The organism is Stenotrophomonas pavanii, from assembly GCF_900101175.1.
Classification (GTDB): domain Bacteria; phylum Pseudomonadota; class Gammaproteobacteria; order Xanthomonadales; family Xanthomonadaceae; genus Stenotrophomonas; species Stenotrophomonas pavanii.
Genome location: NZ_FNFQ01000004.1, coordinates 230,687 through 277,990, shown reverse-complemented (window position 1 = coordinate 277,990; position 47,304 = coordinate 230,687). Strand labels below are relative to the sequence as shown.

General features: G+C 66.1%; 45 protein-coding genes, 1 tRNA gene and 3 pseudogenes (1 of these 49 running past the window's edge). 21 read left to right on the top strand and 28 right to left on the bottom strand.

What is annotated here, in order from left to right; all coding sequences use genetic code 11:
• The 3 genes and pseudogenes from BLS66_RS20835 to speA form a co-directional block, all read right to left on the bottom strand.
• A pseudogene (locus BLS66_RS20835) lies at window positions 1-202 on the bottom strand (hypothetical protein); the annotation flags it as partial.
• 98 nt (window positions 203-300) lie between these two features.
• Window positions 301-621, bottom strand: a complete 321-nt coding sequence (locus tag BLS66_RS09860; protein WP_005411369.1) for a DUF6122 family protein — start codon at window positions 619-621, stop codon at window positions 301-303.
• A 37-nt stretch (window positions 622-658) separates the two neighbouring features.
• Window positions 659-2,548: an arginine decarboxylase gene (gene speA, locus BLS66_RS09855; RefSeq protein WP_049471482.1), complete on the bottom strand. Its 1,890-nt coding sequence runs from the start codon at window positions 2,546-2,548 to the stop codon at window positions 659-661.
• Window positions 2,549-2,739: 191 nt separating this feature from the next.
• Here speA and speE point away from each other — a divergent pair, with 191 nt between their 5' ends.
• Window positions 2,740-3,594 carry a polyamine aminopropyltransferase gene (gene speE / locus BLS66_RS09850; protein WP_049471480.1) on the top strand — a complete coding sequence of 285 codons (855 nt, stop codon included), beginning with the start codon at window positions 2,740-2,742 and terminating at the stop codon, window positions 3,592-3,594.
• Window positions 3,595-3,680: 86 nt separating this feature from the next.
• Here the strand turns inward: speE and BLS66_RS09845 are convergent, their stop codons facing one another.
• Window positions 3,681-4,586 (bottom strand): aspartyl/asparaginyl beta-hydroxylase domain-containing protein, encoded by a 906-nt coding sequence (locus BLS66_RS09845; protein ID WP_074725788.1) that lies wholly within the window; start codon window positions 4,584-4,586, stop codon window positions 3,681-3,683.
• Window positions 4,587-5,023: 437 nt separating this feature from the next.
• Between BLS66_RS09845 and BLS66_RS09840 the strand changes: the two genes are divergently transcribed.
• The gene (locus tag BLS66_RS09840) at window positions 5,024-5,683 is read left to right on the top strand and encodes an RIO1 family regulatory kinase/ATPase domain-containing protein (protein WP_057494345.1); all 660 of its coding nucleotides are present in this window, start codon (window positions 5,024-5,026) and stop codon (window positions 5,681-5,683) included.
• A 246-nt stretch (window positions 5,684-5,929) separates the two neighbouring features.
• Here BLS66_RS09840 and BLS66_RS09835 read toward each other — a convergent pair whose 3' ends face one another.
• Window positions 5,930-6,268 carry a P-II family nitrogen regulator gene (locus BLS66_RS09835; RefSeq protein ID WP_005411374.1) on the bottom strand — a complete coding sequence of 113 codons (339 nt, stop codon included), beginning with the start codon at window positions 6,266-6,268 and terminating at the stop codon, window positions 5,930-5,932.
• 155 nt (window positions 6,269-6,423) lie between these two features.
• Between BLS66_RS09835 and ubiK the strand changes: the two genes are divergently transcribed.
• Together ubiK and arr are read left to right on the top strand one after the other, a co-directional pair.
• On the top strand, window positions 6,424-6,675 hold the full coding sequence (gene ubiK, locus BLS66_RS09830; RefSeq protein WP_005419983.1) for a ubiquinone biosynthesis accessory factor UbiK: 252 nt from the start codon (window positions 6,424-6,426) through the stop codon (window positions 6,673-6,675).
• Between the two features lie 126 nt (window positions 6,676-6,801).
• Window positions 6,802-7,236, top strand: a complete 435-nt coding sequence (gene arr / locus BLS66_RS09825) for an NAD(+)--rifampin ADP-ribosyltransferase (RefSeq protein ID WP_074725771.1) — start codon at window positions 6,802-6,804, stop codon at window positions 7,234-7,236.
• Between the two features lie 152 nt (window positions 7,237-7,388).
• On the opposite strand, the gene BLS66_RS09820 is transcribed toward arr, so the two are convergent.
• Together BLS66_RS09820 and BLS66_RS09815 are read right to left on the bottom strand one after the other, a co-directional pair.
• Window positions 7,389-7,754 carry a hypothetical protein gene (locus BLS66_RS09820; RefSeq protein ID WP_074725770.1) on the bottom strand — a complete coding sequence of 122 codons (366 nt, stop codon included), beginning with the start codon at window positions 7,752-7,754 and terminating at the stop codon, window positions 7,389-7,391.
• Window positions 7,755-7,809: 55 nt separating this feature from the next.
• Window positions 7,810-8,412 carry a DUF998 domain-containing protein gene (locus tag BLS66_RS09815; RefSeq protein WP_074725769.1) on the bottom strand — a complete coding sequence of 201 codons (603 nt, stop codon included), beginning with the start codon at window positions 8,410-8,412 and terminating at the stop codon, window positions 7,810-7,812.
• A 645-nt stretch (window positions 8,413-9,057) separates the two neighbouring features.
• On the opposite strand from BLS66_RS09815, the gene BLS66_RS09810 reads away from it, so the two are divergent.
• Both BLS66_RS09810 and BLS66_RS21070 read left to right on the top strand, forming a co-directional pair.
• Entirely contained in the window at window positions 9,058-9,414 is a 357-nt protein-coding gene (locus BLS66_RS09810; protein WP_074725768.1) for a hypothetical protein, read from the top strand.
• 47 nt (window positions 9,415-9,461) lie between these two features.
• A pseudogene (locus BLS66_RS21070) lies at window positions 9,462-9,949 on the top strand (cold-shock protein).
• Window positions 9,950-10,013: 64 nt separating this feature from the next.
• Here BLS66_RS21070 and BLS66_RS21065 read toward each other — a convergent pair.
• Window positions 10,014-10,790, bottom strand: a complete 777-nt coding sequence (locus tag BLS66_RS21065; RefSeq protein ID WP_425513289.1) for an Abi family protein — start codon at window positions 10,788-10,790, stop codon at window positions 10,014-10,016.
• Between the two features lie 580 nt (window positions 10,791-11,370).
• On the opposite strand from BLS66_RS21065, the gene BLS66_RS09795 reads away from it, so the two are divergent.
• Window positions 11,371-12,876, top strand: a complete 1,506-nt coding sequence (locus BLS66_RS09795; protein ID WP_074725766.1) for a YifB family Mg chelatase-like AAA ATPase — start codon at window positions 11,371-11,373, stop codon at window positions 12,874-12,876.
• Window positions 12,877-12,883: 7 nt separating this feature from the next.
• Here the strand turns inward: BLS66_RS09795 and BLS66_RS09790 are convergent, their stop codons facing one another.
• From BLS66_RS09790 to yidA, 4 genes and pseudogenes are all read right to left on the bottom strand, one after another.
• Window positions 12,884-13,180 (bottom strand): hypothetical protein, encoded by a 297-nt coding sequence (locus BLS66_RS09790; protein ID WP_049468896.1) that lies wholly within the window; start codon window positions 13,178-13,180, stop codon window positions 12,884-12,886.
• Between the two features lie 23 nt (window positions 13,181-13,203).
• Window positions 13,204-13,593: a hypothetical protein gene (locus tag BLS66_RS09785; RefSeq protein ID WP_074725765.1), complete on the bottom strand. Its 390-nt coding sequence runs from the start codon at window positions 13,591-13,593 to the stop codon at window positions 13,204-13,206.
• Between the two features lie 144 nt (window positions 13,594-13,737).
• Entirely contained in the window at window positions 13,738-16,056 is a 2,319-nt protein-coding gene (locus BLS66_RS09780) for a TonB-dependent receptor (RefSeq protein ID WP_074725764.1), read from the bottom strand.
• Between the two features lie 348 nt (window positions 16,057-16,404).
• Window positions 16,405-17,145, bottom strand: a pseudogene (yidA, locus tag BLS66_RS09775) (sugar-phosphatase); the annotation flags it as partial.
• A gap of 149 nt (window positions 17,146-17,294) precedes the next feature.
• Between yidA and BLS66_RS09770 the strand changes: the two are divergent.
• A complete protein-coding gene (locus BLS66_RS09770) occupies window positions 17,295-17,945 on the top strand; it encodes an exopolysaccharide biosynthesis protein (RefSeq protein ID WP_057494367.1) in 651 nt (216 codons plus the stop codon).
• Between the two features lie 158 nt (window positions 17,946-18,103).
• Here the strand turns inward: BLS66_RS09770 and BLS66_RS09765 are convergent, their stop codons facing one another.
• From BLS66_RS09765 to BLS66_RS09755, 3 genes are all read right to left on the bottom strand, one after another.
• The gene (locus BLS66_RS09765; RefSeq protein WP_074725763.1) at window positions 18,104-19,414 is read right to left on the bottom strand and encodes a PQQ-dependent sugar dehydrogenase; all 1,311 of its coding nucleotides are present in this window, start codon (window positions 19,412-19,414) and stop codon (window positions 18,104-18,106) included.
• Complete coding sequence (locus tag BLS66_RS09760; RefSeq protein ID WP_074725762.1) at window positions 19,407-19,847, bottom strand: DUF2231 domain-containing protein; 441 nt, start codon at window positions 19,845-19,847, stop codon at window positions 19,407-19,409. The genes BLS66_RS09765 and BLS66_RS09760 overlap by 8 nt, the downstream gene beginning before the upstream one ends.
• A 108-nt stretch (window positions 19,848-19,955) precedes the next feature.
• Complete coding sequence (locus BLS66_RS09755) at window positions 19,956-20,366, bottom strand: hypothetical protein (RefSeq protein WP_074725761.1); 411 nt, start codon at window positions 20,364-20,366, stop codon at window positions 19,956-19,958.
• 249 nt (window positions 20,367-20,615) lie between these two features.
• On the opposite strand from BLS66_RS09755, the gene BLS66_RS09750 reads away from it, so the two are divergent.
• Both BLS66_RS09750 and BLS66_RS09745 read left to right on the top strand, forming a co-directional pair.
• Complete coding sequence (locus tag BLS66_RS09750; RefSeq protein ID WP_049460503.1) at window positions 20,616-22,382, top strand: S8 family serine peptidase; 1,767 nt, start codon at window positions 20,616-20,618, stop codon at window positions 22,380-22,382.
• Window positions 22,382-22,960 (top strand): DNA breaking-rejoining protein, encoded by a 579-nt coding sequence (locus tag BLS66_RS09745; protein WP_074725760.1) that lies wholly within the window; start codon window positions 22,382-22,384, stop codon window positions 22,958-22,960. The genes BLS66_RS09750 and BLS66_RS09745 overlap by 1 nt, the downstream gene beginning before the upstream one ends.
• An 84-nt stretch (window positions 22,961-23,044) precedes the next feature.
• Here the strand turns inward: BLS66_RS09745 and BLS66_RS09740 are convergent, their stop codons facing one another.
• Genes BLS66_RS09740 through cyoA form a run of 5 tightly spaced genes read right to left on the bottom strand, consistent with a single transcriptional unit; the run spans window position 23,045 to window position 27,590 of the window.
• Entirely contained in the window at window positions 23,045-23,725 is a 681-nt protein-coding gene (locus BLS66_RS09740; RefSeq protein ID WP_074725759.1) for an SCO family protein, read from the bottom strand.
• An 11-nt stretch (window positions 23,726-23,736) separates the two neighbouring features.
• Window positions 23,737-24,069 carry a cytochrome o ubiquinol oxidase subunit IV gene (gene cyoD, locus BLS66_RS09735; RefSeq protein WP_006399830.1) on the bottom strand — a complete coding sequence of 111 codons (333 nt, stop codon included), beginning with the start codon at window positions 24,067-24,069 and terminating at the stop codon, window positions 23,737-23,739.
• 1 nt (window position 24,070) lies between these two features.
• A complete protein-coding gene (gene cyoC, locus BLS66_RS09730) occupies window positions 24,071-24,706 on the bottom strand; it encodes a cytochrome o ubiquinol oxidase subunit III (RefSeq protein ID WP_083348154.1) in 636 nt (211 codons plus the stop codon).
• Window positions 24,703-26,679, bottom strand: a complete 1,977-nt coding sequence (cyoB, locus tag BLS66_RS09725) for a cytochrome o ubiquinol oxidase subunit I (protein ID WP_006474876.1) — start codon at window positions 26,677-26,679, stop codon at window positions 24,703-24,705. The genes cyoC and cyoB overlap by 4 nt, the downstream gene beginning before the upstream one ends.
• Before the next feature lie 5 nt (window positions 26,680-26,684).
• Window positions 26,685-27,590, bottom strand: a complete 906-nt coding sequence (gene cyoA, locus BLS66_RS09720; RefSeq protein WP_074725758.1) for a ubiquinol oxidase subunit II — start codon at window positions 27,588-27,590, stop codon at window positions 26,685-26,687.
• Between the two features lie 183 nt (window positions 27,591-27,773).
• Here cyoA and BLS66_RS09715 point away from each other — a divergent pair, with 183 nt between their 5' ends.
• The 4 genes from BLS66_RS09715 to BLS66_RS09700 are packed head-to-tail and all read left to right on the top strand — an operon-like array spanning window position 27,774 to window position 31,647.
• Window positions 27,774-29,189: an aminotransferase-like domain-containing protein gene (locus BLS66_RS09715; protein WP_074725757.1), complete on the top strand. Its 1,416-nt coding sequence runs from the start codon at window positions 27,774-27,776 to the stop codon at window positions 29,187-29,189.
• A gap of 56 nt (window positions 29,190-29,245) precedes the next feature.
• Entirely contained in the window at window positions 29,246-29,524 is a 279-nt protein-coding gene (locus BLS66_RS09710) for a hypothetical protein (protein WP_244152978.1), read from the top strand.
• A complete protein-coding gene (locus tag BLS66_RS09705) occupies window positions 29,524-30,123 on the top strand; it encodes a DUF6436 domain-containing protein (protein ID WP_074725755.1) in 600 nt (199 codons plus the stop codon). Before BLS66_RS09710 ends, BLS66_RS09705 begins: the two co-directional genes overlap by 1 nt.
• 9 nt (window positions 30,124-30,132) lie before the next feature.
• Window positions 30,133-31,647: an aminotransferase-like domain-containing protein gene (locus tag BLS66_RS09700; protein WP_074725754.1), complete on the top strand. Its 1,515-nt coding sequence runs from the start codon at window positions 30,133-30,135 to the stop codon at window positions 31,645-31,647.
• 243 nt (window positions 31,648-31,890) lie between these two features.
• Here the strand turns inward: BLS66_RS09700 and BLS66_RS09695 are convergent, their stop codons facing one another.
• Together BLS66_RS09695 and BLS66_RS09690 are read right to left on the bottom strand one after the other, a co-directional pair.
• Complete coding sequence (locus tag BLS66_RS09695; RefSeq protein ID WP_057494377.1) at window positions 31,891-33,189, bottom strand: aminotransferase class V-fold PLP-dependent enzyme; 1,299 nt, start codon at window positions 33,187-33,189, stop codon at window positions 31,891-31,893.
• Entirely contained in the window at window positions 33,189-35,591 is a 2,403-nt protein-coding gene (locus BLS66_RS09690; RefSeq protein ID WP_082591213.1) for a TonB-dependent receptor plug domain-containing protein, read from the bottom strand. The genes BLS66_RS09695 and BLS66_RS09690 overlap by 1 nt, the downstream gene beginning before the upstream one ends.
• Before the next feature lie 200 nt (window positions 35,592-35,791).
• Between BLS66_RS09690 and BLS66_RS09685 the strand changes: the two genes are divergently transcribed.
• Genes BLS66_RS09685 through BLS66_RS09675 form a run of 3 tightly spaced genes read left to right on the top strand, consistent with a single transcriptional unit; the run spans window position 35,792 to window position 38,438 of the window.
• Entirely contained in the window at window positions 35,792-36,619 is an 828-nt protein-coding gene (locus BLS66_RS09685; protein ID WP_053506232.1) for an AraC family transcriptional regulator, read from the top strand.
• Window positions 36,620-36,632: 13 nt separating this feature from the next.
• Complete coding sequence (locus tag BLS66_RS09680) at window positions 36,633-37,712, top strand: alpha/beta hydrolase family protein (protein ID WP_057494380.1); 1,080 nt, start codon at window positions 36,633-36,635, stop codon at window positions 37,710-37,712.
• A 54-nt stretch (window positions 37,713-37,766) separates the two neighbouring features.
• Window positions 37,767-38,438 carry a VOC family protein gene (locus BLS66_RS09675; RefSeq protein WP_057494381.1) on the top strand — a complete coding sequence of 224 codons (672 nt, stop codon included), beginning with the start codon at window positions 37,767-37,769 and terminating at the stop codon, window positions 38,436-38,438.
• A 400-nt stretch (window positions 38,439-38,838) separates the two neighbouring features.
• Here BLS66_RS09675 and BLS66_RS09670 read toward each other — a convergent pair whose 3' ends face one another.
• From BLS66_RS09670 to BLS66_RS09660, 3 genes are all read right to left on the bottom strand, one after another.
• Window positions 38,839-40,563: a peptidoglycan-binding protein gene (locus BLS66_RS09670; RefSeq protein ID WP_057494382.1), complete on the bottom strand. Its 1,725-nt coding sequence runs from the start codon at window positions 40,561-40,563 to the stop codon at window positions 38,839-38,841.
• Between the two features lie 122 nt (window positions 40,564-40,685).
• Window positions 40,686-41,261, bottom strand: coding sequence for a hypothetical protein (locus BLS66_RS09665; protein WP_231353141.1), 576 nt, complete (start codon window positions 41,259-41,261; stop codon window positions 40,686-40,688).
• A gap of 52 nt (window positions 41,262-41,313) precedes the next feature.
• Window positions 41,314-41,838: a hypothetical protein gene (locus tag BLS66_RS09660; protein ID WP_053461634.1), complete on the bottom strand. Its 525-nt coding sequence runs from the start codon at window positions 41,836-41,838 to the stop codon at window positions 41,314-41,316.
• 205 nt (window positions 41,839-42,043) lie between these two features.
• Here BLS66_RS09660 and BLS66_RS09655 point away from each other — a divergent pair, with 205 nt between their 5' ends.
• Complete coding sequence (locus BLS66_RS09655; protein WP_074725753.1) at window positions 42,044-42,670, top strand: YiiX/YebB-like N1pC/P60 family cysteine hydrolase; 627 nt, start codon at window positions 42,044-42,046, stop codon at window positions 42,668-42,670.
• Between the two features lie 54 nt (window positions 42,671-42,724).
• Here the strand turns inward: BLS66_RS09655 and BLS66_RS20895 are convergent, their stop codons facing one another.
• From BLS66_RS20895 to ubiA, 3 genes are all read right to left on the bottom strand, one after another.
• Window positions 42,725-42,889: a hypothetical protein gene (locus BLS66_RS20895; protein WP_005414774.1), complete on the bottom strand. Its 165-nt coding sequence runs from the start codon at window positions 42,887-42,889 to the stop codon at window positions 42,725-42,727.
• Between the two features lie 272 nt (window positions 42,890-43,161).
• Entirely contained in the window at window positions 43,162-44,586 is a 1,425-nt protein-coding gene (locus tag BLS66_RS09650) for a short-chain fatty acid transporter (protein ID WP_180995876.1), read from the bottom strand.
• A gap of 377 nt (window positions 44,587-44,963) precedes the next feature.
• Entirely contained in the window at window positions 44,964-45,857 is an 894-nt protein-coding gene (gene ubiA, locus BLS66_RS09645; RefSeq protein ID WP_005411493.1) for a 4-hydroxybenzoate octaprenyltransferase, read from the bottom strand.
• 149 nt (window positions 45,858-46,006) lie between these two features.
• On the opposite strand from ubiA, the gene BLS66_RS09640 reads away from it, so the two are divergent.
• The 3 genes from BLS66_RS09640 to BLS66_RS09630 all read left to right on the top strand — a co-directional run.
• Window positions 46,007-46,083 (top strand) — tRNA-Arg (locus BLS66_RS09640).
• Between the two features lie 136 nt (window positions 46,084-46,219).
• Window positions 46,220-46,924, top strand: coding sequence for a DUF433 domain-containing protein (locus BLS66_RS09635; protein WP_049468866.1), 705 nt, complete (start codon window positions 46,220-46,222; stop codon window positions 46,922-46,924).
• Window positions 46,921-47,304: the 5' portion of a DUF5615 family PIN-like protein gene (locus BLS66_RS09630; protein ID WP_049468865.1), read on the top strand. 30 nt of this gene lie beyond the right edge of the window; the window shows 384 of its 414 coding nt (coding positions 1-384); it begins with the start codon at window positions 46,921-46,923; the stop codon falls past the right edge of the window. The genes BLS66_RS09635 and BLS66_RS09630 overlap by 4 nt, the downstream gene beginning before the upstream one ends.

Genomic DNA, 47,304 nt, shown 5'->3' with positions numbered 1-47,304 from the left:
GCTCTACCAGGCGGCAATCCGACCGGTCGCCGTACACCCGGTAGGCGTCGACATTGGCCAACCCAACGGTGGGTAGTGCCGGCCGCTGGCCGGCAACCACGTGGTCACCCGGAACGCCCTGCGGAAGCCGGCCAGCGGCCGGCTCTACCAAGCGCCAATCCGACCGGTCGCCGTACACCCGGTAGGTGTCGACATTGGCCAACCTAACGGTGGGGTAGTGCCGGCCGCTGGCCGGCACCGAAGCCGGCCAGCGGCCGGCTCTACCAGGCGGCAATCCGACCGGTCGCCGTACACCAAGCATCAACGGTGATGCATCCACCAGCAATCAATCGCGTCCAACACGATGTGGATGATCAAACCGATGCCGAACAACCGCGTTTTCTTCGGCACGCACAGCCCGGCATAGACCGCAATCGCCGGTGCAGTGTGCAGCGGATGGAAACCGATGCTGCAACGGTTGGGCGCGTAGATCGGATCGGCCAGCAGGTGGTCCAGATCGATGATCCAGCCCAGCAGCATCAGCAGCCACGCCGAGGCAAAGCGCTTGCGCCAGAACAGCCATGCCAGCAGGGCTGGCACGGCGGCATGCAGGAACAGGTGGAAGATCGCGCGCGCGCTCATCGGCAACGGTGGCACCGGGCGGGCCCGGTGCCGTCCATCACACCAGCGGTTCGTCGGACAGGTAGGTGTAACCGGTCAGGCCGGCTTCCAGCGCGTCCGACAGTTCCTGCGCGCGTTCCGGCGACAGCTGCGCCGCAGCCACGCGCTGCGCATAGGTCGCACGCAGTTCGTCCAGGCGGTAACCCACGTAATCCAGCATCACGTCGGTGGTATCGCCGCGGCGCTGCTGGGTGATGGCGTAGCCATCGGCATCGGCCAGCACTTCCACCGCGTCGGTATCGCCGAACAGGTTATGGATGTCGCCCAGGATTTCCTGGTAGGCGCCGACCATGAAGAAGCCGATGCGGTAGCTCTCGCCGGGCTTCATCTTGTGCAGTGGCAGCGAGCTGTCCAGGCTCTCGTTCTCGACATAGGTTTCCACCATGCCGTCCGAGTCGCAGGTCATGTCGGCGATGATGCCGCGACGGTCCGGAGCTTCGTCCAGGCGCTCGATCGGTACGATCGGGAACACCTGGTCGATCGCCCACACGTCCGGAATCGATTCGAACACGCTGAAGTTGACGAAGTACTTGTCGACCAGGCGCTCGTTCAGTTCGTCCAGCACCGGGCGATGGCTCTTCTCGTCGTAGCTCAGGCGCGCACGCACGCCGTGGGCGATGGCGTAGAACAGGTCGTCGATGCGCGCACGCTGCGGCAGGTCGATCTGGCCCAGCGCGTAGCTGGCCAGGCCTTCGGCATGGAAATGCTGCGCCTCCTGGAACAGTTCCACCGCCGGGCGCACGTCCAGCTCGTCGTGGATCTCGCGCAGGTGGCGGATCGCTGCCGGCTCGTCGTCGTGCTGGTCCGGCACGCGGCCTTCCTGTGCCTCTTCCACTTCCGACACGTTGGCGATCAGCACCGCGTGGTGCGCGGTCATCGCGCGGCCGCACTCGGTGACGATGCGCGGCGGGGTCAGGCCGAACTCTTCGCAGGCATTGGCCAGCGGCTGCACGATGTTGCTGGCGTAGGAATGCAGGCCGTAGTTGATCGAGCAGAAGCTGCGCGAACGGGTGCCTTCGTAATCCACGCCCAGGCCGCCGCCCACATCGACGTGGGTGATCTTCGCGCCCAGGCGCGACAGCTCCACGAAGTAGCGGGTTGCTTCGCGCATGCCGTTGGCGATGTCGCGCACGTTGGAGATCTGCGAGCCCATGTGGAAGTGCAGCAGGTTCAGGCAGTCGGCGTACTCGGTGTCACGCAGCGACTTCCACAGGTCCAGCAGCTGGCGCGGCGACAGGCCGAACTTGGCCTTGTCGCCACCGCTGTTCTGCCACTTGCCGGCGCCCAGCGAGGCCAGGCGCATGCGCACGCCCAGGCCCGGCTTCACGTCCAGCGCCTTGGACTCTTCCAGCACCAGCTTCAGCTCGGACGGCTTCTCGATGACGATGAAGGTCTGCAGGCCCAGCTTGCGGCCGATCAGGGCCAGACGGATGTACTCGCGGTCCTTGTAACCGTTGCAGACGATCAGGCCACCCGGGCGCGACAGCGCCAGCACGGCCATCAGCTCGGGCTTGCTGCCCGCTTCCAGGCCGAAGCCTTCGCCGTGGTGGCTGGCCAGGGTGCCGGCCACGCCGCGGGTCTGGTTGACCTTGATCGGGTACACGGCGGTGTAGCCGCCGCTGTACTCCCAGTCCTGCTGGGCCTGGGCGAAGGCCGCCTGCAGCTTGCCCAGCCGCTGGCCGAGGATGTCCGGGAAGCGCACCAGCAGCGGCAGCTTGGCACCGGCCGCGCGCGCAGCGTCCACCACCTTGGGCAGCGATACCACCGGGCCGTCCGCCCCGGTCGGTCTCACCACCATGTGCCCGGCCTGATCCACGTCGAAGTAACCATCCGCCCAATGCGGGATCGAGTAGGTCTTGCGGGCTTGGTCGAGGGACCAATCGGTCATTTCAGTCGGCCTTGTTGGCAATAAAAGGGGGGGCATGATAACGCCTATATGCCCACAGGTTCGTTATCATGCGCGCCCGCGCCCGTGACAGGTTCCAACCTGAACGGGCCGATCCGTCCGGATGTGGCATCTGTGCCACGCGGCCCCGCCCGCCAGCCCGGCTCCACCCCTCCGAACAGGACCGTTTTCCCATGACTGACAGCAACAACTGGTACATCGAACACTTCGAGCGCACCGGCTCGGCCATCGGCTACCGCATCACCGGCAAGCTGGACGAGGTGCAGTCGCCGTTCCAGAAGATCGAAATCTTCCAGACCACCGACTGGGGCAACCTGATGACCATCGACGGGGCCATCATGCTGACCAGCAAGGACAATTTCTTCTACCACGAGATGATCAGCCACCCGGTGCTGTTCACCCACGCCGCGCCCAAGCGCGTGGTGATCATCGGTGGCGGCGACTGCGGCACCCTGCGCGAAGTGCTCAAGCACAGCGGCGTGGAGAGCGTGACCCAGTGCGATATCGACGAGCAGGTCACCGTGATGGCGCGCAAGCACTTCCCGGAACTGTGCGACTCCAACGATGACGCCCGCGCCGAGCTGCTGTTCGATGACGGCGTGGCCTACATGGCCAACTGCCCGGCCGGCAGCGTGGACGTGGTGATCGTCGATTCGACCGACCCGGTCGGCCCCGGCGAAGGCCTGTTCAACAAGGCCTTCTACGAGAGCTGCTTCAAGGCCCTGAAGGACGACGGCATCCTGGTGCAGCAGTCCGAGTCGCCGCTGATGCAGCTGGAACTGATCAACGAAATGCGCACCGAAATGGGCAAGGCCGGCTTCGGTTCGTTCAAGACCCTGCCGTTCCCGCAGCCGTGCTACCCCACCGGCTGGTGGAGCGTGACCATGGCGCGCAAGGGCGACAGCAGCTTCGACTTCCGCCAGGCCGACTCGGCCGCCAAGACCTTCAACACCCTGTACTACACCGCCGCGCTGCACACCGGCGTGCTGGTGACGCCGCCGTTCGTGCAGGCGGCATTGAAGGGTTGATCCAAACAAAAACCCGCGCTGGCGACAGCGCGGGTTTTTTCATGTTCCGGTAGTGCCGGCCGCTGGCCGGCAACCGCATGTAACGATCAAAGCGCCCAGATACCGGCGATCACCGCCACCACCAGGCCCCACTTGATCAGCTGGTAGGCCACCACGCTGCGCTCGCGCAGCGCCTTGGCCTTCAGGCGCACCTTGTAGACACTGCCGAACGCCTTGTTGACGCCACCGGTCGGGTCACCCGGCAGGTTCGGCGATGCACCACCGGCCAGCAGCGTGGCCGCCACCGCGCGGTTGAACAGGCCCGGCAGGCCGAAGCGCAGCGGGCGGGCGATGTCGCAGAACAGGATCACCCGGTCCTGCTGCGTCTCGTTGTGCGCATGGTGGATGTAGGTCTCGTCGAACATCATCCACTCGCCGTCGCGCCAGCTCTTCTTGATGCCGTCCACTTCGATGTAGCAGGCATCGTCGTTGGGCGTGCTCAGGCCCAGGTGCAGGCGCAGCGAGCCGGCGAACGGGTCGCGGTGCGGGCGCAGCTCGCTGCCCGGCGGCAGCTGCGCGAACATCGCCGCACGCACGTCCGGGATCGACTCGATCAGCGCCGTAGTCTTCGGGCACAGCGTCCTGGCCGACGGATGCGACGGGCCGTACCACTTCAGGTAGAAGCGCTTCCAGCCACGACGGAAGAACGAATTGAAGCCGGCATCGTTGAACGTGCTGGAGGCAGCGATCTTCTGCGCGTCGCGCAGCGCCAGCGCCTCGTCGCGGATCATCTGCCAGTTCTGGCGCAGCGGCTCCAGCTGCGGAAACTCCTTGCCCGGGTCCAGGAACGGCGTGGTCGGCACCTTCGAAAACATGTACATGACCACGTTGATCGGGGCCATGAAACTGGAATGGTCCAGCAGCTGGCGCGACCAGCGCGCGCGGACCTTGCCACGGAAGTGGATGTACAGCACGCAGGCCACGAACAGCGCTGCAATGACGATTTTGATGATCAAAGCACTTTCCTCCAGCCGCGGCCGGAACGGGAAACGGGGCGATGCACGGCCTGGCGGCCAGCACCGGTGGGGAACGCGGCAGGGGACGGGGACGTGCCGGAGGGGGGGCGGCCGCCGATGTCGCGGGTTAACAGCTTATGGTCGGCAGGGCGTGCGCCGGGGTCAAGCCGGACGTGCATGGCGTTCAGCGCGCCGCCGATGAATGGGCTGGAAGTGCGCCCAACTCATTGATCCAGCGGGGCAAACCTTATAAGTGATACAGAATTGTCCGATTCTGCGTGACGAACTGTTCCAGCCACGACCCCGACATTTCTCTGACAAATCGTGGAATAGCGAACTGGCGAGTACTAAAATTAACGAAAACTTAGTAACTCCCTGTAACACCGGTTCGCTTGACGCATTGCGCCACCCACCGGGTCGTCCGAGACCCCGACATGTATCTTCCTGCCCTGCCCCCCTCCTCCTGCGCCGATGGCGCCACCTCCCCGCTGCTGCTCAAGCGCGGCGAGCGTTTCCTGGCCCCCGACGTCTACCGCACCTGCCTGGACGGGCGCGAGGCGGTCATCAAGGACTATTCCCGCTACCGCGGCACTCCCGTTTCGCTGATCGCGCGGCTGATGGTGCGCCGTGAAGCACGCATGCTGCAGCGCCTCGGCGGCTGGAAGCATGCCCCCGCGCTGCTCGGCACCCTCGGTGGCCTGGCGCTGGGCATGGAGTTCATCCCCGGCCAGACCCTGAGCACCGCGCAGGCCGTCGGCAATGACGTGTTCGAGCAGCTGCAGCACGCGCTCAGCCGCCTGCACGCCGCCGGCATCACCCACAACGACCTGCACGGCACCAACGTGGTGGTCAGCGGTGGCGTACCGGTGCTGCTGGACTTCACCTCGGCCTGGCGCGCGCCTCGCTGGCTGCGCCGCAATCCACTGAGCCGGCAGATGCGCCGCAGCGACATGAAGAACCTGCTGAAGATCCGCCAGCGCGTGACCGGCCAGGCGCCGAGTGCCGCGCAGGCCGCACTGGTGGCCGATCCGGGCTGGGTCGCCGCCGTGCGGCAGGGCTGGAAGCGGTTCTATAAGTGGGCGAAGCGCCGGTAAGCGCCGCGTCTTTCGGGCGCGATTGATCGCGCGATCGGATGGGACAACGTCGTTGGGGCTGGACGCCCCGACGGGGATGATGCCTCGGCGGCAGCGTGCGCCCGACCAGGTAGAGTCGACTGTTAGTCGACTGCTCTTCGTTCCGAAGCCGGAAAACCCCGCGCTACGCGCGCAAGTCGACTAACAGTCGACTCTACCTCGTCGCATTCCGGCATCCCTGTCGTGTGCCGGCAGCCCGTGGCGCGCTTACAACGCGTCAGCGTCCAACTCACCGGTACGGATGCGCACCACGCTGCCCAGGTCGTACACGAACACCTTGCCGTCCCCAATCTTGCCGGTGCCGGCGGCCTTCACGATGGCCTCAACCACCGCCTCCACCTGGTCATCGGTCACCGCCACTTCCAGCTTCACCTTCGGCAGGAAATCGACCACATACTCCGCGCCGCGGTACAGCTCGGTATGGCCCTTCTGGCGACCAAAGCCCTTTACTTCCGTCACCGTGATCCCGGTAACCCCACGCTCGGCCAGCGCTTCGCGCACGTCGTCGAGCTTGAACGGCTTGATCACCGCCATGACCATCTTCATCGTCTATCTCCTGTCTTCCGGCGTGGAGGATAGCGCCTGAACGCGGCCCGTGCGAAGCCGCTGCCGCCTGTCCGGGCAGCGGGTGCCAGCAGTATCCTTGTGCCCGAATGGCCTGCCCGCGCCGGATGCACGGGCCCACCCCCACGGAGCACCCCATGATCGACCTGAATCAAATCGATGACCTCGCCCGTCGCCTCAGCGACCTGGTGCCGCCGGGCCTGCGCGAATCGCGCGAGGAACTGCAGGCCACCTTCAAGAGCGCGCTGCAGGCCGGCCTGGCCAAGCTGGACCTGGTCACCCGCGAGGAGTTCGAAGTGCAGCGCGCCGTGCTGCTGAAGACCCGCCAGAAGCTGGATGCACTGGAAACTGCCGTGCGCGAGCTGGAAGGGCGCGGCGCCGCAGAATGAAAAAAGGAGGCGCACCGCGCCTCCCGTTTACAGATTATTTCCCGGATGGGGCCTTGCAGCAAGGCCCACCGGGCGCCCTAGACTCGCCGGCCTGTCGATCCGGCAGGACAAGCAGGGGCAGCAGCGATGGCGCAGGACACTGAATGGACACCCGTTTCGCATGACACCTGCGACCAGGTCGCCGGGCCGTTCTATCACGGCACCCGCGCTGATCTGGCGGTGGGCGAGCTGCTGAGCGCGGGCTTCCGCTCCAACTATCGCGACAGCGTGGTGATGAACCACGTCTACTTCACCACGATTGCCAAGGGCGCCGGGCTGGCTGCGGAGATGGCCCGGGGTGAGGGGCGGCCGCGCGTGTATGTGGTGGAGCCGACCGGGCCGTTTGAGGACGACCCGAACGTGACCAACAAGAAGTTTCCCGGGAACCCGACGCGGTCGTATCGGAGTGCGCAGCCGTTGCGGGTGGTTGGGGAGATTGTGGAGTGGGAGCTCTACGACGGGGAGTTCGTTCGGCAGTTGAAGGCGTTTGTTGCTTCGGGGAGTGGGGAGATCATCAATTGAGAGAAGGAGAGACACGTGCTTTAGCCGACGGTGGATCAACGCAGCAGGTCGTCGAACGATGTCCGCTCTCGGCCAATAGCGGACGCTAACAGTGTCTCGAACAGGCCCAACCACGAATCTGCTTGGCATGGAACGAAGTATCGGGCCGAACCCTACTTGAACATCTCCAACAGATCCCTGTCTTCATGCCGCTGCTCCCACGTGGAGAGAAAACAGAAGTTCACACCACTTTGCATGGCAGCCTTCTGAAACCCGGCCAGTTCCTCCTTCGTAACCGGGTACTCAACCGGATCAAAGTGCAGAATCCCCCACGGCTTGACGAAAGAGAACCCGGGCATGAGTTCCGAGAAGATCGCCTTGAGCAGGGGCCGGATATTCGAGAAGTCCTTGATTGGGCCCGCGCGATTACCAAGGGCATGACACTGGCGACGGATGGTCCTGTCTCCACCGACCAAGCGCGCAGTAAAATGGTCCTGGTGCACTTGGACGTAGATCAGCTGGCGGCGAAAAATCCTCATCCTGTTCTCAGCTCCACACGCCTAATAGTCGTCCATGTGCCTGCATACCTACCCATCAATGCGTAGGCTGCGTCCGCAGCGCGCTTGAACCCCGCCGCAACAGATACAACGCAACCAGGAACGGCCACAGTGAGTTGATTGACGAGAACACGCGCTGGGTCAGCCCCCTGAATCCTTCCGGGTCCGCTCCCACCACGTTCAACCAGAGATAGACGATGCCCGCGATGCTCGCCACAGCGGTCACAGCGTACGCCCTTCGGTTGGCAGACCACGCGCTCAATTCGATATGCGACATCGCCGGTGCAATGATGTTTGCGATACCAATGGTATAGAAGCCGTGCATCGGATGGCCCATGGGCCAGAGCCCGTTGGTCAGCATGGAAATGCCAAAGACCAACCAGCAGATTGCACCTACTGCAAGCCGGCGGCCGGACTCCCGCCATACCCCGATGGAGAACGCCACGAAGCCGACACCGGAGCCGATGGCGGCGATCCTGCCGCAGACGCTTGCAAGCGTTGGCGCCTGCAGCAGCTCGCTGGCGTGCTGTGCAAGCGAGTTGTAGCCCGGCGCGAACACGGCGGCAACGCTGGTCCAGAACAGGAACCACGGAAGCGGGAGCAGACCCGCGGACAGAAGGAGTCGACTGCGGCGTAACACGTACAGTGATCCTTGTATTGGCCTGCGCCAGTGGGTGGAATCCGTTCAAACGCTACAAGACCGTCCTGCTGCGGGCAGGGCAGCCCCGCGTGACTACAGCAGTAGTCAGATTGCGCGCGGCACTCGGTAGGTTCAATAGGCAAGAAGTCATTTAAACCATCTCGCGGGTGTCGCAGCGGTTCGGTTGCATGAGCGATCACACATGCCCGATGGGCGAGTGCTGTCGCATTTGCCGCCCCTTACATCTCTGACGGAAGGTTCTGACGACTCCGTTCCAGAAGTGCCGCTGCGCCAAGCATGCCAAGGCTCTCGCCGCTTCCGGCGCTATGCGACAATGCCAAAAGCGTCTCGGGTTTTGGCGGCATTGACCCCTACCCGTTGGCATTCCGCACAACAGCAGGTAATCGTTACTGCGCCACCGTGCATCGGTGGTCGGGACTCGAAAACCCGTTGTTGTGATGAAGTTTGCGCTTGCCAGCCGGCATCACCTTGCGTGGTGCCGGCTGGCAATCCGTCTGCCGGCTATGGCGGGCGGGGCGTGGGGGCCTCGTGCCCACCGGCGATCATCACACACCGGTTTTCGAGCCACGCCCTGCCCGCCACCTTTATCGGTGGCGGCTTCCGCCTGCTTGCACGGAGCCCGCCATGACCACGCCGCAATCCCCGCCCTCGCGCCCGATCCAGGAAGCGCCGTCACGCGCTCCGACCCCTGCCCCCAACAGCCTCATCGCCATCCTGCACGCCATCGGCGCGGGCGCTGCTGCCGACGGCCAGCCCTGGCCCGAGCGACATCACCTGCGCAGCCGGCAGATGGCGATGTCCGACGCCGACTGCGCGGCAACCGGCCAGCGCATCGTGCAGGAAATCCTGCTGGCAGCCGAGCGCACCCGCCAGAACGGTGAGCCCGAGCAGTACGTGGGCGATCGGGTGATGGAGGGGCTGGTGATGGCCGATATGGCACTCACGGCCTTCATCCACGAGCGGATGCGTCCCAAGGACTGAGCGCGCGCTTACGGCGAGTACCTTTCTGCCTGTGTGCGGGGTGACGAATGAAGATGCACGGCCTGGCCGCTGCGGTGGTGTGCATCGCGGTGATCGGCGCGATGTGGGTGGAGTGGCCCGAACCCGCGGGCGATCAAGTGTGGGCCTACCAGAAGCTGCAGCCGGCCGATTACCGCCTGCTGCACAGTGATGCGCACGGCTTCGTGACCGCGAAGGCCCACGAGGGCTTTGAACTGCACGCGCGCCATGCCGGGGCGACGTCCTTCGAGATCCGGTGCAAGGGCGTGCTGGTAATGGAGGTGGAGAACGCGCCCTCGCGCGTGCTGATCCGCATACCTGCCGATGCACGGTGGCGGGCGCCTGATATTGAGCGCCTGAGCATCAGCTTCGAGCGGTGGCTGGATCTGCACCAGAGCCAGGGGCGGTTGCTGGTGGAAAGCGCGGGGCCTTCGTGGGTTGAGGCGCGGTTTGGGCGCTTCAATGGGTTGGTGCTGGATGAGCAGCGGTGCCTGTTTGGGGGCTGGGCCGCCATTGACCGCCCCCCCCCCCTAATCGGCCATTCGCAACAAATGTCTGGAGGAAGCGGCGCCTCCTGGGACTTACCCGCGCCAAAGGCGATGGTCCTGCCATCCAGTCGCAGCCCCGATGCTTCTCGTTCGGACTTCGGTCGTCAGGCCAGCCGAGAGGTGGGTATCGACACGTTCACGCCAATCCCTGAAATCAGCGGTCGTCGCTTCCAAAAGTCGGCGAAGCAGGAGCAACAGAAAGAAGCAACGATTCGGTGCGTATGGCGCCTCGCGCTCAGACCATCCTGCCGACCGTGGGCGAACTGCCGAAACACCGAGCTCCTTGTTCCATAACCTACTGTGGTGTGCAACGACGTTTCGCGCCACGCTGGTGACATGCAGCCAGTTTGCGAAGACTGGCGCGGCCAGCAGCATCTCCCCCGCAACAGCCTTCTGTTCTCTGGAGCGCAGCGCTTTGTAGAAACGAGAAAGCGAGCCGAGCGACATGACTTCTGTCGCCATCCAGATCGGTACTCTGGGGAATGCGGGTGAGGCGTACTTGTCCTTGTAGTGCCGAATAAACGCCTCCTTGGAGCGCGTCACTTCACTTTCGACGCCGCCGAGCCAATCCGCATACTCTTGCCCGGTGAATGCCAGATTGCGCGGCTCCAAATGGCCGAAGGCGCCATAGGCATGGGCAAAGTGGTACGTGAGCACGGTCCGCGTTGCGACCTCGATATGGCCAACGGCCTCCATTACCAGGTCTCGAAGGGCCCTATCGAATTCATAGAGACTGACCGCTTCTTCGAATGTCGCTTGAGCTCGGAAGCTGTCGCTACCGGACACACGCTGTGTGTAGAGATAGCCCATGAGGCGGTAGTAGCCAACACGCTGCAGATAGCGATTGGCGTTGGCGACGTCGCCGATGGCAAGCCCGCGCTGCTGGAGGAGATCCAACTGCTCCTGAATCGACAGGGGTGGTTTACGGTAGTGAGTCATCCTGACTCCAATCAGCGGGCAAAAAAAACCCGCCAATTTGAGCATGTCGCGAACTAGCGCGTCAGAGGCTTGGCGGGTGTGTTGGGTGAATTTTAGCGCCCCTTTTGCTTACCTTCAAGTAAATGTGTGTAGTTCCGTGAAATGTAAATACCTGTACGAAAAGCACTTCATAGGGAATTGTCTAGGATTTCCGCAGTCTCGCGGGCGCAGATCCAGTGAGGTGAAAGGCCGGCCCGGGCGAGCCGCAACGCCTATTCCTCGGCGTTGCTCCACTTGATGCCGGTCGAATTCCGTCACTCAATTGCAGAGACCAGCCGCCCGGGAGCTAGAAGCCAAACTTCAGCGGATCAATTGACTGCCAGAATCCTCCTAGTCCATTCACCAGCAACTTCCGATAGCCCTCGAAGAGCACCTGCCGCATCATCAAGCGCCCCTCCGCAGGAAACCACACATGAGCCTGGCGCTGGTCCACAGCCGTGCCCGCGCCGGGGTCGATGCCCCGCTGGTGCGGGTGGAAGTGCACCTCTCTGGCGGCCTGCCTGCCACCCAGATTGTCGGCCTGGCCGAGACCAGCGTGCGCGAGTCCCGCGAGCGCGTGCGTGCCGCCCTGCTCTGCGCGCGCTTCGACTTTCCGCAGCGGCGCATCACCTTGAACCTCGCGCCCGCCGACTTGCCCAAGGAAGGCGGGCGTTACGACCTGGCCATCGCGCTGGGCATTCTGGCGGCCAGCGGCCAGGTCGATCCGCAATCGCTGCTGCAGTACGAGTTCCTGGGCGAGCTTGGACTGACCGGCGAACTGCGGCCGGTGGCCGGAGCGCTGCCGGCGGCAATTGCGGCGGCAGACGCCGGGCGCATCCTAGTGGTGCCTCCGGGGAACGCCGCAGAGGCAGCTTTGGCCGAGCATGCCGATGTGCGGGTAGCGCGTACGTTGCTGGAGTGCTGTGCCGGGCTGGGCAATCCGCGCCTGCTGCCACCCGTTGAGCGCGTGGACACGACGCCGTTGCCGCTACCCGATCTGGCCGACGTGCGCGGGCAGGCGCATGCGCGGCGCGCGTTGGAAGTGGCGGCCGCCGGTGGGCACCATCTGTTGTTGATCGGCAGCCCTGGCTGCGGCAAGACGCTGCTGGCCTCGCGCCTGCCCAGCCTGTTGCCGGATACCGAAGAAACCGAGGCACTGCAGCTGGCCGCGATTGCCTCGGTGAGTGGCGAAGGGCTGGACCCAAGACGATGGCGGCAGCGGCCCTTTCGGGCACCGCACCACAGTGCCAGCTCGGCCGCATTGGTAGGCGGCGGCAATCCGCCCTGCCCCGGCGAGATCTCGCTGGCCCATCACGGCGTGCTGTTTCTGGATGAGCTTCCAGAGTGGAACCGCAGCGCGCTGGAGACCCTGCGCGAGCCACTGGAGTCCGGCCACATCCGCATCGCCCGCGCGGCACGCAGTGTGCAGTATCCCGCGCGATTCCAGCTGGTGGCGGCGATGAACCCCTGCCCGTGCGGCTGGGCCGGTGACCGCAGCAACCGCTGCCTGTGTAGCGAAGAGCGTATCAACCGTTACCGTGCGCGGGTGTCTGGTCCGTTGCTGGACCGTATTGACCTGCATATCAGTGTGGCGCGCATGGACGCAGTGGAGTTGCGGGAGAGCACGCCGCTGGGGGAGCCCAGTGCTGCGGTACGTGCACGGGTGGAAGCCGCCCATGCCAAGCAGCAGGTGCGTGGCGGGCTCAACGCACATCTGCCGCCGGCGGCACTGCGGGCCTGTACCCGACTGAGCGAGGCAGATCAGGACATGCTGGAACAGGCCATCGAGCGCCTGCAGCTGTCAGCGCGGGCGATGCACCGGATTCTGCGGGTGGCGCGCACGATTGCCGATCTGGCGGGTTGCGAGGGTATCCAGACCGCGCACCTGGCTGAGGCGATCGGCTACCGGCAATTGGATCGGGGAAAGCCGGGGGTATGACGAAAAATCACATCAGGATGAAGAAGGCGCGCCGCGTCTCGTCAAACTGCATGCTATTTACCGAAAGGACGCCAATGTCAGGCAATAGCCCACGAATGTGACGCTCCCATACCTCCGAAGGCACCGCGATGTCAGCATCCACGGCATAAATGCGATACACCGGCGCGTAGTCATCCCGTTCGTCTTCGAACGGACAATCGAGCACCCAACGCTTTGATGCGCTATCGGCTACCAGCATCATCCGCGGCAGGTCATGGAATCCGCGATACGCGAGGATGCGGTACTGCCCCGGAAGAAGAATCATCGGAATTCTCAGCAGATGCGCGGTCAGCGGCCGCGTCTGAACATTACACCTCGCTTCGCCAGCAGCGCCACCCGACGGCTGACCAGCGCGTGCAGCTCCGCCAGCTCCGACGCCCGGCCAGCCGTCATGTTGCCGCCGAACAGCACCCGCGACAGTCCGACCGCGTCGCTGTCCTCCGGGTGCTGCCAGCGGTCCCGGTACACCTTCTGGCACACCAGCCAGGCCCGGCGCAGCCCACCGCCGGGCAGCGGGCGGACCACGCGTTCGTAGACCTGCCAGAACTGGTATTCGCCCTGCAAGTCGATCGCCGGCGCCACGGAAAGCGCCTGCCGCGGCCGTCGTGGGCCGCCGATGCCGAACAATCGGGTTGGCGGGGTGTGCTGTGCCATGCCGACAGGATGACCCAGCAACATTGTGGGAACCTTGCGTCGCTGCCAGAAAACCCCTGTTGTTTGCGCAAGGCGGGTTTCTAGGCGGGTTTTGGGGGTCAGAGCCCTTTGCTGCGCAAAGGGGTCTGACCCCGATCACGGAGGGGCTCTGCCCCCACCCTCGCCGCCTCAGAACGCCATCGAGGTGCTGAACATCAGCTGCCGTGGCGCGCTGCGCTGCAGGGTCTGGTAATCCCCCGAGAACGACGAGCCGGCGATGGTGGCGGTGCCGATGTTGTGGCGGTTGAACAGGTTGCTCACGTCCAGCCGCAGCTCCAGGCCGGGCACGGCGCTGTCGGCACCGAAGCGGTAGGCGGCATAGGTATTGACCTGCCAGAACGTCGGCACGCGGATGTCGTTCTCGTAGGTGAAGGGCTGGCGCAGGTACGAGGTACTGGTGGCCCCCAAACGCCAGTCACCGAAGTGGGCGGACAGGTCGCTGACCAGCGAGATCTGCGGGTAACCGGGCTGCGCGTTGCCCTTGATCGGGTACACCGTGTCGCCCACCACGAAATCGCTGTCGTAGTACGAACGGGCCACGGCCACGCCCTGATAGAACTGCAGGTGGTCGGTCAGGTCGGCGGTGATGCCGAGGTCGGCGCCGATCACGTGCATCTTCGGCATCAGCCGCACGGTGTTGATCTGTGCGAACTGGGTGCCGATGGCGGCCGACAGCAGGCGGTTGCGGATGTCGTTGTAGAACACGTCGCCAGTGATCGTCAGTCGGTCGACGCGATGCGACGCGCCCACGGTCAGGTTCCAGTTCTTCTCCGGGCGCAGCGTGCCGGCCACGCGGTCGAACTCTTCCTGGTCGGTGATGGTCCACGCAGAGGCGGTGTAGCCGATGTTGCCGCGCTGGGCGACGCGGTAGCCGTTCATGGTGTTGGCCAGGTCGATGAAGGCATCGGTGGATTCGGTCGGGCTCCAGAACAGCGAGACATGCGGCAGGAAGTTGCTTTTCGCGCGCAGCGTGCCGTTCACCGGCCGGTCCTTGGCATCGCCGAGGCCGCCGCCGCTGGTGCGGAAGTCCACGGCTTTGAATCCAACGCCCAGCTTCAGCGTGTCGTTCAACACGATGTCGTCCTGCAGGTACAACTGGCGCGAGCGGGTCACCCAGCTCGATGCGTTGTCGGTCTTGAACGCGGGGCCGTACACATCGAACGGGCCGATGGCCTTCAGCGGCGGGCCCTCGCCCAGCAGCGGCTGCTGGTACCACTCGGTCTTGGCCGCGGCCTTGCTCTTCTCCTGCCAGAAACCGGCGGTGACGGTGTGCGCGCCCGCCTCGAACTGCAGGTTGAGCATGCCGCCCAGCCGGTTGAGGCGCGGCGTCTGCACCTGTTCGGAGAACGGCGCGCCGTTGGGCGAGGGCACGTTCGGGTCGGTGAGCGTGGCCTGGGTGTGGCTGTTGGCGTTGTACAGCTGCACGTTGCCGCTCAGCGCAGGGCTGATCTGGAAGCGATGGTTGATCGAAGACACCCGGTCGCGGGTGCTCTGGCCGGTGTCGTACGGAATCAGCCCGGACAGTTCACCACAGGAGTAGGCGCCGCAGGATTTGTCTGCGTTCTCCGGCGAGGCCACGTAATACGCCCACGCATAGTCCGGATAGAAGATGTCGGCCTTCCAGCCCAGCTTGCGGATCATGTCGAAGGAGATGTTGTTGTAGCCCCAGACCTGGGCCTTGCTGTCGGAGACGAACACGGTGAAATCGCCCCACGCCACATCCTGCTGCAGCTTCAGGTCACCGCGCAGGAAGTTCTGCGTGCCCTCACCCTGGTACTTGTCGGCGGACACGCGTTGCAGGTCGACCAGCACTTTCGGGCCATGCTCGCCGAGCTGGCCGCTCTGCCCGGATACGGTGGTGACCAACGTGCTGTTGCTGCCCACGCCCTGCTTCACGCGCAGGCTGGGCGTGTCCTGCAGGTCGCGCAGCCGGTATTCCAGGCTGCCGCCGTTGACGCTGCTGGAGAACACGCTGACCGGTGCGCCACCGGGGCTGACCGTGATCGCGCCGATGCCATCGGGCACGCCCACGTTCACCACACTGGTGCCGGTGAGCGAGAGGAAGCCGTTGTCGTTCAGCGGCACGCCTTCGAAGGTGATGCCCATTTCATTCATGCGGAAGCCGCGCACGAACAGGCTGGTGGCCGAGATATCCAGGCCCAGCCCGTCGGTGGCGGTGTAGCTGGCGCCCGGTACCTGCTTCAGCATGGCCAGGCCGTTGTTGCCGGTGACCATCGCGTCGAGGTCTTCGGCCTTGATGATGTAGCGGTTGGGGCCGACCACCTGGGTCGGTGCAACGGCGGCGCCGCGCGGCGTGGCGATGACCTGCAGGGCGTTGAGCGTGGTGGGCGTGTCGAGCGTGGCGTCGTGCGTGTCTGCGGCGTACGCAGGTGCGGTGGTGGCCGCGATGATGGCCAGGGCGAGGCGCGTCGTGGGTGGGGTGTTCATGGCAGTGAATCCGTGTGCAGGGAGAGAGCGGCGCAGGCGCACGCCCAGCGCGTTGCAGCACCGGTGTCGGCGCCTGGCTGGCGATGCGGCTGCGTTGAAGGCGTGACGGCGCGGTGCGTGCCGGTCAGTGGCAGACGAAGACGATCATCTGCCGTGGGATTCGGTGGGGTGATTTCGACGTGCGGAATTCTTGCATCGCACTGCCGCATTCGCCATTGCGCGGTGGTACAGCGCCGATGGCGATGGGGATGGGTGGGCTATACGTGGGTATAGCTCCGGCGTGGTGGGGGCCGACCTTGGTCGGCGCTCGTGTGCCAACCAAGGTTGGCACCTACCAGGGCATAGGGACGCGTGGCCCATCGCCACGCTGGTACCGGCGTATTGCAGCATGGTCAGGTCGTTTTCCTGGTCACCGATGGCCATCACGTTGGCGCGGTCGATGCCCAGGTGCTCGGCCAGCGTCTGCAGGCTCGGCCCCTTGCCGGCCCGGTGGTCGAACACTTCCAGGAAGAACGGTGCGCTCTTCAGTACCGCGAAGCGCTCGGTCAGCGCGCTGGGCAGGCGCGCGATGGCGGCATCCAGCACCTCAGGTTCGTCGATCATCATCAGCTTGATGAAGGACATCGACGGGTCCATGTCTTCCACGCGGCGATACGACAGCGGCATCCGCGAAAGATGCGAGTCGGCCACGGTGTAGTAGCTGATGTCCTGGTTGGGCGTGTACATGCGCTGGCTGTCCAGCGCCTGGAAGTGCACGCCCAGGTCGCGGGCGACCTGTTCGCAGAACAGGAAGTCGTCGAAGCTGAGCGGATACGCGACCACGGTTTCGCGCGTGCCGATGCGCTGCACCAGGCCGCCATTGCAGGCGATGCAGTAGTCGTCGTTGCCGGTGATGCCGAGCTCGTGCAGGTACGGCGCCAGGCCCGGAACCGGGCGCCCACTGGTCAGCACGATGTGCACGCCCAGCGCCCGCGCCTGCGCGATGGCCTTCCGGGCGCGGGGGGTGAGCTGGTGCGACGGGTCCAGCAGCGTGCCATCCATGTCGATGGCGACCAGTTCGATGGTCGATTGCCTGCGGCCCATGTCCATTGCGTTCAACTCGTGCGGGGCACGCCAGTTTACCCCCTCATGCCCGGTTCACCTCTTTGCCCACGTTGGCCGGGATACTGCAGGAGCCTGTGCGTCCCCCACCGCAGGACGGCCCGCTGACCGCCCTTCCCTGGAGAACCTTGCGACGCATGACCTACCGTGCCCCCGAAACCAACGACAGCGCGCCTCTGGCCCAGCAGATCGAGCAGATGATCGAGGAGCTGCCCGGCGACCAGGTGCGCGTCGGCACCCTGCTCAGCGCGCTGGGCGATGAGGGCCTGCTGCTGATCGTGATCCTGCTCTCGGCCATCTTCATCATCCCGGTGTCGATTCCCGGGCTGAGCACGGTGTTCGGCGCCTCGATCCTGCTGATCGGCCTGAGCCGTGTGCGCGACCGCCCGCTGTGGGTGCCGCAGAAGCTGGCGCGCCGCGAGATCGCCACCGACAAGCTGAAGGCCAACCTGGGCCGTGCGCTGAAGTGGGTGCACCGCATGGAGCGGCTGTCGCGGCCGATGCGGCTGGCGGTGATGGTGCGCTCGAAGAAGATGATGCGCCTGAACAACCTGATGCTGGTGTTTGCGACCCTGCTGTTGATGGCGCCGGCCGGGCCGATTCCCTTCAGCAACACGCTGCCGGCGTTGGCGCTGATGTCGTTTGCGATTGGCTTCATCCAGCGCGATGGCGCGGCGGTGGCGGCCGGGTACGGCTTCGTGGTGGCCACGGTGGTGTATTTCGGCGTGCTGCTGGGCGGCGTGGGATTTGCCGCCGAATCGGTGTTCAGTGGGTTCCGGGCACGCTGAACCCGGTGGTTGAGCCGACGGGGTGGAGTCGACAGGGTAGAGTCGACTGTTAGTCGACTGCTCTTCGCTGCTCACAGGAAAAGCACGCGCTGCGCGCGCGAGTCGACTGACAGTCGACTCTACCGGATGTCCTTCGGCCGTGGCTCAACGCTACACAGCTACTTGGCTGAGACCCGCCACACCACGTCGCCCACGTCGTCGGCCACCAGCAGTGCGCCCTCGGCATCCATGGCCATGCCGACCGGTGCGCCCATCAGGGTCTTCTCGTCCTTCGAGGTGAACCCGCTGACCACGGTCTGCGGCCGCCCGGTCGGCTTGCCGTCCTTGAACGGTACGTACACCACTTCGTAGCCGCTCAGCGGCGAACGATCCCAGCTGCCGTGTTCGCCGATGAAGGCGCCGCCGTGGTACTGCGCCGGCAGTGCCTGGCCGGTATAGAACAGCAGGCCCAGCGGCGCCACGTGCGAGCCGATGGCGTAGTCCGGCACGATCGCCTTGGCCACCAGGTCCGGCCGCTGCGGCTGCACGCGCTCGTCCACGTGCTGGCCGTAGTAGCTGTAGGGCCAGCCGTAGAAGCCATCTTCCTTCACCGAGGTGAGGTAATCCGGCACCAGGTCGGCGCCGATCTCGTCGCGTTCGTTCGCCACCGCCCACAGCGTGCCGGTGCTCGGCTCCCAGTCCAGTCCGGTCGGGTTGCGGATGCCCGACGCAAAGATGCGGCTGCCACGGGTAGCTACGTCCACCTCCAGCACGACCGCGCGGCGATATTCGACGGCCAGGCCATTTTCAGTAATGTTGCTGTTGGAGCCGACGCCCACGTACAGCTTGCGGCCATCGCGGCTGGCCAGCAGTTCCTTGGTCCAGTGGTGGTTGATGGTGCTGGGCAGGTCGGTGAACTCGCGGCCCTTGTCGGACATGCGGGTTTCGCCGGGCACGTAGTGGTACTGCATGATGTTGCCGGTGTTGGCCACGTACAGCGTGTCGCCGATCAGCTGGATGCCGAACGGCGAGTGCAGGCCTTCGATGTAGACGTGCTGGGTCCAGGTGTTCGTGCCCGGCGATCGGCGCAGCAGGGTGACCCGGTTGCCGCCCTTGCCGGCCTTGCCCGAGCGCGCCTTCACCTTGCCGGCAATCCACTGCTTGGGCGTGGTGACCGGCTCTTCGCCGGGGCCGTTGCCTTCCACCACCAGTACATCGCCGTTGGGCAGGGTCAGCAGCCGGCGCGGGTGCTGCAGGTTGGCGGCGATGCGCTCGATCTTCAGGCCTTCGGCCACCGTGGGCGACTGGCCGTCGGCCCAGCCCACGCCCTTGGGCACCTGCATCGGCGGCATCAGGAAGTTGGCCGGCTTGGGCAGTGGCGGCTGCGGTCCCGACTGGTCGGCCGGATGGTATTCGGCCTTGCCGGCGCAGGCCGAGAGGGTGGCGGCCACTGCCAAGGCGGCCACGGTGTGCAGGATGTGCTTAGCCAAGACGACCTCCCTGCAGCACCGGCGGCTGCAGCGACAGCAGGATCAGGCCCAGCGCGATAAGGGCCACGGTCAGCGCCGACAGAATCGTGCCCGGCACCGCAACGGCGTACGCATCACGGCTGTGCACGAAGGCGTTCCAGATGGCCAGCACCACGGCGACCAGGTTCAGGAAGAAGTCGATGCGGTCGATGCGGGTGGCCGTGCCGTTGCGGCGCCAGACCGCGAACAGGTTGATCAGGCGCGGCACGATGGCGATCAGCAGGCCGAACGTGATCAGCCAAGAGGCGGCCTTGCCCCACATCACCTCGGCGCTGTTGAGATAGATCGCGTCGAAGACCAGTGCGCCGACGAAGAAGCCGAAGGGTATCGGATTCAACAGGCTGAACAGCGTGGTGCCAAGGCCGCGATGGGCCTGGGCGAGCGGATTGACCATCATCGTGCTCCGTGCGGAAGGGTGCACGGGCTGTAGTAGCACAGCCGGGTGTGAGGGCGCGCGATGATACCCCGGCGGGGCTGCCACACCCACCGCGCAGGCACCCCGCTACGCGGATTCGTCCTCGCGCACCTCGTGGAAGGGCAGCATCGTCTCGAAGCCGAATTCGTGTTCCATGCTGGTGCGGACCAGGCCGCCGATGGCATAGCGGCTGGTGTTGGCATGCGCGTCTATGCCACCGGGCCGCCACTCGGTGCGCAGATGCAGCGTCTCTGCGCGGCGCATGACGGTCCGTTCCTCCTGCAGCAGCGCGCGCCGGTGCTTCTTCATCAACAGCCGCAGCGGTTTCACCGTGGTGATGCCGAATGCGGCCAGCTCGGGCAGCAACTCGGCGATATCGGCATCGTCGCCATAGTCGTGGCTGCGCGTATGCACGGACAGCACCACCTTGCGGATGACGGCAACCGAGAGCGGAGTCTGATCCGCGCGCGCACGGGCACGCTGGCGTGCGTTCTTCATGTGTGACTTCACCTGTATCTGATTACCCACGTTTCCCGCACCTCGAAGCAAGCGCGAAGATGGCGTGAAGACATTCGCGTGACCTGTCATAACTTGACGTACTAAGCGTTTGTGACGCAATTGGCATATTCGTGCATTGCGGGTGTGAAGAGGTAGGGGGTTCTTCGTTATGTCGCGTTTGGCTCGTTGCGATGGGGCAGTTCCGCCCCGCCGTCCTGCCATGCCGATTCACAACAGAAGGATTCGTGTATGAAGCGACACACGCAACGCTCCGCGCCACCGCGCTCTGCGCGCCTGGCCCTTGCCACTGCCCTGGTGCTGGGCAGCCTGGCCGCCACCGCGCAGGCCCAACAGGCCGATCCGCTGGCGGGTATCCAGTGGCACCTGCTCAACACCGGGCAGACCGTCCCGGCCGACACCCGGCCGGTGGCCGGCAACGACCTGAACGTCGATGGCCTGTTCCGCAACGGCATCCGCGGCCAGGGCGTCACCATCGCCATCGTCGACGATGGCCTGCAGATCGCGCACCCGGACCTGGCCGCCAACGTGGCGGCGGTGGCCGGCAAGAACTTCACCAACGGCTCGAACAACCCCACCCCGACCAACCCGGATGTCGACAACCACGGCACCATGGTCGGCGGCATTGCGGGCGCGGTGGGCGCCAACAACCTGGGCGTGCGCGGTGTGGCCCCGGCGGCGACGCTGAAGGGCTTCAACCCGATTTCGCGCTCAGCCCTGGGCAACCAGCAGAGCAACATCGAGTACGCCTGGTGGGACGGCGCGGAATCGGCCGACGTGCAGGTCTTCAACAACAGCTGGGGCGCCGGCCCGGGCAATCCGAACCTGCCGCTGGCGTACAGCGAAAACACGATTCGTTCGTATGAGCAGGCCCTGTCGGGCACGCGCGGTGGCCGCGGCGGCATCTACGTGAAGTCGGCCGGCAACAACTTCAACAATGCCTCGATCAGCCAGACCCAGGATGTCTGCACCACCGACACCAAGAACCGCAACACCGGCTGCGTGCCGGCTGGCCGTGATCCGCGCAACAACCTGTTCAACGTGATCACCGTAGGCGCGGTGCGTGCCGATGGCGTGCGCTCGTCCTACTCCTCCACCGGCTCGGCGCTGTGGGTCTCAGCCTTTGGCGGTGAGTACGGCCTGCAGGCCCAGTACGCGCCCGGCCTGGTGGCACGCGCGTACGACCCGGCCATCGTCACCACGGACGTGACCGGATGCGCGCAGGGCAGCAACACCAACACCAACCGCCAGAACACCCTGGACAGCAACCTGTCGGCCATCGACAGCACCTGCAACTACACCGCCAAGATGAACGGCACCTCGGCGTCGGCGCCGATGGTCTCGGGCGTGGCGGCGCTGGTGCTGGAGGCCAATCCGAACCTGTCCTATCGCGATGTGAAGTACATCCTGGCCACCACCGCCACCCGCAACCACCCGAACCAGCCGGCAGTGACGCTGGCCGACGGCCGCACGCTGGTGCCGGGCTGGACGGTGAATGCTGCCGGCCGTGCCTACAGCAACTGGTATGGCTTCGGCGTGGTCAACGCTGCACGCGCGGTGCAGGTGGCCGAGAACTTCCAGTCGCTCGGTGCGCTGGTCGACAGCGGCTGGCGCAACACCACGCGTACCGTGGCCATCGGCAACACCTCGGCCGCCGCCGCACGCCTGACCTTCCAGCTGGCCAACGGCGCGCGCAACATCGAAAGCGTGCAGCTGGGCTTCCGGGTCAACCACCGCAACACGCGCCAGCTGCAGTTCGTGCTGGTGTCGCCCAGCGGCACGCGCAGCGTGGTGCAGCCGGCGTTCACCGCGATCGGTTCGGGCACGGGTGGCGCGCAGAGCAACTTCACCAGCTGGGACCTGCTGTCCAGCAATGCCTTCCTAGATGAGAACGCCACGGGCACCTGGACGCTGGAAGTGACCGACATGGGGCAGGCCGCGACCGCTGCATCGCGTGGCAACCTCGAATTCTTCAAGATCCGCGTTCTGGGGCACTGATGATGAAGACGACCATTCTGTTGAGCACGCTCGCCTTCGCGGCGATGACCTCCCCTGCCTGGGCACAGAGCTCGGGGCAGACCCCTCCAGCCAGGACCCTGTCGACCGTGGATGCGCAGGAACTGAAGGCGTCCGCTACCGGTCGCTCGTTCGACGTGGGCGGCACGCGTTTCCAGCTGTCGCCCTCGGCAACGGTAAAGCAGGCCAGCGGCGGCCAGTTCACGATCACCCCGCAAGCGGCGGCGACCACCAGCGCGCGTACCAAGCGTTCGCTGGATGGCGCCACCGCCGCGCCTGCTGATGCCGGTGCCGGCAAGTTCGCGGCGGCGGTGTCCCGTGACGGCGCGCCAGTGGTGGCGACGTCGCGGGTCAAGGTGTTCTTCACCGATGCGGCGTCGGCCCAACGCGCGGCTACCGCCACCGGCGGCACCGTGGTGAAGGTGTCCAAGGCTTCGGGCCAGGCGATCGTGGAGTACCCGTCGGTGAACGCGGCGCTGGATGCGAGCACCAAGCTGCTGTCCACCGCCGGTATCCGCGCCACCGAGCCGGACGTGGTGCAGTGGGAAGAGACCAAGTAAGGCGTTGAGTGGTGCCCCGGCCGGCTAGCTCTCCTGGCCGGCCGGGGATTGGTGTGGGCCAACCAAGGTTGGCACCCACCGGCGTTACCGCGCGGCGAGTGTGCCGCCGTGCTTGAGGTGGCAGCTGGCCAGTGCGTCGTTGCCGGCGGCCGGATGGCCGGGCTCGAGCAGCAGGCGCTGCACGTCCGAGAACAGCTTTTCCACCGGCATGCCGTACGGCGCGAACAGGCGCAGGCGGCCCTGGCGGTCGAACACGTAGCCACCGGCAATGTGGCTCATGGTGTAGGTATCCGGTACCTGGCCGGGCTCTTTCTCGTAGAACGCCTTGAAGTCGCTGGCCATCGCCGCCAGCTGCGCTTCGTTGCCGACCAGCGCGATTGCCTTGGGGTCGAACGCTTCGACATAGGTGCGCGCGACCTCGGGCGTGTCGCGGGCCGGGTCGACGCTGACGAACACCACCTGCAGCTGGTCGGCATCCTTGCCCATCAGGTGCTTGACCTGGCTCAGCTCGACCATCGTGGTCGGGCACACGTCCGGGCAGCTGGTGAAGCCGAAGAACAGATAGGTCACCTGCCCCTGCAGATCCTTGGGGCCACGCACGGTGCCGTGGCTGTCGGGCATCGACCACTGCTGGCCAAGTTCTTCGCAGGCGATGTCCTTCGCATAGAAGTCCATGCGCGACTGCGCGCTGCAGCCGGCCAGCAGGCCGAGCAGCAGGCCTGCGGCCAGCCGCAGGCCACGTTGGGGGAACGCAATGCCTTTCACGGTTCGCAGGCTCAGTTGATCATCATGTGGTAGTGCATGCTCCAGATGATCCAGACCGACAACGCGACGACGATGAACAGGATCACCAGGGTGAACACGAAGCTGGCCAGGTTCCAGCCACCTTCGGACTTGCGGTCCATGTGCAGGAAATAGACCAGCTGCACCAGGATCTGCGCCACTGCGAAGCCGACCAGCAGGAACAGCGTGAGCGGCCGCGAAAGCACCGGATTCATCACCAGTGCGAACGGCACCACGGTCAGCAGCGCGCACAGCACGAAGCCGATCAGGTAGGACTTGGTGGAGCCGTGCGCATTGCCGGCGCGCGAGGTTTCGACGTGGGCCATGTCAGAAGGCTCCGATCAGGTAGACGAAGGTGAAGACGCAGATCCACACCAGGTCCAGGAAGTGCCAGAACAGGCTCAGGCACGAAACGCGGGTGATGTTGGTCGGGGTCAGGCCACGGCGGTAGACCTGGTGCATGACCACCGCCATCCAGATCAGGCCGCTGGCCACGTGCAGGCCGTGGGTGGCGACCAGCGCAAAGAACGCCGACAGGTAGGCACTGGTGCTCGGGCCTGCGCCTTCGTGGATCAAATGCGAGAACTCGTAGATCTCCATGCCGATGAACGAAGCACCGAGCACGAAGGTCACGCCCAGCCAGCGCAGCACCGCCGAGGCATCGTGGCGGTGCATGGCCAGCAAGGCCTGGCCATAGGTGATGCTGGAGACCAGCAGCAGGAAGGTCTCGGCCATCACGAACGGCAGCGAGAACAGGTCCTTGCCGGTGGGGCCACCGGCGTAGGCGGTGCTGAGCACCGCGTACGAGGCGAACAGGGAACCGAACAGCACCAGGTCGGACATGAGGTAGACCCACATGCCGAACACCTTCATGCCGCCCTGCTCGTGGCCATGGTCGTGTTCGTGGTGGTCCTCGTGCGCCTGCGTGTCGCTGGCCAGCTCGGGGCGGGTCAACAGGTTCATGCGCGTACCTCCTTCAGCTTGGCAAGGTTGGCCGCTTCAGTGCGCGCCACCTCTTCGGAACTGACGTAGTAGTCCACGTCCTCGTCGTAGGACCGCACGATCAGGGTGACGATCATCGCGATGAAGCTGGCCGCGGCCATCCACCAGATGTGCCAGACCAGGGCGAAGCACAGCACCAGGATCCAGATGTTGAGGATCAGCGGCACACCGGTGTTCTTCGGCATGTGGATCGGTGCGTACTTCTTCGGCGGCGGCGGCAGTCCGCGCTTCTTCGCTTCGTGGAAGGCGTCCAGTTCATCGGCCTTGGGCACCACGGCGAAGTTGTAGAACGGCGGCGGCGAGGGCGTGGCCCATTCCAGCGTGCGCGCATTCCACGGGTCGCCGGTCAGGTCCAGGTTGCGCTTGCGGTCGCGCACGCTCACGTAGATCTGCACCAGCATCAGGATGATGCCCGCGAACACGAACAGTGCACCGATGAAGGCGGCAATCAGGTACGGCGTCCACGCCGGGTTGTCGTACTGGTTCATGCGGCGGGTCATGCCCATAAAGCCCAGCATGTACAGCGGCATGAAGGCCAGGTAGAAGCCGATCACCCAGCACGCGAACGACCACTTGCCCAGGCGCTCGTTGAGGGTGAAGCCGAACACCTTCGGGAACCAGTAGGCGAAGCCGGCCAGGTAGCCGAACAGCGCGCCGCCGATGATGGTGTTGTGGAAGTGGGCGACCAGGAACAGGCTGTTGTGCAGCAGGAAGTCCGCGCCCGGAATGGCCAGCAGCACGCCGGTCATGCCACCGATGGTGAAGGTGACCAGGAAGGCGATGGTCCACAGCATCGGCACGCTGAACTCGACGCGGCCACCGTACATGGTGAACAGCCAGGTAAAGATCTTAACGCCGGTGGGAATGGCGATGATCATCGTCATGATGCCGAAGAAGGCATTGACGCTGGCACCGGAACCCATGGTGAAGAAGTGGTGCAGCCAGACGATGAACGACAGGATGCCGATCGCCAGCGTGGCGCCGACCATCGACTTGTAGCCGAACAGCTTCTTGCGCGCGAAGGTGGCGGTGACTTCGGAGAAGATACCGAACGCCGGCAGCACCAGGATGTACACCTCCGGATGGCCCCAGGCCCACACCAGGTTCACGTACATCATCGGGTTGCCACCCAGCGTGTTGGTGTAGAAGTTGAAGTCCAGGTAGCGGTCCAGGGTGAGCGCACCCAGCGCCACGGTCAGGATCGGGAAGGCGGCGATGATGATCACGCTGGTGACCAGCACGGTCCAGGTGAACACCGGCATCTTCATCAGGGTCATGCCCGGCGCACGCATGCGCAGGATGGTGATGAACAGGTTGACGCCGGTCAGCAACGTGCCGATGCCCGAGGCCTGCAATGCCCAGATGTAGTAGTCGACACCCACGCCTGGACTGAACTCGATGCCCGACAGCGGCGGATAGGCGACCCAGCCGGTCATGGCGAATTCGCCAACGCCCAGCGAGATCATCATCAGCGCAGCGCCGACCACGAAGATCCAGAAGCTGAAGGCGTTGAGGAACGGGAACGCCATGTCGCGTGCGCCGATCTGCAGCGGCACGATGATGTTCATCAGGCCGACCACGAACGGGGTGGCCACGAAGAAGATCATGATCACGCCGTGCGCGGTGAAGATCTGGTCGTAATGCTCCGGTGGCAGGAAGCCATCACTGCCCGGCCCGGCCGCGGCCAGCTGCGCGCGCATCATCAGCGCGTCGGCGAAGCCACGCACCAGCATGACCAGCGCCACCACCACATACATGATGCCGATCTTCTTGTGGTCCACGGTGGTGAACCAGTCACGCCACAGCGGGCCCCACAGCTTGAAGTACGTCACCGCGCCGAGCAGCGCGAGGCCACCCAGCACCATGGCCGCCAGTGTGACCACGACGATCGGCTCGTGCAGCGGCACGGCCTCCCACGTCAATTTACCCAACATGTTCGTTACTCCTGGGAAACCTGGGCACCACCGGCAGCGCCCGCCGGGGTGGCAGCGCCGGTGTTCTCACCGACGCCGATGAACTGGTCGATGACCTTCTTGAACAGCAGCGGTTCGACGCTGGAGAAGTGCTGCACCGGTGCGTTCTTCGACGGTGCGGCCAGCGCCTTGAACTGGTTGAAGTCCAGCGCCTGTGGTGCGCTGCGTACCTCGGCCACCCAGCGCTCGAAGTCCTCGTTGCTGCTGGCGGTGGCGATGAACTTCATGTTCGAGAAGCCATGCCCGCTGTAGTTGCCGGACATGCCACGGAACTGGCCGGGCTCGTTGGCGATCAGGTGCAGCTGCGTGCGCATGCCGGCCATCGCGTAGATCTGCCCACCCAGCTGCGGGATGAAGAAGGTATTCATCGTCGAGTTGGAGGTGATGTTGAATGCCAGCGGGCGGTTGGCCGGGAAGTTCAGCTGGTTGACGGTGGCGATGCCCAGATCCGGGTACACGAACACCCACTTCCAGTCGGTGGCGATCACGTCCACGTGCAGCGGTTCACCGGCCACGTCCAGCGGCTTGTACGGGTCCAGCTCGTGGGTCGACTTCCACACGATCACCGCCAGCACCGCGATGATGATCAGCGGCACGCCCCAGACCACGATTTCCACCTTGGTGGAGTGCGACCAGTCCGGCGTGTATTTCGCTTTGGTGTTGCCGGCGCGGAAGCGCCAGGCGAATACGAAGGTCAGCACGATGGCCGGTATCACCACGATCAGCATCAGGCCGATGCAGATCAGGATCAGGTCGCGCTGGGCGAGCCCGACCATGCCCTTCGAATCCAGCAGCACCCAGTCACAGCCCGACAGGCCGACGCAGGCCAGGGCGACCAGCGCCAGGCGGATGCGGTTCCAGCAGATATTCATTGGAGGTCAACCCTGTTGAAGAAGCGCGCTTGACCGGCTCGCCTGCGCGCAGCGCCCGGGCGTGGAGCGGCTACACTGTGGGTACGAGGTCGCCTACAAGCAGGCGAACCACTCCAATCAAGCCCATACAAGATACATCATTGTATGGACTTGTGCATCTGTACGTATGGAAAAAACTGACCGATGACGCCACCTGCCGCCGGCCGCCGCCTGAAACACCCCAATCGCACCTGGGTTCGCCCCTTCCGCGAGGGCGCTGGCCCGCTGTACCTGCAGATTGCCCAGCAGGTGCGCGAGGCAGTGGATGACGGCGTGCTGCGCCCGGGCGACCGGCTGCCGCCGCAGCGCGACCTGGCCCAGCAGGTGGGCGTGGACCTGACCACGGTCACCCGCGCCTTCGCCGAGCTGCGCCAGGCCGGCCTGCTGGATGCGCAGGGCGCTGGCGGCACCTTCATCGCACTGTCGGCCGGCAACCGCAGCACCTCGGTGGACCTGAGCATGAACATCCCGCCGCTGCTGGGCAGCGCGCCGTTCGCACAGGGCATGGAGGCCGGCTTCCAGCACGTGGGCCAGCAGCTGGGCCAGGGCGAACTGATGAGCTACCACGTCGGCGCCGGCACCCGCGAGGACCGCGCCGCCGCGGTGCAGTGGCTGTCACCGATGCTGGGGACGGTCGGTGCCGACCAGGTGGTGATCTGCCCCGGTGCGCAGACCGCACTGTGCGCGCTGATCCTGGTCCGCACCCAGCCGGGCGAGCTGATTGCCGCCGAGCAGCTGACCTACCCCGGCCTGCTGGCCGCCGCGCGCGTGCTGCAGCGGGGCGTGGTGCCAGTGGCGATGGACGCCGAAGGCATGCTCCCCGACGCACTGGAGGAGGCCTGCCAGCTACGCCGCCCGCGCCTGCTGTACCTGGTGCCGACCATCCAGAACCCGACCACGGCGACGATGTCGGCACAACGGCGGCAGGCCCTGCTGGCGGTCGCGAAGCGCCACGATCTGACCGTGATCGAAGACGATCCCTACTGGTTGCTGGCCGGAGACGCCGCACCGCCGCTGGCCGCCCATCGCGGTGCCGGCTGCCCGGTCTATTACATCTCCACCCTGTCCAAGTGCCTGGCACCGGGCCTGCGCACCGCCTACCTGGTGGTGCCGGCCGGCGAACCGATGGAACCGGTGCTGGACGCCCTGCGTGCGATCGCACTGATGCCGACGCAGTCGATGGTGGCGGTGGCCTCGCAGTGGATCCGCAGCGGCCAGGCCGAGGACATGGTGCGGCGCTTCCAGCAGGAGCTGCGCGAGCGCCAGGCGATTGCCGCGCAGTACCTGCCGTCCCGCGCGCGGGCGCACCCGGCCGGCCTGCACGTATGGCTGCCGCTGCCGCCACGGCTGGACCAGTACCGGCTGATCCAGGCCGCGCAGGAACAGGGGCTGGGCATCGCCAGCTCGGACGCCTTCAGCGTGGAAGAGCCGCCGCCGGGCAACGCCATCCGCCTGTCGCTGGGCGGCGCGGTCGACCAGGGCGCGCTGGCCGGGGCGCTGGCCAAGCTGAACGAGATCCTGTCCGAAGCCCCCGAGGCCCGGCACAACGCCATCGTCTGAACCGGGGCGCATGGCGCCGAATCCATACAAAATGATATTTTGTATGCAATGTATGGATGAGGGGACGTGCGTCGATGCGCACCGAGAAACTGAAGTTCCACCTGGTAATGGCCGGCTGTGGTGGCTTTGTGGTGCTGATGCTGGCCGCGCTGGCCTGGGTCTGCCTGCAGCCGCAGACCGTGGATGTGCAGGCCGCCGAACGCCACGCCATCGAGCAATGCATGCAGCGCAGCGAGGATCCGTCGCGTAGCGAGATCCAGCGCCGCGCGCAGGCTGATTCCTGCCGCGAGATGCGCAAGCAGTACGTGCACAAGTTCGGCGGGGACGCGTCCTGATGGGCGCAACCGCGCCGCGTCGCCGCTGGCTGCTGCCGACGATGATCGCCCTCGCCTGCCTGTTCATGGCCGGCGTCGCCGCTGCGCTGTGGCAGTACTTCGGCTACAGCGCGCAGTCCACATTCACCGAACAGGCCATCGTCTTCGACGACTCGCAACTGCGCTTGCCGGCCAATCTGGCAGGTGACACTGGCCGCATCCGCGTGGTGCACTTCTGGGACCCGGCCTGTGCGGTCTGCAACCGCGAGACCGGCGCGCACCTGAGCTACCTGATCAGCATGTACCGCCGCGCCGGCATCGACTTCTACGCGATCCGCCGCCCCGGTACCCAGGGCGAACTGCCCGAGCCGCTGCGCAACAAAGTGATCAACCTGCCGACCATCGACGGCATCGAGCACATTCCGGCCAGCCCTGCCGTAGCGATCTGGGACCGGCAGGGCCACCTGGCCTATGCCGGCCCCTACAGCATCGGCATGGTCTGCAACTCGGCCAACAGCTTCGTCGAACCACTGCTGGACAAACTGGTGCGCGGCGAAACCGTGCGCCCGAAGGGACTGCTTGCCGTGGGCTGTTACTGCCCCTGGCAGGCCAAGCGCTGAGGACGCGCAATGACATCACTGACGCTGGCCGGTGCGGCCGCCGCAAACAACAACGGCGGTCACCTGTCCGAACCGACCGATGGTTATGGACAGGCTCCCGCCGTCGGAAGCAACGATACGCCCCGACATGCTCCGTACATCCCGCGACCGGATGTCGCAGCCCGCGAATGGGTGCAGGACGTGCTCGCGCACAACGGGCCGATCTACCTGCGCATCGTCAATTCGCTGGAGCGCACGGTGCGCCGCGGCGGTCTTGCACCGGGGCAACGCCTGCCCTCGCAGCGCGCGTTGGCGCAGCAGCTGGGCGTCGACCTGACCACGGTAACGCGGGCTTTCGATGAAGCACGCAAACGCGGCCTGATCGAAGCGCGCGGGCCACAAGGCAGTTTCATCGCACCGCCCAAGGCCGGCTTCGACCAGGTGGTAGACCTGAGCATGAACGTGCCGCCGGTGCCCGATGCAGATGCATTGGCCGAGACGCTGCGCCGCGGTGCCGCCGCCGTGCTTGCGCGCAGCAATGCACCGAATCTGATGACCTACCACCTGGGCGGCGGCAACCCGACCGACCGCCATGCGGCAGCGCGCTGGCTGCAACCGATGCTGGGCGCGGTGGACGATGCCTGCCTGCTGCTGACCGAAGGTGCCCAGGTGGCGTTGGCCGCGATCCTGCTCAGCCAGGGCCGCGATGGCGACGCGATCCTGTGCGACACGCTGGTCTACCCGGGCCTGCTGCAGGCCGCGGGGGCGCTGGGCCGGCGGCTGGTACCGGTGGACGGCGATGAACACGGCATGTGCCCCGAGGCACTGGTGCGGCAGGCACGCGGGAGTGGTGCGCGGCTGGTCTATCTCAACCCCACCTGCCAGAACCCGACCGCGCTGACGTTGTCGTTGCAGCGGCGCGAAGCGTTGGCACGCGTACTGGAAAGCGAGGGCCTGTTGGCGGTCGAGGATGATCCTTACTGGCACCTTTCCGAAGAGGCGCCGATACCGTTGGCAACCCTGGCACCGCGCCATGTGTTCCATGTGGCGACGCTGTCGAAGGTGATCAGCCCGGGCCTGCGCACCGCCTTCGTGCGCTGCCCGAGCGCCGCGCACGCCGAGGCAATGGCATCGGCCCTGCGCGCCACCCGGTTGATGGGGCATCCGCTGGTGTCGGCGCTGGCCAGCCAGCTGCTGCTGGACGGTTCGGCGCAATCGCTGCTGGCACAGGTGCGTACCGAAGCGCGCGAGCGCATGCGCATGGCGCGCTACCTGCTGGCGCCGTCGCTGCTGCTGCGCGCCGAAGGCCTGCATGCCTGGTGCCGGGTGCCGGCGCCGTGGACCGACGCCACGCTGGTGCGAACCGCGCAACTGCAGGGGCTGGCCATCGCACCGTCATCGGCGTTCTGCCCGCCCGGTGTGCAGCATCAGAACGGCGTGCGGTTGTCGCTGGGGCTGGCCGCGGATCGCCGGCAGCTGGAAAGTGCGTTGCGGCGGATTGACCGGTTGTTGTTGTCGGACGCGTTGCCGGCGATCGAGCGGTAGGTGAAGAGCATCCACGCAGGGCGTGGATCTACTGCAGTCGGGCGGCAACGATTGGGATGCGTCCGGGCACGGTTTGGGTGGCCATTGCCAGAACGCGCCCGGTAGATCCACGCCATGCGTGGATGGGATGTGGCGACCCACGGTCGGCACCCACCCGATCGGTAGTGCCGGCCGCTGGCCGGCAGCTGCTCGTGGGCGACGATCATGAGGTTGCCGGCCAGCGGCCGGCACTACCGTTTATGGTCAGGCCAGGACGGAGAGTGCCGTCACCAACGCATCCATCTGCTCGGGCCGGGTGAACACCGACGGTGTCACCCGCACGCAGGCGCCGGAGTCCAACCCGTCGCGATGGGTGGTGAACACACGATGCTCGTCCAGCAGGCGCTTCTGCAGCGCGATGTTGTCAGCCACGCTGGTGCGCCCGCGCAGGCGGAAGCTGGCCAATGCACTCGCCAGCGCCGGGTCCGGTGAAGACAGCACTTCGATGTGCGCCATCTGCCGCGCGGGCACCGTCCAGCGCTCGCGCAGGTAGCGCAGGCGCGCCTGCTTGTTGGCCGCGCCGATGCGCTGGTGCAGCGCGATCGCCTCCGGCAGCGCCAGGTAAGCGGCGAAGTTGACCGTACCGGTGTGCACACGGCTGCCCACGCGGCCATCGTCGGTCTCGCCCATGTACGGGTCGAGGTCCGCAACGCGGCCCTTGCGCACATACATCGCGCCGACGCCGACCGGCGCACCGATCCACTTGTGCAGGTTGATGCCGACGAAGTCGGCCTTGAGCTGCGGCACCGCGTAGTCGATCTGGCCGAACCCGTGCGCCGCATCGACGATCACGTCGATACCGCGTGCGCGTGCACGCTCGGCGATCTCCGCCACCGGCAGCACCAGCCCATGGCGATGGCTGACCTGGGTCAGCAGCACCAGCTTCAGGCGTGGCAGCCGCGCGAACGCGGCCTCGTAGGCCTGCAGGATCTGCGCATGGTCGGGGACCACCGGCAGCGCAATGCGCTCGACCTGCACGCCACGGCGCTGCTGCAGCCAACGCATCGCGCCGATCATGCTGTCGTAGTCGATGTCGGCGTACAGCACCTGGTCGCCAGGCCGCAGGCGGTTGTAGCCACCGATCAGCGCAAGCATCGCCTCGGTGGCGCCTCGGGTCAGTGCGATCTCGTCGGCGCCCACGCCCAGCAGTTCGGCCACCTGCCGCTGCACCGCCATGTACTGCGCCGGGAACGCATGACGGCCGTACCAGGCATTGCCACGGTTCACTTCAGCGGTATGACGCTGGTAACTGGCCAGCGTTTCGCGGCCCATCGCGCCCCAGTAGCCATTCTCCAGGTGGTTCACTTCGTCGGTGATGTCGAAGTGGCTGGCCACGGCGGCCCAGTAGCTCTCATCGCGGGCCAGCACATCCGGTGCGGCCGAAGAAATGGGGATCTGCATGGACGCAGCGTAGCGCGCGGCGGCGGTGGCGGGCAGTGAAGACAGGGCGGCGGCCGGCAGCAGGGTGCCAGCACGCAGCAGGGAGCGGCGCGTGCGGTCCATCAGAAGCTCAGCCGATACTGCGCGTACAGATTGGCACCGTCGGTGTCATAGGGCGCGTTGCGCGAGTAGACCAGGCCGCGGCTGGCCTGGAAAGTCGCCTCGTCCGGATACCTGTCCAGCACATTGTCGGCACCTACGCGCAGGCTGTGATGTTCGTTGATGCGATAGCCGACGGCCAGGTCGAGGAAGCTCATCGCGCCGAAGCGCTGGTAGATGTCGCCCACCGCATTGCCGCTGGAATCGGTCCAGGCGCCGTAGTAGCGCACGCGCGCCATCAGCGACCATGCGCCCACGTCCCAGTTGCCGGTGAAGCTGCCCTTGTGCTCGGGCAGGCGGTCTTCGAACAGCACGCGCTGGGTCTCATTGGTGGCCACCGAGGTGCTGCCGTTGTCCACGCGGGTGCGGTTGTAGTTGTAGGCCAGGGTCAGCGTCATGCGGCCGGCGCCGAGGTCGCGCAGGTAGTTGCCGACCACGTCCACGCCGGTGGTGGTGGTGTCGAAGTCGTTGGTGAAGTAGTTCACCGAGGTGTAGCCCAGTGGATTGGGCGTACCGGCCGGAATGGCGAAACTGGCCGACTGGCTGAAGCGGTCGGTGAGCTTGATCTGGTAGACATCCACCGAGCCGGACAGGCCCTGATCGGTGCGCCAGGTCAGGCCCAGCGACGCAGTACGCGATTCTTCCGGCTTCAGCGGCCTGGCGCCGAGCAGCTGCGCCAGCGGATCGTTCGGTGACAGGCGACCGCTGGTGAAGATCTGCAGCGTGCGCGTATCCAATCCCTGGGTGGTGCTGGTGGTGTTGAGCTGCGCCGGCGTCGGCGCGCGGAAGCCGCTGGACACGGTGCCGCGCAGGGCCAGGTCCGGCGTGATCGCAAAGCGCGCCGAGAGCTTGCCGTCCAGCGTGCTGCCGAAGCTGGAGAAGTCCTCGTAGCGGCTGGCCGCACCGATGCTCCAACGCTCGCCCAGCGGCACTTCCATGTCCACGTAGGCGGCCTTGCTGCGCTGGCTCCACTGCCCGGCCTGGCTGGCCGAGAAACCGGGCGCACCGTTGGAATTGGCCTCCAGGCCTGCAGCCGCGCCCGGACCCACCGCGTACGACGCCGGGTCACCGGCGCGCACCTGGTAGGTCTCCTGGCGGAACTCGCCACCGAAGGCGACGTTGATCGGCTTGGACAGCGCAGCCACGTCCCATTCGTAGTTGAAGTCGGCGTTGGCGTTCTTCTCGGTCTGGGTCAGGCGGCCGAGGTCGAATGCGGTCGGGCTGGCCGGACCCAGCGAGGCATTGATCGAGTTCTTCAGGCGGTAGTCGATGGCATTGCGGCCATACGACGCGCTGGCATCCCAGCGCAGCTTGGGCGTGATCTCGCCACGCAGGCCGCCGACCAGCTGCAGATCGTTCTGGACGTTGCCGTACTGCGGGCTGAAGCCCACCGGATACAGCGAACGCAGGTTCCAGCCTGGGAAAATGGCGGTGGTGCGGTAGGCACCGGTGGTGGTGTCCGGGTTGCGCCAGTTGAAATCGCTGACGCCATCGCTGTGGCTGTACAGGCCGAACGCATACAGCTCCAGCGTCTCGCTGGCGTTGGCCTTGACGTTGAAGCCGACGCGGCGGCTTTCCAGTTCCGGCTGGCCCCAGCGCTGCACCGGGTTGGGCACGTCCAGCTCGGGATGCGCAGCCTGGAAGGCGATCGCGTCCGGGCGCTGGCGGGTGCGCGAGGTGGCATCGGAGTTGGACGATTCGGCGAACAACACCAGGCTGCCGTAGTCGCCCAGCGACCAGCCGGTGCGCGCACTGAAGTCGCGCGACGCACCGTCACCCTGCGCGTACTGAGAATAACCGGCGGTGATCTCGGTGCCCGGACCATCCTCAAGGATGATGTTGATGACGCCGGCGATGGCGTCCGAGCCGTACTGCGCCGACGCACCATCGCGCAGCACTTCGATGCGCTTGATCGCACTGGTCGGAATCTGTGCCAGGTCGGCGGCCTGCGCGCCACGGTTGCCGAGCAGCGCACTGCGATGGAAGCGGCGACCGTTGACCAGCACCAGGGTCTGGTCCGGCGACAGGCCACGCAGCGTCGCCGGGCGCACGAACACCTGGCCGTCCGCCATCGGCAGGCGCTGCACCACGAACGATGGCACCAGCTGCGCCAGCACGTCCTTCAGGTCGGTGGATTCAACGGACCTGATGTCTTCCTTGCTGAACACATCCACCGGCGCCAGCGTTTCGAACTGGGTGCGGTTGGACGCGCGCGTACCGGTGACCAGCATCGCGTCGAGCTGGGTGGGCGCGGCGCGGCTGCCGCCGGCGGCATCGACCGCATCGGCCTCCGCTGCGATCGCGCCTCCTGCGCTGGCCATGGAAAGGGCAAGGAGGATGGAACGCGAAAGCTTCGAACGATTCACGGCAGGGCTCCGGGAGGACGCGACAGGGCCAGCACCTGCGGGGGTAGCGCAGGCCTGGACAAGGCGCGCAGTCTCGGCGCGATCTGTGAAGGAGCCATGACGTCAGTGCGACAGCTTGATGCGGCACAGGCGCAAGAACTGCTAAACGCCGCGCCTGCCGATCCGCTACTGTGCCGGCATTGGATCCGGGGAACGGCAGGATGAGCGCGGCAGGCAAGGCGTTGTGGTACATCGAAACCCATGCGGACCAGCCCTTGGCGCTGGCCGACATTGCCGCTGCGGCCGGCCTGTCGCCGTTTCATCTGTCACGCCTGTTCCAGGCCCGCACCGGCACCTCGGTGGTGCGCTACCTGCGCGGGCGCCGCCTGACCGCTGCCGCGCAGCGGTTGGCCAACGGCGCCGGCGACATCCTGCAGGTGGCGCTGGGGGCCGGCTACACCACCCATGCCGCCTTTACCCGGGCCTTCAGCGAACAGTTCGGGCAGACACCGGAACGGGTACGCGAACAGGGCACCGATGGGCTGGCGCTGGTGCAGGCGATCCGCCTGGACGAGGCCCCGTCAGCCTGCATTGAAGCCCCCCGGCTGCTCGATACGCCCGCGTTCCAGGTGGCAGGCGTCGGCATGCGGCATACCCGCGACAGCAGCGGCGCGATTCCGGGCCAATGGGCCCAGCTCAACCGCGAGTGGCCGACGCCGGCACCGGTCAGCTTCGGCGTGTGCTGCAACAGTGATGACGATGGTGGCTTCGACTACATCGCGGCACTGCCGGCAAGCACGGTACCGAACGTGCCTGCGCACTGGCGACGCGTGGACATCCCGGCGCGCCGCTACCTGGTGGCCTGGCACGGCGGACACATCTCGGCCATCCGCTCGACCTGGTTCTGGTTGCTGGATCATTATCTCCCTGCGTCCAACCTGAGCCTTGCCGATGCGCCGGACCTGGAGCGCTACGACGCCCGGTTCGACGAGCACACCGGCCAAGGCGGCGTGGAAATCTGGCTGCCGGTCGAAGAACGTCCCCACTGACAAGGAGTTGAAGATGCGCATGACCGCTGCTGTGCTGGGAGGAATGCTGCTGGCGTTCGCGAGCGTCAGCGCCGCCCGCGAAAGCGGCGTCGCCGGCGAGCGCCACGGCACGACGACGCTGGCCAGCGCCGCCGTGCGCGACGCAGGGCACCGCGACGCGCTGCGCTACACGGTCTGGTATCCGGCACCGGCCGGCAGCCGCGAAACCGCGCTGACCATCGGTCCACCCGACGCGCCGCTGTTCGACGTCGGCCGGTCGGCCAAGGATGCGCCGGTCGCGGGTGATCGCCTGCCGACCCTGCTGCTCTCGCATGGCAACGGCGGCAGCGCGCGCATGATGGGCTGGCTGGGCACGGCGCTGGCGCGGGCCGGGTATCTGGTGATTGCGGTGGATCATCCAGGCAACAACGGCGTAGACACCCTGACCCTGCCCGGCAGCCTTCTGACCTGGTTGCGCGCCGATGACCTGCGTGCCGCACTGGCGGCCGTGCAGGCTGATCCGGTGCTGGGCCCGCATGTCGATCCTGAGCGCCTGGGGGTCGCCGGCTTCTCGGCCGGTGGCTACACCGCGCTGCTGGCAGCCGGTGCGCGACCGGACCTGCAGCGATTGCGGGACTTCTGCACCGCACATCCGGATGACGGCGTCTGCCGGCCCCAACAGGAGGCGGCAACGCACACGATGGAGGCGCGCGTTGCCGCTGCGGCGTCGCCCGCGCTGTCGCCCTGGATGTCCCACGCCAACGACGCACGCGCCATTCCCGGCGTGCGCGCGGTGTTCCTGCTGGCGCCGGCAATCGTGCAGGCCTTTGCGCCCGAGCAGCTCTCCTCGCTGAAACAGCCGGTGTCGATCGTGCTGGGCCAGGCGGACACGGTCGCGCCACCGCAGACCAATGGCGAGGCTGCGCGTGCGGTGATTGCGGGCACTGCACTGCAGGTGCTGCCCGGTGTCGGCCATTACGATTTCCTCGCCGCATGCACCCCGGCCGGACAGCAGCGGCTGCAGGACCTGTGCAGCACGTCGGTGCCGAAGGCGCAGACCCACGCGCAGGCAGCGGACGCGGCAATACGGTTCTTCAACCATTCGCTGCGCTAGTGGCCGCCGGGCATGGCCCGGCGCTACAGTGGGTGCGTACACGGAGGATCGATCATGCGCCTGCTGCACCTCACTCTGCCGGTATCCGACGTCGCTTCCGTGGCCACATATTTCCACGATGTGCTGCAGCAGCGCGTGGTCGGCAACCATGTGCACATCGGCTGGAGCACGATCGAACTGCAGCCGGCGGGTGGTCACCCCGTCGGTGGCGTGCACCTGGCCTTCAACGTACCGGACAACCGCTTCGGCGAGGCGATGGCCTGGTTGCGCGAACGTACCCCGCTGCAACGTAATCCTGAGGGCCTGGATTACTTTGCGCTGGAGAGCAGCTGGCAGTCGCAGTCGGTGTACTTCACCGGTCCCGATGGCCTGATCCTCGAATTGATCGGCCGCCGCCGTCTGCCGGTCAGCACGCGCGCAGGCACCTTCCATGGCAGCGAGCTGACGTGCCTGAGCGAGGTCGGCCTGCCCAGCCACGGTGTCGATGCGGTGCGCGAACAGTCCAGCCAGCGCTTCGGCCTGCAACCGATCAGCCCGCCTTCGCCGCAGTTCGCGCCGATGGGCGACGACGAGGGCCTGCTGATCGTGGTTGCGGCGGATCGACGGTGGTTCCCCGAGCAGAAAGACCTGCCCAATGCGCAGGGCGTGCAGCTGCAGGTGGGTGACGTGAGCGGTAGCGGCGAACTGCGTGATGCCGCGCTGGGCTGGCGGGTGTGGGCGGCCTGAGCCACCAGCTGCCCGAAGCGCCGCCGCCGCTGCGACCACCACCGGACCAGCCGCCGGAACTGCTCGAGGACGAGCTCGACGACGAGGTGCTGGACGAGGAACGGTAGCCTTGGGACGACCCTCGCGTCTGGGCAACGACCGAATCCCCTGTGCGCCAATCCGCTGGCAACAGGTTGCATGCGGATGACTCTTCCGATGGCGGCAGCTGCTCGCCATCGATCAGCGCCACCAGCAGCTTGCTGCCGTCCAGCATGCCCTGGCCAGGTCTCCCTCGCGCAGGCGCGGCACGCTGTGCATCCTGCGAAGCGGCATCCGTGGATGTCCTCCCCCATGAACGGAAAAAGCCGGCCGGATCGCTCCGGCCGGCCTCCTTTACCACACGCCTGTCAACACGCAGCGGTCAACGGCCCAGGGCCACTCGCTGCTGCTCGTCCTGCACGTGTTGCGGCGAAGGCTCGTGCTTGGCCAGCATTGCAGCGCTGGTTTCCTGCAGGCTCGGTGCCGTCTGGGTCATGTCCACCGAAGTACGGAAGCCGGGAACGGTGCCCATGACGAAGGCCTTGCCATCCTGCACGGTGACGCCCTGCAGCTTTTCCGGCGAATCGATGCCGGCGGCCTTGGCCTGGGCGGTCACATGCGCGCTCATCTCGTTGCAGATCATGCCCGGCAGATGGCCACGGATCGCATTGTGCAGCGGCGTATCCGGATGCGCCTTGTCGCCCAGTTGCGGCCCCTTCGGCGCCGCCTCGGCATGGCTGCGGCCTTCGGCCAGCTTGGCCAGCGTCGCCGGACCCGCCACGCCATCGGCGGAGAGCCCGTGCTGCTTCTGGTAGGCGGTCAGAGCGTCCTTGGTATTGGCACCGAACTTGCCATCCTCGCTCAGCCGGTTGCCATGGCCGTCGCGCACGCCCAAGCGGTTGAGTTCCTTCTGCAGTGCAGTTACTTCCTCGCCCTTGGCGCCCTGGCGCAGCACACCGTTGTGGTCGGCCTCATGCGAATGGCCACCCTTGCCGGTTTCCTTGAGCTTGCCGTGGTCCCAGAAGTCCTGCGGGCTGAGCAGCTTGCCGTGCGGATCCTTCAACTGGTAATGCACGTGCTGGGCATACTGCCCCGCACCGCCCGGGCCACGCCCGCCCATGGTGCCGATCGGCTCGCCCGCCTTGATCGGCTGGCCTTCCTTCACCTGGGTCGACTGCAGGTGCAGGATCTCGTGCGAGTTGCCCTGTGCATCCCTGATCTTCACCGTGCCGTAGTCGCCACCGACGAACGTCACCGTTCCGGAGATCGGTGCGTGGACGGTCGGGTGCTGCAGATTACGGCCGTGCTGGCCGCCGACATAGTTGAAGTCGGTGCCACCGTGCGGCTTGTGCGCGCGGTGTTCGCCGAACTCACCGGTAACGTGCGGCTTGACTCCGTTCTGCGGGGGCAGCATCACCTGCATCGTCTGCTCGAAGGTGCGGGTCTGGCCTTCGGCGTGCGCCGCTGCCGGCTTGGCCTGCGCATGCGTGGCCGCAGCTACGGCGGGGGCCGCGTGGCTGCCTTGGGACTGGCCGTGGGTCAGTCCCAGGCGCTGCTCCACGAACTGCTCGTACTTGTCCACGTACGGCATCACCTTCTTTTCAGACAGGTTGAGGCCGCCGTAATCGCGGGTCGGGCCGTCGTGGTGGTACTTGTAGATGTACTCCTCACCCTGGCCGCGCTTGTGCGCCAGCGTGCGGTTGTCGATGTAATGGTCAACCAGTGCATCGGACTGTGCGCCGACGTCGAAGCGGTTGCGGTTGTTGAGGTGGTAGTGGTTGCCGGTCTTGTCGATGAACTGGCCCAAGCCCGAGGCCGAGGTGGTGCCAGCGGCGGCATCGGGGTTGAAGCCCGATTCAACGCGGGCGATGGCCAGTACGTGCGCCGTTTCGCGCGGGGTCAGGCCCTTCTCGCGCGCCGACTCGATGATCGTGTCGATCACCCGTGACTGTACTTCCGGGGTCGCATCGCCCCACCGGCGGGAATTGCCATGCAGGCGGCCGTCGCTCTGGTCGATCGGCTCCCGGTAGTGGCTCCACGGTTTGATGCGGTCACTGCTGTAGGCCGCCCCGCGGGGCTGGACCATGTCCTGGTAGATGTCTGCCATGTCTGTGCTATCCATTCTATGAAAAGGGGGATTTCCTTAAGGGGTACTGCTCCTGGTACTTCGGGTACTGCGGTGCTGCGGTGCTGCGTTCACAGCGCGCGTGCGACGTCCTGCCGCTGCGCTCAGTCTTCGATGTAGTTCACCTCCGGATGCTTGATGCCGAGCGAGTCGATCAACTTCTCGTACTCGTCGTTGTTGGGCTCCTGCTCCTCGCCTTCCGCGCCGCGCAGCGGCGGTGTGCTGTGGGTCAACTGGCGGCCACTGGCGTCGTACAGGTAGTACCACTCGCAGAAGCTGCAGCCGAACGGCAGTTCACCGTACTGCACGACGAAGTACGGCGTGCCGCTGCGGTCCTGCACGCAGGCCAGGCCAACGGCGGTATAGCCGTCCATCTCCTTGGGCGCAGCAATGGCCTGGCGTGCGCCGTCCTTTTCGATTTCCAGCGTGGTCAGCCGGGAAGCGTCCGTGTCTTGGGTGGGCTGGGCCGCCAGGTGCAGGCGGGTGCCTTGGCAATCGATATGCATGCCGGTCTCGTCGCGCGTAAGAGAGGTGGGAAGGTCCGCAACGGCAGCCGCAGGTGCGGCCGGCGCCGCTGCCGGGTCAGTGGAAGCGGGGGTCGCCGCCGGTGCAGCCGCCTCAGGGCCGCTGCAGGCAGCAAGCATCAGGGCCAGCACGGGGGCAACGGGAGACAGACGCATGCGGTGCTCCTTGGGTGAATCACACGACCGCCCGCAAGCGGTCGCTCAGGGGTCAGATCGATTCGTCCTCACGCTTGACCAGCTGCCAGCACGGCTTCTGGGCAAAGGTGTAGACCTGCTGGTCGCTGGTATCGGGGGTGCGCATCTGCACCTGCACCTGGCCGTCGGGCAGGCGGGTGACCTGCATCTCGCGGCCCTGCCGCTGCAGCGTGGCCGGGTCCGGCATCACCGGCCATTCGACCTTGGCAAGCGGCACTTTCTCCTCCACCTTGCGTGGCTCCGGCTCGGCTTCGCCGTCGATGTGGCTGTCCAGCAGCGGATCGGCAGTGGACGTTTCCTGCAGCGCGATCTCGTTGCCGAAATGCTTGAGGAAGTCGTCGAAGACCGGATGGGGGCAGCTGGCGGAAGCGTCTGCCGGGGCCGCCGCAACCGGCGTGGCAGGCGCCGTGGCGGCGGCCGTGCTGGCCGGAGCCGGTGCGGCGGCGCCAGCGGGGGCCGCCTGGGGCGCAGGCTTGCAGCCCGACAGCGCAAGCCCCAGGGCAAGCGCAAGCAGGGCAACGGGGCGGAGCTGGTTCACGGGATCCTCCTGATTCCGGGTGGTCGCGCGCGGTTCCGGCGCGGTAGGGAGGCAAGGATAGCCATGCCTCCGTCAATTCAGTTTCAACATCCGCTGTCAGGAATATCCCGACATGCTGAATTGAGACTCATATCACACTAATGCTGAAATCAGCGTCACCGCGGCAGCCGGTAGACTACGCCGCACACGCTTCGACCCTGGCCCCATGCGCGGATTCCTGCTTGCCCTCTCCCTGTTGATGCCAATGCTGTGGCCTGGTGTTGTGGCCGCGCTGGAGGTCCGGGAAGGCGACCTGCTGTTCGTCACTGCCGGCCGCAGCGGCCTCAGCGCGGCCATCGACGATGCCACCGGCAAGCAGGGCGCACCCAGCTTCGATCACGTGGCCCTGGTCGCTGCAGCGCCAGACGGCTGGGAGGTACTGCATGCGGACGAGAAGGGATCGCGCCGGCAATCGCTGGTCGAGTTCCGCCAGGACGCCCAGGCCAAGCAGCGGCAGATCGTGGTCTATCGCCTGCGCGCACCGCAGCAGGCCGCCATCAAGGATGCGGTCGCGACCGCACGCACGATGCTGGGCAAACCGTACAACACGTCATACGTGTTGAACGATGACAGCTACTACTGCTCGGACTTCATCGAGCGCGCGTTCCGTGCGCACCACGTGTTCGCGCTGCAGCCGATGAACTTCCGCAACCCGCAGAGCGGTCAGATCGCCCAGCACTGGGTGGATCTGTACCGTGGCATGGGCATGGACGTGCCGCAGGACCAGCCCGGCACCAATCCCAATGACATGTCAGCGGCGCCGGTGCTGCAGCGCATCGGCGTGCTGGAATAAGCGAAGCCCCGCGCGCGGCGGGGCTTCGGGGGTTACCCAGGGTGGGTACCGAAGTCACTCTTCCTCGTCCTGCCCACCTTGCTGCTGATTGCGCTGGTTGCGCTGCTGCTGTTCCTGCTGCTGTTGCTGCTGCTGGTCGCGGCCACGGCCCTGCTGCTGATCCTGCTGGTTCTGCTGGCCCTGCTGCTTCTGGTTCGGGTTCTGGTTCTGCTGTGCCATGTCCGATCTCCAAAGCCACGCGCGGAATGCGGTGGACGGGGCCATCGTCTGCAGCGGTTGGTTAATCACGCGTGGGTGGACGGCTACATTGGTGTGTACGCGCGTGAATGAACGCGCAGAAGCCCTTGCGGCACAAGCCACTGAAGGATTCATGCGGGTTCGGCATGTGCTCATGCCGTTATCCAAGCCGGGCGCATTCATGGCGCGTGTGGTCGGAAACCCGCGCTGAACGAGGGTGGTTTCACGACGCTCGCAGTGATGCCAGCCCGCAGTCAGGGCATCACCGGCGGCACATACGCCAGGGTCATGCCCAGCAGCCACAGCAGGCCCAGTACCAGCGGGATGTGCACCAGCAACTGGATGAAGGTGAAGCCCACGATGTCGCGTGCCTTCAGCCCCAGCACGCCCAGCAGCGGCAGCATCCAGAACGGGTTGATCAGGTTCGGCAGCGCTTCGGCCGCGTTGTAGACCTGCACCGCCCAGCCCAGGTGCGCCTTCAGCTCGTTTGCGGCCTGCATCACGTACGGCGCCTCGATGATCCACTTGCCGCCCCCGGACGGCACGAAGAAGCCCAGCACCGCCGAGTAGACGCCCATCACCAGCGCGAAGGTATCGGTGCTGGCCACGTGCACGAACAGGCTCGACAGCCGGTGCGCCAGCGTCTGCCCGTCGCCACCGGCGGCGTGGGTGAGGATCATCGCGATGCCGCCGTACAGCGGGAACTGGATCAGCACGCCGGTCGTACTCGGCACCGCCTTGGCCACTGCGTTGAGGAAGCTGCGCGGCCGCCAGTGCAGCAGCAGGCCCAGCGAAATGAACAGGAAGTTGTAGGTGTTGAGGTTGGCGATGGCGGTGACCACCGGCTTGTTGGCGAACTCGTTGAACAGCCAGCCGAACGCCAGGAGCGAGAGCAGCACGGTCAGCAACGGGCTGTACTCCAGCCATTCGCCCGGGCGCGTGCGTCGCTGCAGCGGTTCCGGCTCGGCCTGCGCGGCGCCGGGGAACTCCTCGGCAGTACGCGCACTGCCGGCCGCAGGCGCGGTCAGCCAGGCGATCAGCAGCGAGACCAGGATCAGCACCGCGGTCAGCGCGATCGACTGCCACAGGAAGATGGTTTCGGTGAACGGCAGCACGCCGGTGATCTCCACCAGCCCCGGCGGCATGCTGGCCGGATTGGCCTGCAGCTGCGCGGCCGAGGAACTCAGCCCCATGGCCCACACCGCGCCCAGGCCAAGATATGCCGACGCACCGGCCGCGCGGTAGTCCATGCGCAGTTCGGTGCGACGGGCCAGCGCGCGGACCAGCAGGCCACCGAACACCAGCGAGAAACCCCAGCTGAGCAGCGAGGCCAGCATGCTGACCAGGCCCACGTACACCACCGCACCGCGACCGGTGCGCGGCACCCGGGCCAGGAAGTCGATGAAGCGCGCGACCACCGGCGCGGTGGCCACGGCGTAGCCACCGATGACCACGAAGGCCATCTGCATGGTGAAGGGAATCAGGCTCCAGAAGCCGTCACCGAAGGCGCTGGCAGTGGCCTGCGGGGTCGAGCCGAAACCCATCGCGGCCAGCGCGACGATGACCACGCCCAGCACCGCGAACACATACGCGTCGGGGAACCACTTTTCCGCCCAGGCGGCCGAGCGCAGCGCTGCGCGCGCCATCCAGCCGTCCTGTACTGCTGCCGTCGAGGCCATCGCCTACCCTCCCAGGTTCGATGGATCGATTCTGGGCGGTGGGGTGCAGGCTGTCAGCCACCTATTGGTCGTAGGTGACACAGAACGGTAGTGCCGGCCGCTGGCCGGCAACCCTCGGGATCACACACGGGTCCAGCCGGCCAGCGGCCGGCTCTACCATGCGCGGGAATCGTCGTAGCTGGCGGAGAACGGTAGTGCCGGCCGCTGGCCGGCAATTTCCCAATCGGGATGGTCGTGCAGCCGGCCAGCGGCCGGCTCTACCAGGCCCGGGAATCGCGGTAGCTGGCGGAGGACGGTAGTGCCGGCCGCTGGCCGGCAATTTCCCAATCGGGATGGTCGTGCAGCCGGCCAGCGGCCGGCTCTACCAGGCCTTGGGATCAGCGCAGCGCCAGGTCCACGGCGATGCCGGCAAACAGCGCGGCACCCACCCAGTTGTTGTGCAGGAACGCCTTGAAACAGGGACCGCGCTCGCGATTGCGGCAGATCCAGAACTCGTACACCACCAGCGCGGTGGCCACAGCCACGCCGGCGAGGTAGTACCCGCCCAGCCCGCCACGCACGCCGACCAGCGCCATCGTCGCCAGGAACAGTGCGTACAGCACGCCCTGGATGACCAGGTCGAGATCACCGAACAGGATCGCGGTGGAGTGCGAGCCCATCTTCAGGTCGTCCTCGCGGTCGACCATGGCGTACCAGGTGTCGTAGGCGGTGGACCACAGGATGTTGCCGGCATACAGCAGCCAGCCCAGCATCGGCACCTCGCCCTGCACGGCGGCGAACGCCATCGGGATGCCCCAGCCGAACGACATGCCCAGGTAGACCTGCGGCAGATGGGTGTAGCGCTTCAGGTACGGATAGCTGGCGGCCAGGAACACGCCGATGAAGCTCAGGCCGATGGTCAGCCCGTTCAGGGTCAGCACCAGCCCGAACGCCACCAGCATCAGCACGGCAAACAGCGCCAGCGCGGCACGGCCACTGATAGCGCCGGTGGCCAGCGGGCGCGCCTTGGTGCGCTCCACGTGCGGGTCAAGCCAGCGGTCGGCGTAGTCATTGATGACGCAACCGGCCGAGCGGGTCAGCCACACGCCGGCGGTGAACACGAACAGCGTCCACAGCGGCGGCAGGCCGCCCGCGGCCAGCCACAACGCCCACCAGGTGGGCCACAGCAGCAGCAACGTGCCGATCGGGCGATCAGCGCGCATCAGACTCCAGTAATGCCGCCAACGCGGCGTCGCCGGCGACTGCGGCGAAGTGAGGGGGGTATCAGCCATGGCGATAGGATACTCCTGCCCCTCCGGCACGGCTTTGCCGGTGGGGGGAGATTTGTTCGGCGAAACTGGATAGAATGCCGGTCCCGCACCGCCTCATGGCGCTGCGATGCCCGCCCCGGCACTGGCCGACGGCGCGGCGGTTCTACAACGCGCCCGTAGCTCAGCCGGATAGAGTAGTGGCTTCCGAAGCCATTGGTCGGGGGTTCGAATCCCTCCGGGCGCGCCATCTTCTTGTCGGCTTCGGCCTGCCACTCACCCGGCAGATTCGCCCGCGCATGTCTCCGTTCTCAGTTTATGAGTCCCGCAGGGCGCAGAATGTGACTCTGTACTCCAGCTCCATTCCGATTGAGTAGACTCGGCGCATGGGTATCGCCTTGCCAGCACAGGACAGCCTCGGCGTCGGTCTCTATTCCTACGCCGATGCCGCGCGCTTCATTGGCGGCAGCTCGTCGGAACTGCGCCGGTGGCTGAAGGGCTACCATGGCCGGAAGCACGGGAAGCCGGAAGCCCACCCTCCCCTGTGGAAGTCGCAATGGGCTGATTCAGAGATCGACGGCATTGGCTTTCGCGATCTGATCGAGCTGCGCTTCGTCCGCACATTCGTCGCATGTGGCGTGCCCCTCAACCTGGTGCGGCGAACCATTGTCGAGCTGAACGAGCGGCTCGGTAAGGAGTACCCCTTCACCAGCACGAGCTTCAAGACCGATGGGCGCCGCATTTTCATGGAGCTCGTGGGCGACAGCGGCGATGCCGCACTGGTGGATGTGGTGAAGCGCCAGGACGTGATGCGCAAGGTCATCGCACCTTCGCTGCGTGACGGCATCGAACTGGGCATCGATGATCGAGCCGAACGATGGTTCCCACTGAAGGGCTCCCGTGCGGTGGTATTTGATCCACAGCGCAGTTTTGGTCAGCCCATCCTCGCCGAATCGGGCGTTCCTACCATCGCCATTGTCGAGGCGCTGCGCGCCGAAGGTGGCGACGAGCGTCGCGTGGCCAGGCTGTATGACCTACCTCTGACTGCAGTGAAGAAAGCACTGCAGTTCGAGAATCGAGCCGCGCCTTGAAGGCGCAGATCGATGAGAATCTTCCGCCCGCGCTGGCCCGGGCCATCGACGCCATTGCAGGAACGGACGAACACGAAGTCTTCCACGTAAGGGAGTTCGTGATGCCCGGTACTACTGACCTGGAGCTCTTCGACGCGGCCACCCAGCGTGGCATCCGCGTACACGTTACCCAGGATCATCATCATCGCAAGCCCGCAGAGCGCGAGGCGATCGCACGCCTCGGCCTGACCGTATTCGTTCTGGCCAAGGGCTGGAGCACCTTCAACCACTACGAGCGCGCAGCGCGGCTTCTGGAGTGGTGGCCCAAGATGATGCAGCAAGCCGAACTCGTGCAACCTGGTGCAATGTTCCGCGTACCGCATGCCAGGGCGTCCGGGGGA

Excerpts from the sequence above, each read along its gene's own strand:
- BLS66_RS09860 (WP_005411369.1), bottom strand. The coding sequence starts at position 621 with ATGAGCGCGCGCGCGATCTTCCACCTGTTCCTGCATGCCGCCGTGCCA.
- speA (WP_049471482.1), bottom strand. The coding sequence starts at position 2,548 with ATGACCGATTGGTCCCTCGACCAAGCCCGCAAGACCTACTCGATCCCG.
- speE (WP_049471480.1), top strand. The coding sequence starts at position 2,740 with ATGACTGACAGCAACAACTGGTACATCGAACACTTCGAGCGCACCGGC.
- BLS66_RS09840 (WP_057494345.1), top strand. The coding sequence starts at position 5,024 with ATGTATCTTCCTGCCCTGCCCCCCTCCTCCTGCGCCGATGGCGCCACC.
- BLS66_RS09835 (WP_005411374.1), bottom strand. The coding sequence starts at position 6,268 with ATGAAGATGGTCATGGCGGTGATCAAGCCGTTCAAGCTCGACGACGTG.
- ubiK (WP_005419983.1), top strand. The coding sequence starts at position 6,424 with ATGATCGACCTGAATCAAATCGATGACCTCGCCCGTCGCCTCAGCGAC.
- arr (WP_074725771.1), top strand. The coding sequence starts at position 6,802 with ATGGCGCAGGACACTGAATGGACACCCGTTTCGCATGACACCTGCGAC.
- BLS66_RS09820 (WP_074725770.1), bottom strand. The coding sequence starts at position 7,754 with ATGAGGATTTTTCGCCGCCAGCTGATCTACGTCCAAGTGCACCAGGAC.
- BLS66_RS09810 (WP_074725768.1), top strand. The coding sequence starts at position 9,058 with ATGACCACGCCGCAATCCCCGCCCTCGCGCCCGATCCAGGAAGCGCCG.
- BLS66_RS21065 (WP_425513289.1), bottom strand. The coding sequence starts at position 10,790 with ATGGGCTATCTCTACACACAGCGTGTGTCCGGTAGCGACAGCTTCCGA.
- BLS66_RS09795 (WP_074725766.1), top strand. The coding sequence starts at position 11,371 with ATGAGCCTGGCGCTGGTCCACAGCCGTGCCCGCGCCGGGGTCGATGCC.
- BLS66_RS09790 (WP_049468896.1), bottom strand. The coding sequence starts at position 13,180 with ATGATTCTTCTTCCGGGGCAGTACCGCATCCTCGCGTATCGCGGATTC.
- BLS66_RS09785 (WP_074725765.1), bottom strand. The coding sequence starts at position 13,593 with ATGTTGCTGGGTCATCCTGTCGGCATGGCACAGCACACCCCGCCAACC.
- BLS66_RS09780 (WP_074725764.1), bottom strand. The coding sequence starts at position 16,056 with ATGAACACCCCACCCACGACGCGCCTCGCCCTGGCCATCATCGCGGCC.
- BLS66_RS09770 (WP_057494367.1), top strand. The coding sequence starts at position 17,295 with ATGACCTACCGTGCCCCCGAAACCAACGACAGCGCGCCTCTGGCCCAG.
- BLS66_RS09760 (WP_074725762.1), bottom strand. The coding sequence starts at position 19,847 with ATGGTCAATCCGCTCGCCCAGGCCCATCGCGGCCTTGGCACCACGCTG.
- BLS66_RS09755 (WP_074725761.1), bottom strand. The coding sequence starts at position 20,366 with ATGAAGAACGCACGCCAGCGTGCCCGTGCGCGCGCGGATCAGACTCCG.
- BLS66_RS09750 (WP_049460503.1), top strand. The coding sequence starts at position 20,616 with ATGAAGCGACACACGCAACGCTCCGCGCCACCGCGCTCTGCGCGCCTG.
- BLS66_RS09745 (WP_074725760.1), top strand. The coding sequence starts at position 22,382 with ATGATGAAGACGACCATTCTGTTGAGCACGCTCGCCTTCGCGGCGATG.
- cyoD (WP_006399830.1), bottom strand. The coding sequence starts at position 24,069 with ATGGCCCACGTCGAAACCTCGCGCGCCGGCAATGCGCACGGCTCCACC.
- cyoC (WP_083348154.1), bottom strand. The coding sequence starts at position 24,706 with ATGAACCTGTTGACCCGCCCCGAGCTGGCCAGCGACACGCAGGCGCAC.
- cyoB (WP_006474876.1), bottom strand. The coding sequence starts at position 26,679 with ATGTTGGGTAAATTGACGTGGGAGGCCGTGCCGCTGCACGAGCCGATC.
- cyoA (WP_074725758.1), bottom strand. The coding sequence starts at position 27,590 with ATGAATATCTGCTGGAACCGCATCCGCCTGGCGCTGGTCGCCCTGGCC.
- BLS66_RS09715 (WP_074725757.1), top strand. The coding sequence starts at position 27,774 with ATGACGCCACCTGCCGCCGGCCGCCGCCTGAAACACCCCAATCGCACC.
- BLS66_RS09710 (WP_244152978.1), top strand. The coding sequence starts at position 29,246 with ATGAGGGGACGTGCGTCGATGCGCACCGAGAAACTGAAGTTCCACCTG.
- BLS66_RS09705 (WP_074725755.1), top strand. The coding sequence starts at position 29,524 with ATGGGCGCAACCGCGCCGCGTCGCCGCTGGCTGCTGCCGACGATGATC.
- BLS66_RS09700 (WP_074725754.1), top strand. The coding sequence starts at position 30,133 with ATGACATCACTGACGCTGGCCGGTGCGGCCGCCGCAAACAACAACGGC.
- BLS66_RS09695 (WP_057494377.1), bottom strand. The coding sequence starts at position 33,189 with ATGGACCGCACGCGCCGCTCCCTGCTGCGTGCTGGCACCCTGCTGCCG.
- BLS66_RS09685 (WP_053506232.1), top strand. The coding sequence starts at position 35,792 with ATGAGCGCGGCAGGCAAGGCGTTGTGGTACATCGAAACCCATGCGGAC.
- BLS66_RS09680 (WP_057494380.1), top strand. The coding sequence starts at position 36,633 with ATGCGCATGACCGCTGCTGTGCTGGGAGGAATGCTGCTGGCGTTCGCG.
- BLS66_RS09675 (WP_057494381.1), top strand. The coding sequence starts at position 37,767 with ATGCGCCTGCTGCACCTCACTCTGCCGGTATCCGACGTCGCTTCCGTG.
- BLS66_RS09670 (WP_057494382.1), bottom strand. The coding sequence starts at position 40,563 with ATGGCAGACATCTACCAGGACATGGTCCAGCCCCGCGGGGCGGCCTAC.
- BLS66_RS09665 (WP_231353141.1), bottom strand. The coding sequence starts at position 41,261 with ATGCGTCTGTCTCCCGTTGCCCCCGTGCTGGCCCTGATGCTTGCTGCC.
- BLS66_RS09655 (WP_074725753.1), top strand. The coding sequence starts at position 42,044 with ATGCGCGGATTCCTGCTTGCCCTCTCCCTGTTGATGCCAATGCTGTGG.
- BLS66_RS20895 (WP_005414774.1), bottom strand. The coding sequence starts at position 42,889 with ATGGCACAGCAGAACCAGAACCCGAACCAGAAGCAGCAGGGCCAGCAG.
- BLS66_RS09650 (WP_180995876.1), bottom strand. The coding sequence starts at position 44,586 with ATGGCCTCGACGGCAGCAGTACAGGACGGCTGGATGGCGCGCGCAGCG.
- ubiA (WP_005411493.1), bottom strand. The coding sequence starts at position 45,857 with ATGGCTGATACCCCCCTCACTTCGCCGCAGTCGCCGGCGACGCCGCGT.
- BLS66_RS09635 (WP_049468866.1), top strand. The coding sequence starts at position 46,220 with ATGGGTATCGCCTTGCCAGCACAGGACAGCCTCGGCGTCGGTCTCTAT.